The following is a 57,671-nucleotide window of genomic DNA, read 5'->3' as shown; positions in this document are numbered from 1 at the left end:
ACTTGGGATAAAATGGGTAATCAGCAGGAAGTCCTGGGTCAGGCGGAGTACTATTTGAAATCCTTAGAAAACTTATAGACTTCCTTAAACCCTCAGATTAAGCAATCCATAACCTTCTTCGAGCACTGATGGTCCAAGAATTATCCTCCATTTGAGCAAAAATCAATACCCCTTGACCACATTTGGGGCCACATACATACTCCAAAATAAGACAAGCTTCATTCCCATCAGGAGATATCATTACTCGGGATACTCTGACCGAGGATGATTCCCAATCACTCCGGTCAATTTCATTTAGAGGTCGGATCTTAAATTTTTTCTGCGCTATCAATTCTGTTAATTCAAAAGGTAATGGCTCTTTGATCTGCAAAAGATCCTGGACCATACTTTTCTGTTGCTCAGTCAGCCCCTTATAAACAAACTCATTCTGTGGATTTAGTACTCGTTCATACATTTTGACAAAAACAGAATCCAAAACCTCTGAGACAAAAAATTTCTTGTCTTGATTGTGTGGAAGTTGGGACTCCAAATAATGGATGACCACTTGCTGTGCAAGTTCTTTCTCCAAGTTGGAAGGAATCTGGAAGAGCAGAAGCCACAGAAAAATGGTTAAATTCATGAGTATTTATTTAGGCTTTAGTTAAAGTTATGCAAAATTGATTTAACCCCTTCCATCTGAGTGATTTTTTTTTCTTATTAGGCTAATTCTATCGAGACAAAAAATAAAACAGCTCCAAAGGACAAAAGAATTTTTTTCCATTTGGAGCTGCTTATTCTCATCTTGTATTAGCTAGTTCAATCCCCAATCCACTCCGCCACAAAGAGGTTGGTATCGCGAGTGCCGCCGTTGTTTCGGTTGGAGGCAAAAACCAAGTATTTGCCATCATTGGAAAAGACCGGGAACGCATCGAAAGTCCCGTCGTGTGTGATTCGGGTTAGGCCTGTTCCGTCCAGATTGATCATAAACAGATTGAAAGGAAAGCCTCTTTCTGTCTGATGGTTGGAAGCGAAGATGAGTTTTTCTCCAGAGGGATGGAAAAAGGGTGCCCAGTTGGCTTTGCCTAGGCTGGTGATTTTTTGGATGTCTGTCCCGTCAGCATTGGCCACATAGAGTTCCATATCGGTCGGTTTCACCAATCCTTCTTTGAGTAATTCTTTGTATTCTTTGATTTCTTCAGGGGTCTGCGGTCTGGAAGCTCTCCATACCAGCTTGCTTCCGTCAGGGGAGAAAAATGCCCCGCCGTCATAGCCCAAGTCGGAAGTAATCTGCTTCACATCTGTGCCATCGATATTCATGGTGAAAAGCTCCAAATCACCGGTTCTCATGGAGGTGAAAACAATTCGGTCACCTTTAGGAGATACCGTCGCCTCGGCATCATATCCGGGCTCTTTGGTCAATTGAGAAAGGATATTGCCATTCAAATCTGCTGTGAAGATGTCAAAGGAATCATAGATCGGCCACACATATTTGCCATCCGCTCTTCGCTCAGGAACAGGAGGACAAGCCGGATCTACCAAATGAGTAGAGGCATAGACAATCGTTTGGTCACCGGGTAGAAAATAGGAACAAGTCGTTCTTCCCAAACCTGTGCTAAGCCGTTGAGGCGTGTTGTTTTTCAGGTCGTCCTCGCGCCAGTTGAGGTAAAACATCTGGTCACATTCATTGCCCCAGCCTGCAAAATCCGACTGAAAGACCAGCAGAGAATCATTAAATGACCAATAGGCTTCCGCATTATTTCCTCCAAAAGTCAACTGCTTGATGTTTTTGAGGTATTTCATCTCTTCAGGATGAAGGAGAAGGGAATCAGTGGCAGAACGGACATCAGTTTCAACAGATGATTCTGTTTTAGGAGCACAGGCTACAGCAAGGAGAGCTAGCGAATAAAGGAGTTTCTTCATTTTTGGGCTTGATACTAAAAGAATTGCAGGCCGAAGATACCAATTATTATCTTTGGACTAAATCGACAAATCTCATGAAGCATTTTCTTTTCAAATCCAGCCACATTTTAGCTTCTGCACTTTTCATCGCAGCCTGCGATGGTCCTCCAACCGACGAAAAGCTCTTGGCTACTTTACAGGAAGATGTCGTTTTCCTTGCGGCAGATGATTTGGGAGGAAGGGCTATTGGCACAGAAGGAGAGCAAAAAGCGGCGGAATATCTGGCCAAAGAATTTGAAAAACTAGGGCTGCAGCCCAAAGGAACCGAAGGGTTTTTTCAGCCTTTTACCGTATCCAAACCGTCCAATCCCCATGAAGAAGCAGTGATCGGCACGGACGGCGATGGAGTCACCGGTCGAAATGTAGTCGCCTTTTTGGATAAAAAAGCGGATAAAACCATCGTGATCGGAGCACACTTTGATCACTTGGGAATGGGTGGACAAGGCTCGCTTCATCGGGGTGATTCAGCAATTCACAACGGGGCCGATGACAATGCCTCAGGAACCGCGGGTCTGTTGGCTTTGGCAGAAATTCTCAAACATGAAGAGTTGAAAAACAACATTCTCTTTATCGCTTTCTCGGGTGAGGAAAATGGCCTATGGGGTTCCAATTATTTTGTCAAAAACCCAACCATCGATCTCCAAACAGTCAACTACATGATCAACATGGATATGGTAGGCAGGCTGAATGAAGAAAAATCTTTGGCCATCAACGGGGTCGGAACCAGCCCGAGTTTTGTCCCTGTATTTGACCAAATCAATGCGGATAGCCTGAAACTCGTTACTTCTGAATCGGGAGTAGGTCCATCTGATCACACGTCATTTTACCTACAAGATTTGCCGGTATTGCATTTTTTCACCGGTCAGCATGAAGACTACCACAAGCCAAGCGATGATTCGGATAAGATCAACTATGAAGGGTTGGTGAAAGTAGTACGCTACATTTCCCGGGTGGTGACTACGCTGGACAATGAACCCAAACTTGCCTTTACCAAGACCAAAGATTCCAGCGATTCTCCTCGATTCACCGTGTCGATGGGAGTGGTGCCGGACTACATGTTTGATGGAAAAGGAATGCGTGTAGATGGTGTGTCTGAAGGCAAACCCGCCCAAGCTGCCGGATTGCTCAAAGGTGATGTGGTCGTACAGCTGGGAGACTCCACCGTTTACGACATGATGAGCTACATGCGGGCTTTGAGTGCTTTCCAAAAAGGAGATTCTACTAAAGTGGTGATCGAACGGTCAGGTCAAAAAGTGGAAGCGGTGGTGAGGTTTTGATTTGAGAGTCAAGAAACTCCTTTTCTCCTACAATAGAATGCGCCTCTGGGAAGTCTCAGAGGCGTTTTTATCTTTAATGGAAATTTTGCCCTGCCTCTATTTTATCTTCGCCTTCAAAAGTAAAATAACAGAAATCTTATTTTACTTTCTTTCAATCAGTACTCAAACGCCTTCAGATAGTCTTCAAAGACAAAAAGGATTTTTCTGATTTCTATTACAAAGGATTCGCCTCCACTCCCTCAAAAGTCATCTTAATCGGCTTGATCGTTCCATCTTCATTGAATTCCATTACATCGATGCAAGTCACCCGATGGTCACGGCCCTCGTTGGGAATAGGGCGGCGGTGGTAAACCATGTACCACTCGTCAGTTCCGGGTTTTTGGATGACGGAATTATGTCCTGCGCCGGTGGCAATCGTAGTGTCTGCCTCGAGAATTGTACCGATTCGGCGATAGGGTCCGGTGGCTTTTTCGGCCATGGCATAGGCGACTTTGTAGCTGTCATTCGTCCAACCACCTTCGGACCACATGAGGTAATACACACCATTTCTCAAAAACATAAAAGGGCCCTCCACATAGCCTTCGGGAGTGATTTCGTGGAAAAGTTCTCCATCTTCCCAGGGTTCGAACCCAGTAAAATTTGAATTAAGCTTTCCAATATTGCAATGTCCCCAGCCTCCATAGAAAAAGTAATGCGTGCCATCGGTATCCTTAAACACAAACTGATCGATGGGTTGAGCCCCATTGTGAAAATCCGAGAGTAACGGCTTTCCTAGCAAATCTTTGAAAGGTCCGGCAGGTGAATCTGCCACGGCCACGCCTATTCCTCCGAAATGATTGATGTCATTGTTGGGATCATAGCCCGGTCGCTCGGGAGTAAGTGGGTCATTGGCTGCGAAAAAGAGGTAATATTTCCCGTCTTTTTCGATCGCAGCAGGTGCCCACATCGCCTGACGGGCCCAAGTAATGGCGGTATTATCCAAGATGCGCTCGTGTTTTTCCCAAGTCACCAAGTCTTTGGAAGAAAATGCATCAAAGTGCAACTGATCCTCAAATGCCGCCGAAAAGGTCGGATAAATCCAGTATTCATCTCCAAACACAATCCCTTCCGGATCGGCATACCAGCCTTCGAAAATGGGATTACCGGAAAGTTTGGGCTCCTCTTGGGTTTCGGATTGAGGTGAGGAACAAGAAATGGCTACCGTTAGGAGGAAAATTGAAAATCTTATGCGCATGGGAAATTGAATTAGAGAATGGCTAAGGTACTATTCTACAGGTAACCTTTCGAAATACTCATTGATGAATGGTTTCATAGATTTAGTGAGATTATCCGAGTAAAAATTGAACAGAAGTCCCTGTGGTTTTTTAAGCAGTTTCATATAGCTCATCAATTGCGCTGAATGAACGGGGAGAAGTTCCTGGACTGCTTTGAGCTCAACAATGATGGTATCTTCCACAAGCAGGTCCAGCTTCAATTCAGAATCGATCAAATTTCCCTCATAATTGATCGTAATGGGAACCTGCTGAAGGACGTGAAAACCTTGCTTTTCCAATTCAAAAACAAGGCATTTTTCATAGACGCTTTCCAAAAGACCGGGACCAAGAGCTTTGTGAACCGTTATCGCACAGCCCGTTACCAGAAAAGACAATTTGGTCACGGATGATTTCGAGATGTATTTCATGGGGTCCAAAAAATGTTATTCAAAATGGTGATTTTTTTACCATTAGGAATTTAGAGAATTAAGGGTTTCTCTTCCGAGGAGAAGGATCAATAAGATGCATTCAATTTTCAAAACTCTTTTTCCTTAATACCCTTAATTTCTCAATGGTTTAAAAACCCACACTTCAGTCGCGGATTTTGACACTTCAGTCAGGTTTGATTTTTTGAGCGGTTCAAGCGCTTCAATTTTGGTTCAAATACAAGCCAACTATGAAGTCGATATTCTCTTTTTTGATTCTCTTCCTCTGGATCCAAAACCTTGGATTTGCCCAGACCATCCTTTCCGGAAAAGTCCTGGACGAAAAAAACCAGCCCCTTCCGGGCGTCAATGTTTTTCTCAAAGGAACTTTTGACGGAGCAAGTACAGACCAAAACGGTTCCTTCCAATTCGAAACCACCGAATCGGGTACACAGCTCCTAGCCTTCAGTATGTTGGGTTTTAAATCCCAAGAGGTGGTGGTTGAACTTTCTGCAAAAACCTTGGAAATCCCTTCTCTTATTCTTAAAGAAGAATTCAACGAACTGAATACCGTCACCATTTCCGCAGGAGCTATGGAAGCCTCGGATGAGAAAAAATCCGTGATCCTTCGTCCGATCGATATTGTGACCACTCCCTCCGCAATGGGTGATATAGTGGGAGCATTCCAGACCTTGCCCGGTACCTCTACCGTGGGCAATGACGGCCGCCTTTTTGTCCGCGGTGGAGATGCGAGCGAGGTCGGCATATTCATCGATGGTCTTCGCGTGGGAAATGCTTATGGCACCACGGCTGGAAATGTACCCACCCGCACCCGCTTCAATCCCAACTTATTCAAAGGAACCTTCTTTTCCACCGGTGGCTATTCAGCAGAATTCGGGCAGGCACTCTCTTCGGCATTAGCCCTAAACACAAAGGATCTAGCCAAGCGAAACCAAGGCGACCTGTCCATCATGTCGGTGGGAGGAGGCTATTCCCACACCTTGGCTAATGACAAACGAAGTATCACCATAAGCGGAAATATTTTTGATCTCAAACCCTATCAGGCGATCATCAAGCAGGATTTCGATTGGGAAAGAGCTCCTTTTGGAAGGGATTTAGAATTGGCTGCCCAGCAGAAAACGGCCAAAGGGGGCCTTTGGAAAGTGCTCGCACGTACTGAGGCAGGTGGAATGCAACTCTGGCAACCCCAACCCGGTGAATCTTCACGGGGGATGCTCATCCACCTGAAAAACACCTATTCGTACGCCCAAACCAACTGGAGAAACGGCTATGAAAACGGATGGTCACTTTTTGGGGGGATTTCTTACTCTCAAAACAAAGACGTCCTGAGTCTCGGGGGCTTAGACTTAGAGCGAAAAAGTCAACTCACTCATGCCAAATGGACGGCAGGCTATGATTTTTCCGATCGCCTTTCGGTAAAAAACGGGGTAGAATACTTCCGAAACGAATATTCTGAAGTCCTGACCAAAGAAAATCTGGAACGGACTTTCGAAGAAAATCAAGGATATCTCTTCACCGAATGGGACTGGTATCTCAGCCGAAAATTGGTGCTGAGATCCGGATTGCGAGCGGGAGTTTCTACCCTTGCGAATGAAAAATGGCTCGATCCCCGCACTTCTCTGGCCTACAAAATCTCCGAAAACGGAACACTTTCGCTTGCCGCTGGAAGATTTCATCAACTACCCGAAGAAAGATTCAGAGTGTTGAATCCGAACCTGAAAAACACCGAATCCAAGCATTTGCTCCTGAACTACCTCTACCAAAAAGAGGGGAAAACCTTCCGGGCAGAAGCCTTTCACAAGTCATACGATCAATTGGTCCGATTTGAGGAAAATCTCCAAAACCCACAAAATGTCCGAAATGAAGGCGAGGGTTTTGCCCGTGGATTTGATGTCTTTTTTCGCGACCGCGAAAGTCTGAAAAACACCGACTACTGGATCACCTACAGCTTTGTGTACAGCAAGCGCAGCTATTTCCAATACACCGGACAGGTCCAACCTGACTTTGCGCCTAAGCATAACCTCAGCGTGGTGGTCAAGCACTTTGTGCCCAATCTGAAATCACAGCTGGGCCTGTCTTGGTCATTCAATGACGGTCTGAGCTATACTGACCCGAATCAGCCCGGTGAAATGAACTCCAAAACCGGTTCCTTCCAAAACCTCAGCCTCAGTTGGAGCTATCTGCCCCGACCCAATCTGATCATTCATGGAGCCGTCACCAATGTCACCGGCCACCAAAACATCTTCGGCTACCAGTTTGCCCAAGCGCCTAATGAACAAGGAAGATTTGAATCCATACCCTTAGGCCAAGGAGCTCCACGATTCCTTTTCCTCGGAATTTTCTTCACCATTTCTAAAGACAAAAACGCAAATAATTTAAACAACCTCTAAATCTTACAACACCATGAAAAAGTCTCTTTTTACCCTTGCCTTGGCATTTGCCTTCGTTTTTTCCGCTTTTGCCAATGATCCTGCCTACGAATCGGCCATGAAAAAACAGATTCAAGCCATGAAAACCATTCAAAATCCGGAACAATCTCAAGCCGTGGCCAACGGATTCCTGAGAATTGCAGAGGTGAAAAACACCGAATGGCTTCCGTTGTATTATGCAGCCTATTTAAAGACCATTGCTGCTTTTCGCTTTGAGGTCAATAAGGATCAATACTTCGATCAAGCCATGGAACTGGCAAAAAAAGCCGAGAAAATAGCTCCCAACCATTCAGAAATCACCGCATTGCAGGGTTTTATCACCATGGGAAAGCTTTCTGTAGATCCCATGAGCAGAGGTCAGGAACTCAGCGGTCAAGCCATGCAGTTGTTTGGAAAAGCGATTGCCTTGGATCGGGAAAATCCCCGAGCGGTCACCATGATGGCTCAAATGGAACAGGGAATGGCGCAGTTTTTTGGTCAAGGGCCGGAAAAAGCTTGTGGATTAGCCAGAACAGGACTGGAGCTCTTTGCCAAAGAAGAAGCAAAAGTGACCGAAGATTACCTTCTCCCAACTTGGGGGAAACGCGAAGCCGAGCAGGTAGCCGGCGCGTGCAAGTAATGCCCGATTTGAAGACTAAACCAACACCCTCCACTGAGAGAAACCTCGGTGGAGGTCGAAAATCCGAAACTTGTGCTGAGTACTTGTACTGAGCTTGTCAAAGTATGTCGAAGCATTCGAAGTCTCAAATCCGAAATCCTCAGCTTTTTCCTAACTTCCTGCCATGACCCAATCCGCCACAGACTGCCAAAACGAAAAAGACATTTGGAGAGACCTCAAGAAATTTCTGTTGATCAATCTGGCAATAGCCTTGATCCTTCAGGTGATTTTTTGCCCCATTTGTTTTTTCAGCTGGGAGGATTTGATCGGCTTATTACCTGATTTTATTTTTTCCTTTTGTGTATCGATGGCTTTGAGCTATGGGGGAAGTCGGGTAGAAGAATTTTGGGATTCGAGAGTCTCTTGGGTTCACGAGCCGGTAAAAAGACTTTTCGCGACCGTCTCCACCTATATGGTTTATGCTTTTGTGGCGAGCTTTATCATCGTGTTTTTATATGCTTGGATCGAGTGGAAATTTCCCGAAGATCAAATCCCTTGGCAAGGAATATTGAAGTTCACCTTTACCCCGATGACGATTGCCTTGGTATTCATGGCCATTTTCACCTCTCGGTCTTGGTTGATGGAATGGCGCAAGTCCGCCATCGAAGCTGAGCAACTTCGCTCCGAAAAGCTCGCCAGCCAGTACCAAAGCCTCAAAGACCAGCTCAATCCCCACTTCCTCTTCAATTCGCTCAATGCCCTTTCCAATCTAGTCTATGAGGATGCAGACCGATCAGCAGCTTTCATTCAGAAACTGAGCAAAATCTACCGCTACGTCCTCGATGTGCAGCAGGAAGAGTTAGTGGGATTGGATCGGGAATTGGAATTTGCCCAGAACTACCTCGAGCTTCAAAAGATCCGATTTGAAGAAAATCTCAACTTCAAGGTAGAGGTCCCGGATTGCAAAGGCTGTTATTTGCCTCCGCTTTCTCTTCAGCTTTTGCTCGAAAATGCCATCAAGCACAACATTGCTTCTCAGGAAAATGCGCTCTTCATTTCCATTCTCCAAAAAGGCGAGGAGCTTTGGGTAAGCAACACCTTTCAACCCAAAACCAGTCAAAATGAACCCTCCACGGGTGTGGGTCTGGAAAATATCCGATCGCGCTACCGAATTTTGAGTGATCGGATTCCGGAAATCTTCCAGACGGAACATGAATTTTTGGTCAAACTTCCACTCTTAAAGGTCAACTCATGAGGATTCTGATTATCGAAGACGAAAAACCTGCCGCCAACCGACTGGGCAAATTGCTACAGGTGCATTTTCCTGAGGCCGAGTTGATCGGAAATCTGGATACGGTCAGTCGTGCAGTCCGATGGTTCGAGGAAAACGCTACTCCCGACCTTATTTTCTGTGATATCCAGTTGGCTGACGGGATCAGCTTTGAGATTTTTGAAAAAGTAAACGTTTCGAGCCCGGTTGTTTTCACCACTGCATTTGATCAATACGCCATTCGGGCCTTCCAAGTCAATGCAATAGATTACCTCCTTAAGCCCATCGATCCAAAAGATTTGGAAAGGGCTATGGAAAAATTCAGGTCTCGAAGCATTCAACCTAGCTTGGATTTAAACCTGCTAAAATCCCTGATCCAGCCTCAGGCAAAATCGTACAAAAGCCGGTTTTTGGTTCGTTTTGGAGAAAAAATCCAAAGCGTTCCCATGGAGGAAATCGCGTTTTTCTTCAGTGAGGAGCGGGTTACCTTTATCCAAACTCATACAGGCAAAAAGTATGTCCTCGACTCCACACTGGAGCAAGTCGAATCTCAAGTGGACCCTTCGATATTCTTTCGCCTTAATCGGAAATATCTAAGCCATGTGGATGCCATCGAGGAAGTGCTGACCTACTCCAATAGCCGATTGAAAGTTTTCCTTCGAAACTGTACAGACTCGGATATTTTGGTCAGTCGGGAAAAAGTAACGGAGCTGAAAAATTGGCTAGATCGGTAGGTGTTAAATTTTCTATCCATTGCAGCGAAAAGTCTGATCTTCCCGTTTTTACCTGGATTAAAACCCTCATTTTATGAAGCTTTTCTTGCTCAAACTTCCCATTCTGTTCGGCTTTATTGTAGCTGCATGCGGAACTCAGGATTCTGTGAACCTGCCAGTATCGGATTCAGCGGAATCCTATCAGAGATTGGCAGAGGCTCCGGCCACTGAACAACCCGCCCCTACGGCAGAATTTACCGAGCGAAAAATCATCCGCGAGGGCGATATCTATTTTGAATGCAAGGACATACAAGAAACCGATGCTTTTCTCAAAGCGGAAGTCAAAGCAGCCAAAGGCTTTATCTCCAACGAATCGGAAAACAGCTACGGAGAGCGCACAGAAAAACGCCTGACCATCCGCATTCCCTCCGATCAGTTGGATCCTTTGCTGGAAAAAATTCAATCCCATGCGGTCCGAATCGAAAATTCGAACATCCGAAGCGAAGACGTCACCGAGCAATTTATCGATGTAGAAGCCCGGCTCAAGACCAAAAAAGAACTCGAAAACCGCTACACCGAGCTGCTCAAACAAGCCAAAAATGTGCAGGAAATTCTTGGACTGGAGCGGGAACTCGCCAATGTCCGGGGAGAGATCGAATCCATGCAAGGTCGGCTCAATTACCTCAGCAACCGGGTTTCACTGAGCACCTTGAATGTGTCTTTTTTTGTGGAAAAGGATAAAGAATTTGGCTTTTTCGGCAAAGCCATCGACAGCCTGAAAAATGGATGGACCAATCTCCAGTGGTTCTTTATTTTCGTGCTCAATCTTTGGCCCTTCGTCCTGATTTTTGGCGGATTGTTGGTTTGGTTGCTAAAAAGAAAGAAGACCCCACCACCGCCAATGAAGTAAGTTCAATAGCAAAATATCTGAAGTTAGCTTCAATATTGATTGGCGGCTGCGATTAATTGCTGAGAAATTTTCTTTCTAAGACTTTCCGGTGAAATCACTTTAACCTGGTCACCAAAAGAAATAATCAATCTTTCCAACTCAAAATTGGGAATCACCTCAATCACAACCTCAAGGCCTTCTGGTAGTTGCCTGTGTTTTTGTGTGGGATGAAGAGGTTTTGTAATCACATAGGGAGCGACATCAGAAGAAAATAAAAGAGCAATTTTCTCAAGACTTATACCTTCCGGCCGAGTGACTCCAATGATATCAAAAAAATACTCATCCCAATCCCTTTCGGACTTTTCATACTTCAAGTTTGTTTCGGAAAGTGCCTCAATTCGATCTAGCGCAAGGTTCCAATTTGAAATCTCCTTATCAGCATTAAGTCCAAATGCAAACCAGCGCTCATTATACTGCTTAAGATAGTAAGGATGGAAAGTCAACTTATAGGATTCTTGACTTTTAAAGTCTCTATAGCTGATAATCAGGACTCTTTCGTTGATAATCGCGTTAAAAATCGGAGCAATAAAATGAAGCCCTTTGAGATCAAAGTTGGATTGAAAGCTGATGACTTCCTTTTTTCTATCAACTAATCCAAATTTGGATTCAAGCCTCGGGATCATCTCATTCACCCATTCAAACTGAGGAGTTCCGGAAAATCGGGAGAAAATTTGAAGTGCGGACTTTATTTGTTCCGCCTCCATATTATTCAACGGCTGATTGTTAATCGAAAAAGATAAGTCTTCGTATCGGTAGAAAAGTTTTCTATCAAAGGGATATCTTCCAAGGGGGATAGCCCAGCCCTGCTCGCTTTCCATGAATTTGATATCATAGTAAAGTTGCCTCCTTTGTATTCCCTCACTTTCTGGGTCAAACTCTGACAATGCCTTATTGCATTCCTCCAGCAAATCCTCCCAAAAATACATTCGGCCTGGATTTCTGAAGCATTTATCTAATGCCTGATACCGAATTAGCGCATGTTTTGTAATTCCCATTTTGCTGTGCAGATGTACTGCACACAAGGTACTGTAATTTGTACTCATGGAAAAGACCTGCAGAAAAACTGAACTCCAAATGCTTGGAAGAGATCAAGTGAATAATCCCAAATCCCTGACTAAATCAGTTCCTTGTGACCGTTGCGGCGGAACCGGACATCTTCCTCAATTCAACCATGTGGAAGGCGGTATCTGCTTTAAATGCAGAGGAGGGAAACAAATCACACGTATTTCTCTACTATTTTGATAGGTGCAGGTCTACTGCACAGCAGATTTATTACTTTGCATCATTAGTTCTTTGAAACACCTGCCTAAGGTATTGATTCGTGGGTGCTGGTCCCGAGTAATCGGGACATGATCGGCATCTTTTCCCGGCCCAAAGTCGGGATGAATGTCCCTCGGGCATTATTGAAGCGTTTTGCCTCCTCTCGGGGATGTGAAGCTTTTGGTTGATTCTGTATAAAAAGTTCTTTATGAATTTATTGATAAAGAATATACAAAGATTCATTTCCATACAAATAGAGTATCAGGCAGGTGTTTTCAAAGTCCTTAACATTTTTAAAATGAAAATCGAACAAGTACACATCGATCAAATCCGTAAACAATTTGCTGGGCTTCAAACCAAAGAAGACTTGGCAAAACTTTTAAGCTTCGCTGATATCGTGCTTTATGGTGAAGCAAGAAAACCAGTTCGATTAAAGGCATTGACCTATTATGCCAATCCTGCGCTGTGCAAAAAAAGGTATCAAACCTTTATCATCAAGAAAAAGTCAGGTGCAGACAGGACGATCCATGCCCCCGTAAAAGGATTGAAATCCCTCCTTCAGTCCTTAAACTTGGTTTTGCAATGTATTCATGAACCCCATGAGGCGGCAACAGGCTTTGTTTTGGAAAAGTCAATCGTAGACAATGCCAAAAAGCATGTGGGACACCACTATGTACTGAATATCGATTTGAAGGATTTTTTTCATTCGTTTGATTTGTATCGGGTAAAATTTGGCTTACTCAATGAAGTCTGGGGAATAAAAACCATCAGTAAATTCCGGAAAGAAAATGGCGCGTCCTTTCAAAAAATGGATGAACTCGCCTTTTTAATGGCAAGCCTCTGTACCCATTCTTTTGAAATAGATGGTGAACTCAAGACAGTACTTCCACAAGGCAGTCCTACTTCTCCAACTATGACCAATATCCTTTGCAAGAAACTTGATCGCAGGCTTACCGGTCTTGCCAATCGATTTGGCGCCACCTATACCCGCTATGCGGACGACATTACATTTTCGTCGCCTCACAACATTTATGAAGAAGTAGAAAACCCTGTGTTGAATCAAAAGGGGGCATACGATGACTTTCTATCCGAATTGAAGCGCCTGATTAAGGAAGAGAAACTAACGATCAATCCAAAGAAAACCCGGTTGCAAAAAGCGGGGTATCGTCAGGAGGCCACCGGCTTGATCGTCAATGACAAGGTAAATGTGCGTAGGAGGTATGTGAAGCAAATCCGGATGTACTTGAATTTTTGGGAAAAGTATGGGTATGAAAAGGCAGAACAGATTTTTAAGAGGGATTACCTTCATGATAGAGGCAATGTAAAGTTGTTGAAGGAAGGAAAGCTAAAAGTCAATTTTCCAAAGATGAAAGACGTGCTAGGTGGCAAATTAGAGTTTTTGAAGATGGTGAAAGGGGTTGAGGACAATACTTATCTATCATTGAAGGACAGATTGAATAATCTGAATACCACTATTGTCCAAAACCCGATACCAAAATCAGTAGATTTAAATTCTGTTTTGGAAGTATTCACTAGAAAAGGATTAATGGAAGCGATGGAATTATTTAAGAAATGTAAATGATATGGCAGCAAATAAAGAACACTTAAAACTTCTTCTAGAGTTTATTTCCAAAATCCTTGAGGAGGAAGGTAATGAGTGGTTTCATGATGAGCTTGCTATACTATTCTCTAAAAAGTTCAAATCAGAAAAAGATACAGGAATAAAGCTTTCAGCGGTTACAATCAAGGAATTGGGGTCAATTGAAAAATATCTTGATGAAGGACTTATCCCAATAATTGACTATAGTAATATTTATGATGAGAGAGTAAAATTTCAGTTAGAAAGAGATGCTATAGAAATGGGAAAGTGTAGATTGAGTGATTTCTCAGGTTCTATCTCCTTTGAAAAGTTTTGTAAATATGCACATTTTCAGTCAGAAGAGTTAATTAATTTTTATTTTTTCAAATCTTCAAATGGAGATGTTGAAAAAGTAAAAACAGATATAACTAATTACTCTGAAATTACATTTGAACAATTAATTAAATCGAATAGCATATCAAGTATTCCACATTATATGAAGCTTTGGGCTTTATCCAATAAAATTAATCTATTAACTGAATATAACTTTACTCTAGGAAATATCGCAAAGGTTAGGAACTTAGAAATTCACCGTGACAGCAATACCAAAGTCGATGAAAAGCTTTTACGATTTATAAAAACAGAAAATTATAATCAAGTCTATGAGGCTCTTGTTCATTTGAAGAATAAAATCGCTGAAGCATTAAACTATACAAATACACCGCATAGATAAATTAACCCTCGCATGAACAAACAACCCCCATGACCCCCTCCCAAAACTTCTTCTCCGACATCCATTCCATTATTTCCCAAGCTCGCCAAAATGCAGTTCGCTCGGTAAATTTTGAGCGGGTGGTCATGTATTGGAAGATCGGGCAGCGGATCTTTGAAGAGGAACAAAACGGGGAACAGCGAGCCGAGTATGGTTCTTTTTTAATAAAAACATTGGCCGAGGCACTGGAACCGGAGTTTGGTACCGGATTCTCCGCACGGCAGCTTGAGCGGTTTAGGCAGTTTTACCGCACCTTTCCAATTGCGTCCGCACTGCGGACGGAATTCAGCTGGACGCATTACAAGCTTATGCTATCCATTGACAATGAAGACAAACGGGCTTTTTACGAAGCTGAGTCCATTCATAATCTGTGGAATGCCCGAGAATTGGAACGGCAGATTAACAGCCAACTCTACGAACGTCTCCTGCTAAGCAACGATAAAAAAGCGGTCTTGGCTGTAGCCAAAAAAGAACGACTACCCGAAAAAGCAGAGCACATCATCAAAGACCCCATGGTATTGGAGTTTCTCGGACTGAAGCAAGAATCCAATTATTACGAGCAAGATTTGGAAAGCGCCATCATTTCGCACCTACAGGAATTTTTGTTGGAATTGGGTAATGGTTTTGCTTTCGTGGCTCGTCAGAAGCGGATTCACCTCGATGGAGACGATTTTTTCATTGACTTGGTATTTTACAATCGTCTTCTTCAGTGCTTTGTATTGATTGAAATCAAGACACATAAACTCACCCATCAGGATATGGGACAGCTTCAGATGTATGTCAATTACTATGACCGGGTAGAAAAGGCGGATTTTGAAAAACCTACCATCGGCATCTTATTGTGTGCAGACAAAAATAACACGGTAGTGAAATTTTCTCTTCCTGAAGACAATAAGCAGATTATAGCCTCCAAGTATGAGCTCTATTTGCCATCTGAAAAACAACTGCTTGAGGAACTCGAAAGAGAAATAAATAAAGAAAAAGACTAGTGCAGACTCAGTGCACAATTGAAGAACTCCTTTGCATAAAGAAAGAAGGAACATGAGCATTTTCAATTTTTACCAGCAATTACAGCTTACTTCGGATCAGCGGACTACCCTAGAAAGCATTGAATCATTTCTCAAAGGCGATGAAAAGGTATTTCTTTTGAAAGGCTATGCCGGAACAGGAAAAACCACTTTGGTAAAAGGAATTTGCCGCTACCTGGCCAGCATGCATTCCGACTTCAAGCTCATGGCACCCACAGGCAGGGCAGCGATGATTCTCTCCCAAAAAACCGGAATACAGGCATCGACGATACACCGAGGAATCTACAACATGGATCAAATCCTCGAAAAAGAAGAAGGTACCTCATTTAGATTCTATTATGGACTAAAATTGAATGAGGAAAGTACGCGCTGTGTCTATTTGGTTGACGAAGCATCGATGATTTCTGATGTTTTCAGTGATGACGAGTTTTTCACCTTCGGTTCTGGTTGCTTGCTTAAAGACTTGATAAATTATTCGTTGATCGGAGATACACAGCGGAAAGTAATTTTTGTGGGTGATGAAGCTCAGCTACCACCGGTGAATATGAACTTTTCGCCAGCTCTGGACAGTCACTACATTTCCGATAACTACCATTGTAACGTAAAAGAAACCACTCTTAGCGAGGTAGTGCGTCAGGCTAAAGATAGTGGAGTGCTAGAGTCAGCAACACGGATTCGAAATGCAATTGCAAAAAATATTTTCAACTCGTTTGAAATAAATTATACTCAGGCAGATACCCACAAATTATTGCCAGAAGCCTTCTTGGAACATTATGCATCAGTAGCTAAAAAAGGAGGAGTTGAGCAAACGGTGGTAATTACGCATTCCAACCGACTGGCTTTAGAATACAATCAACAAATACGGTCACTTCGATACAACACCACCTCACCACAGATTCAGAGAAAGGATTGGTTGATTATTACCAAAAACAACTACAATGGACCTGTCGAGCTGTTTAACGGCATGTTTGTAACTGTCTTGGAAGTGGGCGGTATTTCTTATGAGGCCAAACCCCGATTCATCGTAGAAGGTGGACGAACCATAGAGAGAAAACTTGTTTTTCGGGATGTTTTGATTGAAGTAGGTGAGGTAAATGGCACTAAGCATCAGCTGAATACAACTATTCTCGACAACTTCCTGAATGCGGAAGAAAGCAGACTGCATCCGTATGATCAGCGAGCTTTATACATTGAATTCAAAGAGCGGATGCGTAAACTGAAAATTAATCCCGGTTCAAATGAATTCAGAAAAGCACTCAAGAATGATCGGTATTTCAACGTGCTACAAGCTAAATACGGGTATGCCATTACCTGTCACAAATCCCAGGGCGGGGAGTGGGAAAATGTCTTTGTAGATTTCAAAGTGTTTATGGGTAAGTTTTCCAAAAGCTTTTTCCGATGGGCTTACACCGCAGTGACAAGAAGTAATCAACGGTTATTTTGTATAGATGCTCCGCATTACAATGCGCTTAGCCACTATGTGGTTAGAGATATTGAAAAAATTGCAAATGTTATGGCAGGATCGGTGTACTTCCCAAAGAAGGAAAATGATCCCAAGTATTTTGTTCAGCACAGGAAAAACAGGCTACAAGAAATCTGCTCCAAGGAAGGGATAAGTATAGAATTTAAAGAGCCCAATTACCAACTGGAAATCACTTTTCAACATTCAGAAAATAAAGGCAAAGTACAGTTGTGGTTTTCGGACAGCGGATTTACAAAGTCAACATGGCATGAATTCACCAATGAAGAATTTAAAAGTTTGATTAAGTCGGTATTGATAGAGTCCTTATTGCCCACTGAAATTCCATTTGAGCCAAAATTTGAATTTCAAAAAGCCCTACATGCTTATTTTTTGGAACTATTGGCAGAGGAAAATATTCCAGTCACAAATATCATCCAAAACCAATGGAATGATCAGTATTTTCTGCAAACAGAAGCCAATTGCGCTATGGTGGAATTTGTATTCAACGGCAAACATCAGTATTCATTTGCAAGGCCTCGGTCTACGGATGGGTCAGCTGATTTAAAGCTGCTTTCAGTAGTAAATAAGCTCAGAGGAATAAGCTAAATTAAGGTATGGCATCAAAAGAAATCAAAGAACTAAGACATGCAGGAAAGCTTGAAGAAGCTTTGCATTTGGCAACTCAGGGCTTGGAATCTGAACCAGACAACATTTGGGCAAAGCGGGCTATCGCTTGGGTTTATTATGACTATTTGAAAAAATTCGCTCAACCTGAATCTTATGACTCTTTCAAAGAAAATTTACTCAAAATCAGGGATTTAAATTTGCCGCAGGATGAAAAAATATTGTTTGATGCCTGCGCTTGGCAGATAGGCAGTGTTGTTTTTGCCTTGCAAAAAAATGAGAATACTGATTATATAAAGGTCAATGCATTGTTTGAAATTATCAGAGACTTTCATTTTTCTAAACCATCTGAGGCATATTCATTTATTTTCAAGGCCTTTCATAAAGGCTATCAAAATTGGGCTAACTACTTAGCATTTGCAGACTGGTGGAATTTTTCCAACCTACGGTCCGAAGACTATTTGAAGGAAGAGTTTCAGGGACAAAGGTTAATGTCAATCGCCGAACAGGCCCATATTGCCTATTCCAAGAAACTTTTAGAGGGTAGGGTTTTAGACAGCTCTGGTCAGCAAAAAGTGATTGACAAGGAGAAGATCAAATCATTTCTGCCACAGCTGGATGCTTTGATTAAGAAACATCCAGATTACCAATATCCACCTTATTTCAAAGCAAAACTCCTTTTAGCATCTGGAAATGAAGAGAATGTACTTTCTGCATTTTTACCTTTCGCAAAACAAAGGAGAAACGACTTTTGGGTTTGGGAATTGATGGCGGAAATCTTCTCTGAAGACAAGGAAAAACAGTTTGCATGTTATTGCAAAGCGCTGAGCCTAAAAACACCCGAAGACTATTTGGTTAAGCTTAGACAGATTTTTACCGGGATTCTGGTTGAAAAAAAGTTGTTTAATGAAGCCAAAACAGAAATCCAAAAAATTATAGCAACCCGAGAAAGACATGAATGGAAGTTGCCAAACCAAATCGTCCAATGGACAGAACAGGATTGGTACAAGTCTATTCATGCGAAAAAAGACAACCAAGATCTGTATTCCAGCCATTTCAAAAAGGCAGAAGAGATTTTATTCCAAGATGTCCCGGAAGAGCTTGTTGCCGTGGAATTTGTAAACGAAAACAAAAATCTCCTGAGCTTTGTCAAGGATAGACAGAAGTATGGATTTTTCAACTATTCTGGTCACCTTGAAAAACCTCAAATCGGCGATTTCATTGAGGTTCGATTTAACGGAGGTGGACAAGAAGGCTTTTTTAAGATATTATCTGCCAAGAAGTCCAATTCTAATGCACTACCAGAAGCCGTAAAGAATTTTGAAGGAATATTAAAGATTATTCCTCCTCAAAATTTCGGATTTGTTGAGGATGTCTTCATAGACTCTAATTTAATTATTCAAAGAAAATTAGAAAGTGGCCAACACTTGAACGGTCGTGCAATACAAACCTTTAACAAAAAGAAAAATGAATGGGGTTGGAAAATACTTAGCCTTGATTGATCTGACACCATTGTTGATATATCCTTTATCAAAAAAATAATACCAAGAAAGCTATATTCCGTGATGAATCGAGTCTTAGCTTTCTTGATGCTGGCCTTACTTTGGTCATGCCAAAAGCCAGAAAAAGCCGCCATCCATTTGGAGGAACTGACCATTTCCCAAATTCATCAATCCTATCAAAACGGAGATTTTTCCGCCAAAGAACTAACCCAAGCCTATCTCAACCGAATCAAGGCTTGGGACTCTCTGACCAATTCCATTTCTTTTATCCATCCTGAAGCCCTCTCACAGGCTAAAGCTTTGGACGAGGAATTCGCCAAAACCGGGAAGCTTCGACCGCTGCACGGGATTCCCCTGATCGTCAAAGACAATATCAACACGATCGGTCTGCCGACCACTGCGGGGTCTTTGGCTTTGGCTGACTTTTATCCCGAGGCGGACGCTTTTATCATCCAAAAACTGAAAGACGCAGGCGCGATCATACTTGCCAAATCCAATATGGCCGAATGGGCCTTTAGCCCCATGCATTCGGATAGTTCAACGGAGGGAACTACTCGAAATCCTTACCATCTCGATCACGTTCCTGCCGGTTCGAGCGGAGGTACAGGGGCGGCAGTTGCAGCTAATTTTGGAACCATCGGACTGGGTACTGACACCGGCAACTCCATCCGCGGACCATCTTCACACAATGCCTTGGTGGGATTTCGGACGACTTTAGGCTTGGTCAGTCGGGAAGGAATCGTGCCACTATACTTAAGAAATGACGTGGTTGGGCCGATGTGTCGGACTGTCGAGGATGCGGCTAGAGTACTTCAGGTGATCGCAGGCACCGATCCCAAGGACCCAATTACTGCAAATTCTCAGGGTAAAATTCCAGTTGACTATTTGCAATCCCTTCAGAAAGACGGTTTGAAGGGTGCGCGAATCGGCGTTTTCCGCACGCTGAGCGAGGCTAATCCCGATCCTGAGATTTCAGCCCTTTTTGAACAATCCATCGCAGATCTCAAGTCCCTTGGGGCAGTAATAATCGATTCGGTGGAGGTGGAAAACTTTGACTCCCTTCGCAGAAATCAGTGGTGTCCGGTTTTCAAGCAGGATCTAGAGCGTTTTTTGGCTGATTATGTGAAACGGGATACGATCAAAACCATCGAAGATGTGATCCGAATCGGTACGACTTCGGACTACGCACGAAGCGGGCTGGAAAGTTTTCGCGAAAGCCAACTTCCGGAAAATATGGAACAAGATTGCGGAGATCCCTTTACCGATCTGAAGCGAATTGCCTTTCGTGAAGCGATCGAAAAAGTGATGGATTCGCTCCAACTCGATGCCTTGATTTACCCGAGCTGGAATCATCCTCCGGCACTGATCGAGCGATTCCAAGAGGATTACAAAGGTGACAACTCTCAGGTAATTGCTCCGCATACTGGTCAGCCTGCCTTTACCGTTCCGATGGGTTTTACGGCCAAAGGCCTTCCTGCAGGGCTTCAGTTTTTGGGAAAGATGTGGTCCGAGCCTACGCTCATTCGACTCAGCTATGCCTATGAACAGGGGACTAATCACCGCAAACCAACTGTTTTGAAAAAGTAAACGAAACGAAATGGGCCATCACCATCCTCATCCCTCCGAGCAAAACCTGCGTACGGCCTTTTTCCTTAATCTGGCCTTTACGCTGGTGGAGTTGGTTGGAGGATTTTGGGTGAATAGTGTGGCGATTCTTTCGGATGCCATTCACGATTTGGGAGACAGCCTTTCGTTGGGGACTTCTTGGTATTTGGAAAAGCTGGCCAAGAAAAAACCGGACTCCAGATATTCGTTTGGATACCGGCGCTTTTCCCTCTTGGGCGCGCTGATCAATTCAGTAGTGCTCATATTGGGATCAATTTGGGTCATTCGAGAGGCGATTTTTCGGATTATGGAGCCGGAGACTTCCGATGCTAAGGGAATGATCGGTTTGGCGCTCTTAGGGATAGCCGTCAACGGCTATGCGGCTTGGAAGGTAGGTCATGGCAAGACGCTCAATGAACGGGTGATCTCCTGGCACCTGCTGGAGGACGTGTTGGGTTGGGCGGCCATTTTGGTGGCAGCGGTGATCATGCTATTTGTGGAGTCGCCCTATATCGATCCCGTCCTTTCCCTGTTGATTACGCTTTTTATTCTTTGGAATGTGGCCAAACGACTTCGGGAAACGCTTTTTCTTTTCCTCCAAGGTCAGCCAAAAGACGTGAATAAAGCCGAAATCGAAGCTAAAATCCTGGAAATCAATGGTGTAGACTCCCTTCACCAAACGCATATTTGGTCACTGGATGGAGAGCATCATGTATTTACCACGCATGTGAAACTAAGTGCAGAAATCTCTTCGGCGGAAATTCTGACTGTGAAAAATTCGATCCGAAAGCTCCTGGCTGAGTACCCTTTTGTCCACTACACGATCGAGACCGAAAGCGCCGATGAAGTCTGCGAACTGATCAAAAAGTAATTTTTTTACCTCCATTCCAAAAATATTAAGACCACAAAGATTCAGTAATTAAAGATGTGAAGCATTAGGATTTCCTAAAATTTCGATCCAAAAGTAAGCATCGGCAGACCATAAAGGAAAGCATGTTTTTACCTCTTCTCCTTTATTTTCATATGCTGGATCAAAATGGGTATGTTCTTGAAAAAGAAGCAAATTATCCACCTCCCACAATTATAGATCAAGTCAGGTAAATTAGGGACATTAAGTGATCCAGCTTATTTGGATACTTCTTCCCTTTCGGCCGCCACGAAGACCTCTATTCCAACCCCAAGGTCATATACACTCCGAAAAGAGTATTATTCACTTTTGTATTGTAATTCTGCATTCCAGACATGGGATTGGCCACGGGAGAAGAAATCCCCCCATACATATAGCCTACCAATACCGGCCCTTGAGTACCATCAGGGAAAACTTTGTTCAAATCAATGATGGTGTCCGAGTCTCCATACCGCAAGTTTTCCAAAGGAAAAAACAGGGCGTTTGTACCCAAAAAGCCTGGCATCATGGGATTTGGCGGAGTCTGTACCATTTCGATGGTTTCCCCTTGTCCATTAGTATAATAAGACGATATCAAATTGGAAAAAGGAAGAGGAATCTCCGGGACTATCAATCCTCCTGAGTTGGAATCATAACTCATGTAAGTGATTCCTCCCAAGATAGATACCCGGCTCACTCGATATTGACCAAAAGCTAAAACAGCATCGATTTGGGCGGCTGAATATAAATTTACTTTTTGCAAGGTCTCTTGATCCATGGTGACGGTTGGATTTCCTGATCCGAGACCATTGAGGTAAACCGGCGCACGGTATCCAAGACCTTGTCTGTTAAAAACCCCGCCATAGATAACCGCCCCCATAGAATCCGTGTCAGCGGTGATGACTCTGGCCAGGGTATAATCTCTTCGGTGAAGTTTGACAGAGTCAATTATAGAGAGCGTATCGGTGAGCATCCAGCCATTCCCCTCTGATTTGAGAGAGAATTTACGAATAGCAGAAGTGTAAGCCCCATTATTTCCTGGAAGGTATGCGCCTTTATAATTTTGCCCCCCTATGAGATAGAAATTTCCATTTACAACCATCATTTCACCCCCAGTGACCTGCAGAAATGGATCGCTGATCACCTTGGTAAAAACCTGTTCCAAACTTGGGCTGGTGCCTCCGGAAGTCACGTAAAGGATGAGATTGGGAATATTGATTTCGAAAAAGGAGTCTGAAGTCCAGTTGCTGACTTTAGAATTATCCAAAGAGGTATAGCCTCCGGAAGCATACAGCGTCTCCCCATCTTGGAAGTGGAGCATGCTACTTCCACTCAGGTAGGTAAAATACGCTTTGGGCAATGGCACCCCCACCGCAGTTTTCTGGATTAAATCAACCACCCAAATAGAATCGTTTGCCAGCAGGTTAGGAAAAGCGGGCGGATCATTGTTCATGTTGTGCAGCCCTGATTTTCTGCCTCCAAAGAAGACCCACTGATTGCCATAGGTGGCAAAAACCGGACTTTGAAGAGCAGGAATCTTAAACCCGGGATCTATAGGTTCCAAGTTGACCTGAATAAAATCCTGTAGGGTACTGTCCCCACCACCAGTCTCAAAGAGCTGTTGGACCCGTTTCACCAAAGGGGAAGCCATCAAGGCATCTTTTTCTATTGTCGCAGTGTTTTTCTCTTTGGGAGAAGAGCAAAATTGATTCAGCAGCAAGCTTATGGAACAGCCTAATAGGACCAATGTTGAATTTTTCATGTTTGTGAGAGTTGGCATCTTAACCCATTTTTTGCTTGGCCCACATTTGAAGCAGGGCCTGTTGGTTTTTGGACAATTCCCGGGTTACTGGCATATACATATATCCTCCCCAGTTTTTGCTATCGGTCAGCATCAGCATTCTGCGCATAGTATAGGGCTCACTCCAAACCGCTTCATTGAATGGGAGGATCGCATTCATAATGGGCAAAACACTGTGATAATTGGACAAAATGTTTTCATACAGTACCTGCCAGGTCAAGGGAACTGAGCCATTCAGGTAAACCTCGAGTTCTGGAGCGGCCGCCAATACTCGGGTGGTCACGGTATATCCATTGGCTATCAAATAAAATACTTCTGCCTTATTGGTGGGTGTAAAATACTGGGCAGGATTAATTCCTAATACATATTGAAAGCACCCCGCTTTTTGGGTGTCGTATTCAAATGTTACCCCATCATAAAAACTAAAATCCTCCAAAGCATTCGTTGCTCCGTTTCGGATTTTCCCGGCCACCGGTGCAGTCACTGGATTGCCTCGATAAAAGCACCTCAAAATGACTGGTCCCCTTCCCGGTCCATCAGATTTGTATCCATCGGAAGCAGATTGATTTTGCTCAGCATATGATCCTTGCTGGTCCGACTGGATCAAATAATCATCTTCGATCAGAAGAGGTTGCCCATTACGATAAATCTCGAATTTACCTTTTGAGAAATCCGGTATTCCGGGGGGAATGGGGAAGTCCATGACACCTCCTCGGGCTAAAAATACAGCCATATTGTAATCTTTGGCATGGTCAAATGTGCCAATTACGGTTGAGGGCGATTGATCGTCCGGAAGGAAATTTAGGGAGAGTGGTCCAAAATCATAATTTTCAAAACCCAAGAATGGAGGAATAGAGGATGGACCTCCATATTTGCTGTAATCACCAAGTCCTACACCATATTCGCAAATTGTGTTTAACACATCCAGGCTGATCACTTTCTTTTGATAATTTACCTTTAAAAACGCCGGAGCAAGCTGAACCGTGGACGGGACTGATAGCGGGGTTTGGTTTTGTCCCATTGGCGTAGGAGTCACGATTCCGCTCAGGTCCAGGGTAGGATTTGCTGCAATTCCATTTTTGAGGATTCTGGCAATATTGGTCGTCTTCATGTCTGTACCTTCGACAAAAGGACATAAAGAACCGGAAAATGCCACCCGAGCTGGATTCTTTGGTACCGAGGTCTGATTATTTCCCAAGGGAGCAGTAGGCATTTTGTCGTAAAGGGGATTTCTGACCTCATAGACCTGATGGATGAGGATTTTCATAGAAAGCGCATCAACCGAAAATCCGGCTTCCTGATTTAAGTCTTGCTGGAATAAGGGGTCGGTTTGATCGGAATTTAGCGCAAGGGTAGAGTTGAAGTAGGTTCCTCCTGACATGGGAGACAGAAGTGGGTTATTCCAATTGAGCACTTTGGAAAAAGACAACCAATTGAAGGTGGACTTACAGGGCACTCCAGTGAAATAGGTCTTTTCTTGTCCTAGAGAATTTCCATAGATCCCTGCCAAAGAACAAAACATTTGGGTACAGGTGTCACCCACACTGTCTATGTCACAAAGCATGGCCGTAGTCCTGGAACCGGGTTCGAAAAATTGCTGATGGAAAGAAAAGGATTGATTGAGCAATTGGGCCAAACCTGCCGGGCACCCATCTGAATTTCCGTGAGTAAAGGTAATCACACCACCCTGACCATCTGCTACCTGAATCCCGGTGATCCGAATATCCTCAGCAAAGACACTGAGGTCTCCGAAATAATTCCAATACCCCGGCTGTACCAATCCATCGTAGAGCGAAGGCTGGGCCCCATCCCCTTTTAAGGGAATCTCCTTGTAAAGCGGAATATAGCAATCATCCAAGCCGGAACGACCCAAGAGACTGGTTGCCCACTGATCGTAATTTTCCCTGGAGATGCCCTCAATCGCCACATAATTCTGCCCGGTATCATCCGTAGAAACGGCATACCCAAGCTGTTGGACCGCTGGCAATTGTTCTGCAGTGATATATACTCTTGGAGGGTTATATGGCAAAGCGTCCACCTGATCGTAAATTATCAAAGGGGCAAACTTGTTGTTGTTTCCTGTGGGTACATCCAGCAAAACACTGCCATGAAAATTAATTCTTGGGAAATCGAATTGACTCATACCAAATGAATTTAATGGGTTAAAAATGAGTGGAGGCTTCCCATCTAAAATTCTGAATGGTGGCCAGGAGTTAATTGAAATTATTTGGGATTTACCAAGTACATGGCAATATCCCCCTTATTTTTTACAGGTATCTGTCCTCTGTATTCACAGTGAAAAAGGTCTTTGACTAATAAATAAGTGGATTGACTGATATTAACTTCCCCGGAAATCCCACTTGATTCCATCCTTGACGCCACATTGACTGTATCGCCCCAGATGTCATAAGCAAATTTCTTGATCCCCACGATACCCGCTACTATCGGACCACTATTGAGGCCTATTCTAATCTCGAAATAGGGCTCCCCGGTCTTCATTTTCCTTTCCTTGGTCTGTTCTACAAAATCTCGAATCTCCAAAGCAGCCCGAACGGCCGCCACAGCATGATCATCCCGCTCTACCGGCAATCCCGCCGCACACATGTAACTATCCCCTATAGTTTTGATTTTCTCTACGCCATGCTTCATGGTAATATGATCCATCTCCCGGTAATAAAAGTCAATCTGCTCTACCAGCTCTTTGGGAGACATGCCTTCGCTATATTTGGTAAAGTCTATGAAGTCTGTGAAAAGCACAGTTACCATGCTATAATCTTTGGCTTTTACTTTACCGTTCTTTTTTAATTCCTGAGTAGTTTCAAATGGCAAAATATTCAATAGGAGATTTTCGCTGATCTCTTTTTCCTCTTGAAGTTCTTTGGTCCGCTCATTGACCAGTTGCTCGAGGACAAGCTGTCTTTCCAACTGATTTTGAACAGTAGAAATCACCCCGCCAATCGCATCCATAATATTGAGGTGGTAGGGTAATATTCCCTTTCCTTTTTGTAATAGCTGAGTTCGCCTACCGGCAAAAAAGTATCCTAAGATATTTTTATTGTGGATGATTGGGGAAAACAACAGGTTTTCAATTTCCAGCTCCTGGGACAGATATGCTCCAAACTCCGATTTTTCATCCGTCTTATTGAACAAGACAGCCTCCTTGCTTTGATAAACTTCTTCGGGAACTTTAATGATTTTTTTCCTTACGCCTTCGGTATTGTAGCTACCAAATCCCTTCAGATAACGCATCTCAAACTCCAGTTTCCTTTCTTTGACAGGAAGGAGGATGGCTGCCACATCCATTTTCAGACGAATGTTGATGCTTTCAGCAAGGTTGTCAAACAGCTGATCCTCGTCGCTCATCGCATCCACATCCTGAAGTTCGGCGATTACTTTTAGTCCCTCAGTCATTTGAAGGACATCCTTTGAAAGATCAGCCGTCCTATACTCAAGCGCCATATAGGAGGTGGATAGCTGCTTCAATCTCCCTTTGTAATAATCGATCTCTTTTTGTGCCTGAACAAGCTTCTCTTCCAAGGAGGACATCGTGATTATTTTTCAGCTAGGAAACACAATACCCCCGTCCAATCTAAGGGCTGCAAAAACTCCCCTACCCGGGCCACTTCCACTCCGGAATAAAATCCTGCCAAGGGAACAGATCCCACTGCGTCCTGTACGGATTCAGCATCCTCAAAATTAACTCCGGAAAAGGGACGAGCTCTTCCTCCACAATTAATATACAGTGAAAAAACAGGGTTCAACTTATGAATAATGTCCTTTACCCCGTCGATTACCGAATTCAGGTAATCCGGCTCCAGATTTCGGTGCATCAATTGAACCTCTGAACCGGCTACCAGATCCGGCTCAAACATGACCAATGCTTTGTTGGGTTCGTCCACTGCCAGGGTAAGCCGGTTAGCGAATTCACTCTCCTTAAACTCACCGAACTTTTCTCCCCTATTTATGCCTAGCGTGACGTTCATGGCAAAATCCTTAATGTCCACAACCTCACTCCCTCCCAAAAGCTCATGAATGACATCGACTGCAGGTCGATGGTCAATTTCAAATACAACAGGACCTTCGGCCTTGGTAACAGTCAGGTAATCACTGCAGGGATGGCATCCATGAAGGATGGTGGTTTCCATGGTACATTCACCTGAAATCAAAATGGCCAAGGCATGCTGAGAGACGATTTTGTCATCTACAAACTGGTAACATTGACTGAGCCTCATATCTGCCAAAAATCCCCCTCCCGCACAAGGAAGACCCTTGGGTAAATGAGGTTCCAAGGCTGCAAACAGTGGCGTGGCAAAATTAAGCATCGGAGGACTTTGGTTTTTACTCGAATCATAAAATACCCAAAGTGCCTGAAGATCTTCCACTCCGGCAGATTCAATCTTTTTCCCGAGTTCATCACCGGCCACAAATTCATTTTCATTTAAGTTTCCCTGTGCCAAGACAGTGAATTTGATTTTTTCAGAGCTGAATAGAGTCACCCCCACTTCAAACCCGTCATACCCAATAAATGAGTCAGTAATTATTCCAAAAGATGTCCCACCTGCTTTTTGACAGGTTGGAATCAATGAATTCACTCCTTCTAAAAATTCTTTTGGATTATGTTTGCCTCCACAAAAAATCAATGCAAAATCTGCTTTTTCCAAGCCCCCGTTTTCCAAGGCTGCCGCTGTAGCCTCCTTCCCTGCTGCAAAAGAATCCGTTTGATTGCTGTAGCCAACCCCTACTTTAGTTTTCATTTACGTTAAAGTTATGATTTGAAAGAAAAATGGTTTTTTCAATAATAAATTGGACTATGAAAAGAATTCTCTAACAATTCTATTTATTGGTTTTTATTATTCTTAGAAAAATAAGAAATTCTTTTGATCCGCTTAACATTTTTTCCCCCAATATCCATTGGTTTTTTGGATGAAATTTTTTGAATGGTCTAAGTATGCTCAAACCTGCAAGTAGCCAAAGGACTCAAAGTTTTGATGCTGGATTTTGACATATTCCCCTTCTCTTATGGCTAGAGGGATTTTTCATAAAGTAAAATCCGCTATTTGATCCCTACGTGCAATGTCCCGGATATCCTTATTGAATAGTCTACAAAATCTGTCTTCACCATCCCCTGAAAGCAAATAAATTATTTCTTAAGATTGATTTTGAAGTGTAGACCTCCGATCCTGGTCTGACACTAATCTACCGCTTTAACCCTACTTGGTTTGACGGTTTACGATCTTTTTTAAACTTTAAAGGCGGTTTTACTCGTCCAGTGGTTGGTTCAAATGAAAAATACTAACGCCGTATACTTCATCAAAATACTACTTCATGCACAACATTCCTCCATACCCCAAACTCGTTTTCCTTCAAGATGTTTTTTCGGAAAGTACATGGATGAAAAAGGCCCATCTGCAGGCTCTTCGAAATGTCAAGCTTTTGAGATTTATCTTGGATTCTAGGAGGAAGAGAAATAGGCGGATAGAACCTGACTCCAGGTGGTAGATGAAAACTTGAATTATCTTTTCCTTTCCGGAAAGAACGGCGAAAAGTCTGAAATCTAATTTTTGGTGGCGCTGAACCCAAAATCTTGATTTCCAGCAAAATTGGTTAACTTAATCCATGTTTACCTAAGTATTGGAATTTCTCGGTCGATTACCACCCCATTCTTTTTTGATTACCGCCAACTAGCACCATAGAAATCACCTTCACTTTATTCTATTTTATTATGGCGATGAAAGAAAATGTCTATCGGCTCTACCCAAACCTGGGTTACTGGCTCATGCTTTTTATTCCGCTGGTCTTTACTGGATTTTACTTCACTTATTTTACCAAGCTGGATTTCAGTCCGACAATGATTCATGCCCATTTCATTTTAATGGGTATTTGGATGGGCATGATGATTATCCAACCCCTCTTGATCCGATATAGGCAAGTGCGACTTCACCGAAGTCTAGGCAGGTTGAGCTACTTCCTGGTACCGGTTCTGATTTTGGTCACCTATTGGGTTTTGAAAAACGGCTACGCTACTCAAATCACTTCCTTAGAAAGTGATTTGGCCCAGGGAATTGCACCCTACACGGAAGCAGAAGGGAGAATAGTGATTGCTGCCTACCATGCACTTGCCTTTACCTATATTTTTTGGCTGATAGTGTTTTATGGGTTAGCGATTGCCTTTAGAAAGCAGTCCTCCATTCATGCCCGATTTATGATCGCCGCTGCCCTCACGTTTATGGGACCGACACTGGATCGGACCCTTTTCTTTTGGTTTGGTCTGGAAACCCTGGGCTTCGGTATTCCGGTTGAAACCTTGGCATTTGTAATAAATGACCTGATCATACTTATTTTATTGCTTCAGGACTTAAGAAAAGGCAAAAAATCCTGGCCGCTCCTGATTGCTTTGGGACTATACCTCACCGTTCAGATAGGTTATTTCACCCTTACCAAAACCCCCGCTTGGGAGCAATTTGTCAATTTCATACTAAACTAAATATCCATGAAAGCGCTCTTGGTTACGTGCTTAATTATCCTTTTCTCCACCTCCAATTCTTGGACTCAATCCACCGAATTGCTGAAAAAATCAACAACTGGATTCCTTTCCACTTTAAGTGAAGAAGAACGGAATGCTGGCACCATCGCTTTGTCGGACAGCGCCAGAACTCAATGGACCAACCTCCCGCTAGGATTGGCACCCCGAGCCGGACTGCGATATGGTGATCTTTCTCCAGCCAGCAAAATCGCCTTCCACAAAGTCCTTAGCTCCATCTTCAGTTCACAGGGCTACCTGAAAACCTTTGCCATCATGCAGGTGGATGACATCCTCCATGAGCTGTTTGAGATTCAGTTTCAGGAAGGAAAAGTCCCAGAGCGAAGTATGGAATTTATCCGAAAATTGAATTGGGATTACGGAAACTACTACCTGGCTATCGCCGGAAATCCGGAAACAGAAGACACTTGGGGGCTGAAATTTGAAGGACATCACTTGTCTATCAATCTCACCGTGGCTGGGGATGAATTTACCATGACCCCCTTGTTTTTGGGTTCGGATCCTGCTGTAGTGGAGGCGACCCAATATGCAGGCTTACGGCCACTTAGCAAGGAAGAGGACTATGGATTTTGGCTGATCAATGCCCTGGATGATTCTCAAAAAGCCAAAGCTACTCTCAGCGAAAAGGTACCCGGAGACATCATCACCAGTCCCGATAGACCACAATGGCTGGAAGAATTCAAAGGCATCAAAGGCTCTGAACTCAACGATGGCCAACAAAAAATCCTCCACTACCTCATCGAAGAATACCTTGGCAATCTGGATCATCAGAAAGCCGAAGAATACCTAGCCAAACTTCATGCCCGAGGAATGGATTCGGTGTATTTCGCCTGGATCGGCAGCTACGAACCCATGAAGGCACATTATTATGTTATTCATTCGCCGGACTTTCTGATCGAATATGACAATGTGGGTTTCCTGGATAATGCCAACCATATCCACTCGATTTTTAGAGAAAAAGGAAATGACTTTGGAGAGGATATCCTGAAAAAGCACCGAATGGATCACAAGCACTAAAAAAAGAGACCTTCCGGGTTTTAAAAGCCTGGAAGGTCTATACATTTTCTAATTACCCAAAAATTAATTGATTCCAGCCCCAAATAAATCTCCCGGATTCCACAGAGGCTTAGCAGGTGAATTGGCTATCGAATAGCTGATCAGAAAATTCAACTGGACATAGGTTTTGGCCGCAGTGAAGTTGAAAATGCCATCCATCCCGTCGGCAGCGCGATGATAGTACTTGGCTCTCCACTCTTTCACAAACTTGTCCAGATCAAATCCCGGAATATTGGATTTATTGCCATACTTGATATGTAAAGCCGGAATTCCGCTGACCACAAAGCTGTATTGATCACTGCGGACAAATCGGTTTTGCTCGGGTTCGGGATCTTTTTCGACTTCTAATCCCAAATAATCTGCTGCAAACTTCACATTTCCCATCAGGTTGGAATGCTCCGCACCCAAGGGAACCACCGAAAGTAGCGGTGCGATCAGGGTTGGCATATCCGTATTCACATTGGCCACGATGGATGATTTGGGGACAGATGGATTGGCAGCGAAGTAGGCCGAACCCACCAAGCCCATTTCCTCGGCGGTCACCATTACGATGAGGACAGAGCGCTTCGGTTTTGCTTTTCCATTGACATAGACCCGGGCGATTTCAAGCAACGAAGCCACGCCGGAGGCATTGTCGTGTGCGCCATTGTAAATAGAATCTCCGTTTTCTGGCCTGCCTATTCCTACGTGGTCTAGGTGAGCAGAATGAACCACATATTCATTTTTCAATTTAGGGTCCGAACCCGGAATCAAACCGATGACGTTGTGACTTTCAAACTCGCTGTGGGTATTAGAGTAGCTGGCAGAAAAGGTGAAAGGAAACTCAAAAGAGGAGTTTTTACGTGCCTTGATATCGGCCAAGACCTGATTGAGATTTTTGCCCGAATTCAAAAACAATCCGGTCAGGAAAGATTTGCTTCCGTTAAGCGCAAAGCCCAGATTCCCGACAAATCCCCGTCCATAGGCCGTGTTTTTTTGGGGATTCAAAGCCACATTGGATTGTAGTACGGGATTGGAATTGGAGAAATTCGCTCCCATGGTCACTAGGATGGTTCCGACAGCACCTTTGCCAAATGCCGTGTTCATTTTATTTCCGGGACTGGAAAAGTGAGAAACCAAGGTCGAAGCAGGAATGCCATCCGGTACACCGGATACAAAAACCACCACTTTCCCTTTCACATCGACACCCTCATAGTCAGAATAAAGTCCGGGGATATCCACGCCATATCCCACAAAGACAAGCTTACCCTCGCCGGATGCTTTGGCTGACAATGGATGGGGAACTGGCATAAAGTCTTTTCCAAACACCAGCGAATCCACATTCCCGATGGGGTCTTTCAATGCCGCTTTGGCTGACCCATTATCCACTATGGTTTTTCTGAGGAAAAGCTTTTGGGTGTATTGTCCGGGATCACCTCCGGGCTGCACACCGATTTTTTTGTATTGATCGATGACATAGTCCACGGCTATTTGATAGCCTTCGGTCCCGGGAAGTCTTCCTTTGAGTTTATCATCGGCCAAGTAGGCAATATGATTTCTAATGGTGACCGTATCTATCTGATCCATGGCTTTTTTTACCGAACCAGAGACCGGGACTTTTTGGGCCAACGCCTGAAAGGAAAGCAGCGCCAATAACAAGAAACTGAGTTTTTTCATAATAACTATGGGTTACATCTGCATAGGAGGCCCAAAGTATCATTTTTAGGTATATAAAGCCAGATCCGTGCCTCCACAGCAAAATTCCAATCAAAAATCATTAGCCTTTCTTTAAGAAGAAGATAGATAGGGGTCTTAAAAGTATGCAGTCAGAAAAATCTTTCAGTAATATCTGCAAAACTTTAAAAGTCTGAATATCAAGGTTTATTTAATATTCGAAGTAGCTTAGTATAGCCAACTATTGGAATTGTGAGCTGGGGTTTTTTTGTGCCTAATCTATCACTTGGGAAAATTGTATTTACCTGGTTTGATCACTCATTTCTCAATTTCATTCCTTTCTCATGGCTGAAAAAGAAACAACCTATCAACCTGTTGCTGAAAAAGAACGCATGGCCTCCTTGGACATCATGCGGGGATTTGTTCTATGCGGGATTTTAATAATGAATATCAACGGCTTTGGTCTATATGAAGCCTACATGGACCCCACCATAATGGGTGGATTTACAGGGTTGAACAAAGTGACTTGGGTAGTGACCAGTATGTTTTTTGAAGGTACTATGCGGGCTCTTTTTTCTCTTCTTTTTGGTGTGGGAATGTTCATTTTTCTGGAAAGGCTAGAGGCCAAAGGTGCTGGGATAAAAGCAGCGGATATCTATTTCAGAAGATTAATGTGGTTGCTTCTTTTTGGAATTATTCATGGATATCTTTTTTTATGGCCTGGGGAAATCCTCTTCGATTATGCCATTATGGGGTTTTTGGTGTATTCTTTTCGAAAACTCCCACCCAAAAAATTACTTGCCTTCGCCTTCATTCTCTTGTTGATTGGCACCACATGGAATTATTTCGATTATCGTCATGCCAAAAATCTGGTAAATGATGTCCGGGAAATAGAAATTTTAAAAACCGATAATCTTCCCGTACCTGACTCACTCAAAGGTTCAGACAAGGAATGGTCTGCCTATTTGGAAAAAAGAGCTCCTGAATCCATCTCAGAATTTGTAAAAACCCACAATCAGGGATATTTCAGTGTTTTGGGCCTCCTGGCTCCGATCAATATGCAGTTTGAATCCTATTTCTTTTATAGGTACAATGCATGGGACATCTTGAGTATGATGCTGATTGGAATTGCCCTGTTTAAGCTCGGAATTCTTTCAGCGAAGGCAGATCCCAAAGTATACCTTCTCATGGTTGGAGTGGGTTATGGAATTGGTTTTACGGTGAATTATCATGAAGTAAAGCACATCCTCAGTGAAAATTTTTCCTACCTGTCTTTTTACTATGCGGGGATAACCTATGATTTAGGCAGAGTCGCTGTTGCCATGGGACATGTCGGCTCGATTATGCTCTTTGCTCAATCCAAGCCGATAGGATGGTTAATGAGAAAAATCGCTGCCATCGGGCAGATGGCACTGACCAACTATTTTATGCATTCGTTGATATGCATGTTCATTTTTACCGGATTGGGCTGGGGACTATTCGGAAAACTTCAGCGCTTTGAACTGCTCTATGTGGTTTTTTCTATCTGGATGTTCCAATTAATCATCAGTCCGATTTGGCTGAAATACTTCCAGTTTGGCCCCTTGGAATGGCTTTGGAGAAACCTCAGCTATCAAAAAATTCATCCCTTCAAACGGATCAGATCCTAATCATTTATTTCCAACCCATAAAACCCCAAAAACCATGAAAAAGCTTCCTTTAATTCTTGCCCTGGTGATTTTGGCATTTGCATGCCAACAAACCGAACGCTACACGCAAAATTCACCGGAAATCGAATCCATAAAGGCGATGTTTAAAGCCTATGAATCAGGTGATCTCGAGAGTCAAAGACAATACTATGCCCCCAATGCCCAAATTTTTATCAATACTCCTGAAAGTAAACCTGCCACACTGGATGATATCATGAATTCCCAAAAAGAAGAAATGGGAATGTTTTCCAATTACTCCATTTCATTAAATGAGGATGGAATAGAGATGGTCACGACCGACAAAGGAGAAACTTGGGTCAATGTATGGGCAGAATGGACGGGTACGTTGACAGAAACAAACCAGAAATTTGTCGTTCCGGTCCATGAAACCTTTCAATTTGTAGATGGAAAAATAGTCAAAGAATATGGCTACTGGGATAATGGCCCGATCATCCAGGCCTTGATGGAATTGGAACAATCCAAGAAAGCAGCTACAGATTCCACTGCGATCAACTAGTCCACCAAGTTGGAAAAGCCATGGTTAAAAAAATAGCACTTAGCCTAGTAGGGCTAATTCTTATCGTGATTGTTGGACTGCTTGTGTATGTCCAGGTCGCATGGGACAAAGTCTATGACTATCCTTATCCGAATCTGGAAGTCAGTACGGACTCCACTGTCATTGCAAAAGGAAAATACCTTGTTCATGGGCCTGCCCATTGTTCCAATTGTCATGTTTCGAGCATTGAGGAGTATATCCAAGCAGACCTTGGGCAACCGATCCCGCTCAAAGGTGGGGTGGAATTTAAACTCGGTCCTTTGGGTAGCCTCTTTACCAAAAATCTGACTCCTGATCCCCTGACCGGAATCGGGAGATATACGGACGGAGAACTCTTCAGAATGATGCGTCATGCTGTAAAACCTGACGGAACAGCGAGCATGGCTTTGATCATGCCCTTTTGGGATATGGCAGATGAAGATTTGATTGCGATCGTCTCCTATCTCCGAAGTACAGAACCTGTCGAAAACCAAGTCGTGGATAATCAATGGAGTTTTCTTGGAAAAGCCGTACGCGTCTTTGTCCCATCGTTTCACCCGATCGAAAGCCCTAAACCCTTTCCCAGTGCACCACCTATGGAGGCGACCGTAATCAGAGGCGAATATCTGGCCCGATATGTCGCCAACTGTGTTGGATGTCACACCAACCGGGATCTGATGACATTTGAGGCGATCGGACCAGAATATGCCGGAGGGATGGAATTTGAGCCTTGGCCTGAAATGCACGAAGCATTGGGTGAAGATCCCGATTTATGGATGCGCTCGCCCAATATTACTCCTCATCCCAACAGTGCTCTTGCAAAATTTAAGTCGGTAGAAGAATGGAAGGAGCGATTTAGAAAAGGCAGGACAATCACAATTTCTCCGATGCATTGGGGTCCATTTTCCAGAATGTCTGATGAAGATCTGGAAGCCATATATCTCTACTTACATAGTCTGGAACCGGTAGATTATCAAGTTGGGGAGTTGATGTACAAAAAATAAATCCATATTCGGTGTGAATACCAAAAGCCGGCTACGTTGGCCGGCTTTTGAGTATCATTCTATTCCTGGATTTTTTTGAGTCGAAAAGAAATTCCAGGGCATAAAACCAATTTCAGAATTGCTCTCATTCATGTTGGCTAGAGCCCATTGCAACTACCAGAAATAAGAAGGCAGTTCCTACATAATTCAAGCAGAAGTCATTAAGCTCCTCAAACTCTTCCCCGATCAATTCTTCCCATTCTTAAAGCTCTTATCCGGATAAGCCGGCGGGGCTGGAACCGGTCTAGGATCTGCTTTGATCAACTCTTTCAAATGCTCAATGGCAGCATCCAACTGCGCATCTTTTCCTTCGAAAGTCGCCTTGGGTAGATTGATCACCTCGATATCCGGGATAAACCCAACTCCCTCGATCAGCCATTCGACGCCTTCGCCTTGGTCTGTGTCTCCACCGACCAATTTTTCACCATACACCCCATTCATTGGCGCTCTTGCCACACCATTGTCGGTCAGCGTATTCACACCAGAAAGCCACACTTCACCACCCCAAGTACGGGCACCAATCGCTTTGCCCAGGCCCAGTCTGCGGAAGCCTTCGGCAAAAGCCTCCCCATCCGAAGCCGTAAACTCATCCACGAGCAAAACCAAATGTCCGCGATAGGCATACGGCATGTTCCAATACGGTTCTCCGGTTCGGCTCTTCCAATAGAAGAAAACCTCCCGCATCAGCTTTTCCAAAATGAAGGAATCGATATTTCCACCACGATTGTGGCGCACGTCGATGACCAAGCCTTTCTTCTTAAACTGTGGATAAAAATCACGGTACCACTGCCCGATATCCGGAGCAGTCATCGCGCGCAGGTGTACATAGCCGATATCTCCTCCTGACTTTTCCTCGGCCATCAGACGGCGGGTATACTCCCATTCATTGTATCGGAGATTGGACTCGGCAGAAGAGGACATAGGAACGATAATTCGCTCACCTTTGTCTGCACCGGTACTGCTCAGCACTTTGATTCGGGTTTGTTTTCCGGCTTTGTCACGAAGGAGATACAGCAAATCAGGTGCATCCATGACCGAAACCCCGTCGATATGGGTGATCAAGTCTCCTTCAGAAATATTCATATCCGGATGAGCCAAAGGTGACATTTCATCGGGATAGTCCGGATCACTCTGGAAAATATGGTCTATGGTGTAGCCTTTGAGCTTTTCATTTCTGGAAAATCTCGCTCCCAGCATCCCAAACTGAATCTGATCATCGCCATTTCTCAGATCCCCTCCACCTACCGAAGTATGCAAGACGCTAAGTTCACCGATCAACTCTCCCATCACATCCGAAAGCTCCCGACGGGTCGTGACTCGATCCACCAAAGGAAGATACTTTTTGTACATCGCATCCCAGTCTACTCCGTGCATGTTGCGGTCGTAGAAGTAGTCCCGCTCCATTCTCCAGGCATCGGTGTAGATTTGCTTCCAGTCTTCACGGGGGTTAACTGAAAACTTCCATCCAGCGAGATTGAGCTGGTTTTTGGAAAGATCGGATACGGGTGAGGTTCCCAACTCAACCACGTAGTGATTGGATCCCTGTCGGAGCAGGGCATACTTATTATTGCCCGAAGTGACAAAGCTGTTGACCTTATCGGCAAAGACTTTTTGCTCGGCCTTCTCATCTATCGGCGTCATCATCAGAGCGGGATTATCCTCATTGGACGCACCTCCTCCATAATAAATGCCCATTCCCGGTCCCACTCGGTGATAGTAAAGCGCCTTGTCTGTCACTACGAGACTTTTATAATTTCCGGCAGGAATCGGAACCTCACGGACGCGCTCCATCAAGCCCTCCTCCTCGATCGTTACGATGACGGGACCTTCAGATTTTTTCTCTTCGGCGGCTTTAAGTTCGTTTTTGGGTTGGAAAGGAGAAACCAATCCTTTCTTCAAGCCCACCTGATAGATTTTGATCTGCTTTTCCCAGAACGGTTCGGGTTGACGTGTGCCCCAAGGTGATCCGATACGGGATTCAAAATTCCGGTCTGACATGAAATAGATCCACTTACCATCCGGACTCCATTGCGGGTTCATGCTGTTTGTCCGGTCAGAAGTGAGCGGGATTCGCTTGCCTGTTTCAGCATTGAAAATGAACAACTGCATAAAGGTATTGGAAGCCGCCTGTCCGTAAGCCAGCCACTTGCTGTCGGGAGACCAGGACATCGCACCGCTGATATCTTCATCGGATGCATTGGCTTTCACTTTTTTGCCCGTGGCTATATCCTGAATCCAGAGCTCATTATTGAGGTCGTAGTAGGCGAGCTTTTTCCCATCGGGAGAAGGCAAAAGTCCAAATCTGAGTGTTTTACCGTCACTGCTTAACTTTTTTCCCTGATCTAGTCCCAATCCGGAATATTGGTGGATTTCAAACTCCCCACTTTCGTCAGAGAAGGTCAGGATATCTTTTCCGTCCGAAGAAAAAACCGCATCCCGATAGCGAACGCCGTCTTTTTGGCTCAAACGAAGTGCTCTTCCCTGCTTTGTCGGAAAGACAAAAACACGTCCACGAGCAGTCAAAGCCACTTTTTCACCGTCATTGCTGAGAGAGATGTTACTGATATAATTGGCCGGATTATCGATCCAATACTCTCTCAACTGATCAAAATCAGAAGTCAGGCTGACCGCCAATTTCTTCTCCTGAGCACTGGACAAATCGTGCACAAACAAATCTGCCCCGGATCGATACACCAGGTTGGTACCATGAATCGAAAGCTCCCGTACATCAAAGCTAGACTGCTTGGTATGCTGCTTAAGGTCTGAGCCGTTTTCGTTCATGGACCAGACGTTTTGAATACCGTCTCGGGAAGACAGAAAATATATCCGACCATTATGATAAACCGGATGATGGTCTTCTCCTTTGTAATCGTTGGTAAGTTTGATGGCTTCAGCCTGTCCTGAGGTAAATTTCCAAAGTTGCCGGGCCGTGCCTCCTTCATAGCGCTTGGTCACATTATTGTGAAAAGTGGGCCGGACAAAATAGTAAGTATCGCCAGATTGATTGAAACTTCCCTCGGCAGCCATTTCCAGAGGAATGATGATCTTGCTTCCATTTTCAATATTTATTACAACCGTATTGAGACGTGGCAGAGTGGAATACTGATTGGTCACATAGGCGACTTCGGTAGCCGATTTCCAATCGGTCGGAACGGAGGCCGCTGGTTCGTAAGTCAGTCTACGGGGCAATCCTCCGGAGATCGGAATCAAATAGACTTCTGTCGGTCCTTCATAGGTCGCGGCGTAGGCAACCCATTTCCCGTCAGGGGAGATTTTGGGTGAGCTTTCTTCTCCTGCATGCGTAGTCAGTCGGATGGCTTCGCCTCCTGTGAGGGAAGTTTTCCAAAGGTCCCCTTCTGCCACAAAGACGACGGTATTTCCGTGGACATCCGGGTGCATAAAATACCCGTGAGTGGGTTGGCTGATTCCAATCAAGGGGAAAATCAGACTTAGGGTGAGGGCAAAGAGTTTTTTCATAAGTGAAATCTTTGGGTCATTCTGAGAGAGTGGGAAGTTAGGAAAAAATGGAAGTCTATCGCTTTGCTTTTATACCAATAGGACAAACCAAAATTTATTTGGTCAAATAACTTTTTTACAATATTTTACTGGGAAATAGGTGTTTAGCTAACCCAAACCTGAGACAGCTTTTCGCTTTTTTTACAATAACTATAATGTACATGCAAAGCAATTTTTCTGAAAACCACAAAAGCTACCGCTTCATTTATCCCAATCTATCCTTATGACCTTTGGAAATCGATCAGTTTTCGGCACGCTTGGATTTTTGTTTTCACTCGGATTTTTGCTTCTGATTCCAAAAATATCAGAGGGGCAATCTGTTTTTGATGAGATTGGGAGGCTGCCTACTACCATTTTTTCTCCTGAGGAGATGGGGTCTTTTTCCTCAACTTTTTGGACTGCAATCCAAGGTGATGAAGGGCTGATGTATTTAGGTTCTGGAGGTGAACTCTTGGAATACGATGGTGTCACTTGGCGCACAGTAATTCAAAACCCTATTCGAATTCTGGCGAAAGATCCTACTGGCCGTATTTACTATGGGGGTAGGGATTTTGGATATTTGGAGGTTGATTCCAATGGAGAAACTCAAGCCATTTCCCTTCTGAATTTGATTCCTGAAGAACTTCAGGAAAATTTCCAGATTTGGACAATCCATTTTCTGAATAATTCCATTTTCATTCAGACCAATTTTCACGTAATCCGCTTGGAGCTAGAGAAGAATTTTTCACTGAAATCACTCAAATCCTGGCCCGCAGAAAAGTCATTTACCCTGGCTTTCTTAATGGGAGAGGATTACTATGTTTCCCAAAAAGAAAAAGGCCTATATCAGTTGATTGGTGAAGAGATGAAATTGGTTCCAGGCACAGAGATTTTAAGTCAGGATCAAATCAGCATCATGTTACCTTTCATTGAAAATAAGCGTGAGGAATTCCTGATCGGAATGTTTAATACGGGATTCTATCTCCTTAGAGAAGATGGATTAAAAAGGTTTCCAACTCAGGTCGATGGGTTGGTCCAAAAAGGATCTCAATTGTATAGAGCCTCTGTTTACAACGGGAACTATGTTCTTTCTGTCATCGATGGAGGAGTAATAATTATGAATCCTCAGGGCGAAATTCTTAAAAAAATTGACTCCAGTCAGGGGTTGCCCTCTGATTTTATCACCAGTACCTACCAAGACCTTGGAGGTGGATTATGGGTAACTACTGATGACGGTATCGCTCGTGTAGCAATTAATTCTCCTGTTCAGACTTTTGGCAAGGAACATGGGATCAATTCAACGGTTAGATCCATACAAAAAAAGGGAAATGACTTCTTTTTAGGCACGAATAATGGCTTGGTGAAATTTGACTCTGTCTCGAAATCTTTTAAAACTCATTCCAATTTCAACACAGGGCAAATTTTCGATTTAAAATATGACGGGGAAAACTTATTGATAGCAGCTAATACTGCCAAACTACTTCAGAAGGGGAGCCCTGTCCTTCTGGATTTTCCAGAAAATTCTGGTATTGCATATAGTTTTCTGATTCCAAAAAAATCACCAAATCTACTTTATGTCGGAACAGGTACAGGTCTTTTGCTTTATCGGAGGAGTCTAACCAAAGAACCCACTTGGGAATATGAGGGGAAAGTACCGGGAATAGGTAGTGTGGGGGGTTATTTAACAGAGGATAAAGAAGGAAATGTCTTTGTAACAAGCCTTAACGGTGTTTTTCGAATAGATCCAAGTAAGACAGACTTTGCCCATGGAGAATTAGATAAAAGCATCATTAAAGTCCAAGAGATTGACATAAATGGTTCATGGTCTCTGATTAATGGAGATTTTTATTCTTCTTCAAAGGAAGGATGGAAAAAATATTCCAATAAGGAGGGTGAATTTGTACCCGCTGAAGAGTTTCAATTACTTCAAGGTGAAATGATAGATTTGACACAACATCAAAGTGGAATCATATGGATGGAGTCCAAAAATGGCAAAAAGTATATTCTTAAGCGACAGGAGGATGGTACCTATGCCAAGGATGAAACACCAAATTCCATTGCACCCTATTTATCCTATGTGGATTTTATTGATGAGGATAGCATCATGTGGTTTGGTAATCCTAAAGGTCTAATCCGCTACGACCCTAAAAAGGACAATCAGACCGATAAGCAATTTTTCACCCTAATCCGGCGTATCGAAACCAAAACAGATACCATTCCCTTGCCCTTTTACGGTAGAAAACAGGATGTGCCTGCTGTAGAGCGAAAAGAGAATTCCTATCGCTTTGAGTTTGCAGCGCCCTACTTCGAAGACGAAAAGAAAACCAAATACCAAACCTATCTGGAAGGATTTGATTCCGATTGGGTGGATTGGAATGACAACCCCTTCAAGGAATACACCAATCTCTCACCCGGCACTTACACCTTCCATGTACGAGCCTTGGCCCACACGGGAAGAATCAGTGAGGAAGCGGTGTACTCCTTTGTGGTTTTGGCGCCTTGGTATGCCACTTGGTGGGCGTACCTGATCTATGCCTTGCTCATCGGTGCTGCGATTACCGGTATTGTAAAATGGCGTTCCAGAAAGCTTAAAGCCGAAAACCGCCTGTTGGAAGAACGAGTGGCTGAACGAACTACCGAACTGGAAAAATCCATCGCCGACCTTAAAGCTACCCAAGCCCAACTCATCCAATCTGAAAAGATGGCCTCGCTTGGAGAGCTCACCGCCGGCATTGCCCATGAGATTCAGAACCCCCTGAATTTTGTGAATAACTTCTCCGAACTCAGTGTGGAGCTGATTGATGAGATGAATGAGGAAATCGAAAAAGGCGATCTGGAAGAAGTAAAAGCGCTGGCTTCAGACATAAAAGAAAACCTCAACAAAATCTATCATCATGGCAAGCGGGCAGGCTCCATTGTCAGAGGTATGCTGGCTCATAGTCGCAAAAGCTCTACTGAAAAAGAGGAAACGGACATCAACGCACTCGCAGATGAATGCCTGCGTCTTAGCTTCCATGGGTTGCGGGCAAAGGACAAAAGCTTTACGGCTGACTTCAAGACGGATTTTGACGCCAATCTTCCCAAAATCAACGTGGTCTCTCAGGACCTCGGGCGAGTTATCCTGAATATGATCAACAATGCCTTCTATGCCGTGAGGGAAAAGTCAACCCTTCGAAAAGCGCAGGGTGACAGTGAATTTAAACCTGAAGTGATCGTCCAAACACGACAAGAAAATCAAAAAATTACGATCTCGATTCAGGACAATGGCCAAGGAATTCCAGAATCAATCAAAGACAAAATCCTTCAACCCTTCTTCACGACCAAGCCGGCAGGAGAAGGAACCGGACTTGGATTGTCTTTAAGCTACGATATCATCCTAGCTCACGGCGGCGAGTTGATGATTGAGTCTGAAGTAGGAAAAGGCACCAAATTCACCATTATCCTTCCTTATTAATAGGCTCAACGTCCCATTTCTGGTTTTAACCCTTTAAAAATCAATGTTAACGGGTAGGATTTTTCATTCTATATTCTCAACTTGAGACAATAGAAGTTGACACTAAACCCTTTCAAACCATGAAAAATAACCGACGCGATTTTTTACAAAAAATCGGACTGGGAACTGCCGGGTTGGCAGCGGTTCCTTTTACAGGAAATGCGCACTCCAAGTCAAGCCCAAAACCCGAAGCAGATGACGATCAGATTCTCCATATCGGAGACGATATTGCGATAGCAAATACGGTCTATGGAAAGATCCGTGGCTATCAGCTCAACGGAGTCTATACTTTTCTGGGTGTGCCCTATGGCGCTGACACTGCCGGCAAAAACCGATTTATGCCTCCTCAAAAACCTGAAAAATGGGAAGGTATAAAAGACACTATTTGGTGGGGAAATACCGCTCCACAGATCATGGATCGCCGATATGCGGCAGTTCATTATTCATTCGCAGACCATTGGAACTACGACGATGTCTCTGAAGATTGCCTGAAACTTAATGTGTGGACCAATGCAATAGCCGATGGCAAAAAGCGTCCGGTGCTCGTGTGGCTGCACGGAGGAGGATTTACAAATGGGAACGGAATCGAGCAGGATGGCTACCACGGCGAAAATTTTGCCAAAAGGAAGGATGTGGTTTTTGTCTCCATCAACCACCGCCTTGGACCGATCGGATTTACAGACCTCTCAGGAGTAGGAGGGGCAAAGTATGCATCCTCCGGAAACGTCAGCCAACTGGACATCATTGCCTCTCTGGAATGGGTAAGGGATAATATCGCCAATTTCGGCGGAGATCCGGGTAATGTCACCATCATGGGTCAATCAGGTGGGGGAGCCAAAGTCACCTGCACCATGTCCATGCCGGCAGCCAAAGGTATTGTCCACAAAGGAGTAGCCCTCAGTGGAAGCATGCTGCGGGCGAATGATCAGGAATACAGTAGAAAACTAGGTCAATATGTCCTCGAGACTGCAGGGCTGAATCCCAGCGAGGTCGACAAACTTCAGGATATTCCCTGGAGAGAATACCTCGATATAGCCAACAAAGCGCTGGACCGAATGCGAAAAGAAAATCCACAACCGGGATTCCGAGGAGGTTTCGGCCCGGTCGCAGATGGAGTCCATGTGCCCAAAGGAGAGTTTTTCTCCAATCCCAATGATCACACCGCCGATATGCCGCTGATGATCTGCACGACTTTTCACGAATGGGGTGCGACCCGTACCAATCCACAATTGGACAATGCCGGAGAAGGGGAAATTATCGAAGCCATGAAACAGCGGTTTGGAGACAAAGCAGGTGAAGTCTATCAGGCTTATGCGGTCAATTTCCCAGGGAAAAAACCAGCCGAAATCATGACCCTCGCCGCTTCCAATCGGGCAAATGCAGTCGCCTGCGGCAATGCCAAAGCCAAACAAAATGCGCCCGTATATATGGCTTGGTTTGGCTGGGAACCCAATCTGTATAACGGCCGGATGAGAGCATTCCACTGCATCGATATTTGTTTTTGGTATGACAATACGGATCGGATGTACACTCACACTGGTGGAGGCAAACGACCCAGATTACTCTCTGAGAAAATGTCAGCTTCGCTTTTGGCTTTTATGAAAACAGGAAATCCCAACGCAGGAACTTTACCGAACTGGCCCAAATTCACGGCAGAAAAAGGTGAGACTATGATCCTCAATGATTCCTGTGAAGTAAAAAATGATCCGGATCGAGCCGCAAGAGCTGCCTTGCCCCAGGCTTAACACTTGGTAGACTTGAGCACAAAGACTTGGATTTATCGGAAAGTTTAGGCTTTTTGATATCCAAGTCTTTTTTATCACGTCAATATGAAACATATCAATTGGATAATCCTCATCCTGGGATTCATCGTAGGTGCCATAGGCTATTGGACGGCGGATTTTTCGGAAGAAAAAGCGCTGTACGAATCCGTATTTTACATCAAGGCTCCCGGAGCGTTTATCGCGGTTTTAATTGCCGGATTACTGCGAAAGAAAGAACCCGCTCAAAACGCACTTCGGGTCACTTTTGGAGTGATGTTGGGAATGCTTTCGCGGATTCTATTTGACATGACCCTAGACCCGAGCTCGCACAACCTATTTCCTTTTGAGTTGATGATTGGTTTAGTCATCGTGATGCCCGCAGCTTTTGTCGGTTCTTACCTGATTTATGGGGTATTTTTCTTGGCTGGAAAAAATTAAATTTTTCCAATTCCACGAAGAAAAAGTCCTTTCACTCCAAGGATTCCCTTAACTTTTGCCTCCAAACTTTTGAACTATGACTGACTTCAGAAACTATAAAGTCCCTTATGAACCAGCGCCGGAATACGCCAAATCGGTCGCTTATTTCTCTATGGAATTTGCCATACACCAACCGCTGAAAATCTACAGTGGAGGATTGGGATTCCTCTCCGGATCTCATTTGCGGAGTGCCTATGAGTTGAAGCAAAACCTCATCGGCATCGGGATACTCTGGAAATATGGCTATTATGATCAAGGCCGAAATCAGGACCAAACCCTCAAGCCTGAATGGTATGAAAAAACCTACAGCTTTTTGGTAGATACCGGAATCAAATTTACCGTTCCCGTCCACAATCAGCCGGTATGGGTCAAAGCATGGTATTTGCCGCCGGATACCTTCAAATCTGCTCCTTTGTTTTTGCTGAGCACGGATTTGCCCGAAAATGACTACCTCAGTCAAACGATCACCCACAAGCTCTATGACTCTGATACGGCCGCCAAAATCGCCCAAATGATGATTTTAGGATTGGGTGGGGCCAAATTGATCGATGAGCTCAACTTTAACCCCGAGGTCTACCACCTCAATGAAGCCCATGCGGTAAGCAGTGTGTTTTACCTGATGAAGAAATTTGGCAGTAAAGAGGAGGTTAAAAAACGACTGGTTTTCACCACACATACTCCGGAGGAAGCAGGTAATGAGAAACATGATTTCTACCTCTGTGATAAGATGAGTTATTTTTACGGGTACAGCATTTCCGAGATCAAACAGTTGACCGGGATGGAGGGAAATTTATTTAACCATAGCTTGGCTGCCCTTCGGTTTGCCAAAGAGTCCAATGGGGTGAGCAAACTTCATGGGGAAGTAAGCCGGAAAATGTGGGAAGGCTATCCTGATATTCCGGAAATTCAATCCATCACCAACGCGCAAAATTGGAAGTATTGGGCGGATAAGCAGCTTTATCGATTCATGGAGGAAGCCGACAATGAGGGCTTTGACGACCGAAAGCGCTATCTGAAAAAAAGAGCCTTTGAAATTGTGGCTGACCAAACTGGAAAAATCTTTGATCCGGATGTGTTGACTATTGTCTGGGCAAGACGGTTTGCAGCCTATAAGCGTCCAGACCTGATTGCCCAAGATTTGGAAAAATTCGAAGCCTTGCTGTCCGATTCGCAGCACCCGATTCAGATCATTTGGGCAGGTAAACCTTATCCGATGGATTATGGAGCGATTTCAGTATTCAATTCTCTGGTTCACCTAAGCAAGCGCTTTAAAAATGTGGCTGTTTGTGTAGGATATGAACTGACCCTTAGCAAGCGGCTGAAACAAGCCTCCGATGTATGGCTCAACAATCCAAGAGTACCCAGGGAAGCTTCGGGTACCTCAGGCATGACTGCTTCCATGAACGGATCTGTCAATTTCAGCACTTTTGACGGTTGGATTTGCGAGTTTGCCCGACATGGTGAAAATTGCTTCATTGTCCCTCAGGCAGACTATCATCATCTCAGCATTCAAGACCAAGACGAGCATGATCTTCGCCATTTGTATGAAATCCTAAAAGGAGAAATTTTGCCGCTTTACTACAGCAACAAAAGAAAATGGAGAGATATAGTCCAGGCCGGAATGCACGATGTCCGATATGAATTTGAAAGCAATCGGATGGCAAGCGAGTACTACCAACTGATGTATAAATAATTTGGTGATACGCTTTTTTGCCAGTCGAGGAATTACTCTGTGATAGTGGGTCGGATGCTTCGAACTTCCCGACTCTTCTCGGCAAGGTGCTCAGCACAGGCGGCTGAAGATGCACAAAAACTTGTCGTAATCTTGATCTTCAAATAGTTAAGATGAGCTACCGGCAAAGTTCCGTATAACCCAAAAAAATAATCAGGGATAAAATCAACTTAAACAGCAGCCCCAAAATTTGGGGCTGTTTTGTTTTCGAAGCTTTTCATAGGGTATTTTTTCTTTTTACCTTTTTAAAATTATCCCCAAAACCCCAGCCCATGTCTTCTTTTGACTTTATAATCGTAGGCGCCGGTTCGGCAGGATGTGTTCTTGCAAACCGACTAAGCGAGAGCGGGAAGTTTTCCGTTTTGCTATTGGAAGCAGGCGGTCCGGATAAAAAATGTGAAATCGGTGTCCCTGCCGGATACGGTAAGCTTCATCGTTCGGAAGTAGATTGGGGATTTTGGACCGAGCCGCAGGAGTTTGTGAATCACCGACGTCTCTATCTTCCAAGGGGAAAGACCTTGGGAGGCTCCAGTTCTACCAATGCGATGGCTTATGTGCGAGGCAATCGGACAGATTTTGATGAGTGGGAAAAGTGGGGAAATGAAGGTTGGGGGTATGATTCCGTTTTGCCCTATTTCAAAAAGTCAGAGAACCATGCCGACCTTAATGATTCCTACCACGGAAAAACTGGACCCCTCCACGTCGAATTTGCCAAAAGCTTTCGGACTCCCTATGCAAGTGCTTTTGTCGAGGCCTGTACCCAATCAGGCATTCCCGCCAATCCCGATTACAATGGAGAAAGGCAAGACGGAGCCGGATTTTTTCAGTTTACCATCAAAAACGGAACAAGACAAAGCTGCGCAAAAGCCTTTCTAAACCCTGCGCTTTCGAGAAAAAACCTGCATGTCTTAACCCACACTAGCGTAAAGAAAATTCTGATCCAAAGGGATCGGGCTATCGGTGTAGAATTTTTTACCGGTAAGAATTCCTGCCAAACAGTTATTGCAACCCAAGAAGTCATTCTCTCTGCGGGCGCATTTCACTCTCCACAACTCCTGATGCTCTCCGGAATCGGAGAGCCGGAAGAGTTGAAAAAACACGGAATTGACTTGGTGAAAGCTCTTCCCGGAGTGGGCAAAAACCTTCAAGACCATTTGTTTTTCCCGGTTTCCGCTCATTCCAAGACCCAAGAAGGATTTAATCATCATCTCAAACCCTGGAATCAGGTAAAGAATCTGGTTCAATACCTGCTCACCCATAAAGGGGTGATGACTTGCAGTCCGTTGGAAGCTGTGGCTTTTTACTCCACCCAGCCCAACCAACCGGTGGATTTTCAGCTGCATTTTTCTCCGATCCAAGCCGGAAATGATATCAACACAGACATGTATAATCTGGACACGTATCCCCGGGTGGATGGATTTACCATTTTGCCGAGTTTGCTGAAGCCCAAAAGCATCGGGTATGTAGGCATCCGTTCCAATCAAGGTTTGGAAGCTCCTATCATTCAGCCTAATTTTCTTTCCAGAGAGGAGGATTTGATCGCCTTAATCCAAGGTGCGAAAAAAGCCTTGGAGATTTTTTCTCAAGAGGGGTTCAAACCACATTTAAAAGAATTGATCTGTCCATTGGATTCATCCGAGGTAGGACTTGCCAATCACATCCGGCAACGTGTCGAAACGATCTATCATCCGGTCGGTACCTGCAAGATGGGAAATGATCCTGATGCTGTGGTCAATTCCAAGCTTCAGGTAATTGGAATAGAAGGTCTGCGGGTCGCCGATGCATCCATCATGCCTAAAATTGTGGCAGGAAACACGAATGCGGCCGTGATCATGATTGGAGAAAAAGCCTCAGATCTGATATTGGGAACAGCTTCTTAAGGAAATGTGATGGTAAATCGAGTTCCCTGATTGACTTGACTTTCGACGTCTATCTTTCCGCCCAATCCTGTGATGTGATGGTAGACCAGGTAAAGCCCGATTCCTTTGCTTTCGGAATGTCCATGAAAAGACTGATTGATCCTAAACAGTTTATGGCCCATTTTATCCAAATCCATTCCCAAGCCATTATCCTCCACAATTAACTGAACCCCATTTTGTACAATTTGTGATCGGATATGAATCTGTGGAGGAACTCCTGGTTTAGAATAACGAATCGAATTGGTAATCAGATTTAAGAAAATACTCTCCAGGTAGGGGCCGTTGAATTCTACCTGAGGTGCCCTCGAAAAGTCTGTTTGAATTGATGCTTGGGATGATACGATCAAGGTTTTGATCGAATCCAGCACCTGATCAACCGAGGATTGGAAATAAATCTTCTCGATAGCGGTTTCTTTTTCGTGCCTTTCTTTAAGGACATCCACATATTTATTAAGTGTATCCGAAAGCTTTCTCCCCGAGTTTCGCAATAAAAGGATCAGTTCTAAGGTGTCCTGATCCTCAATTTTATTGACATCCAGCAAGTCAAACGCCAACAATAAATTATTGACCGGGGCACGGAGATCATGGGATGTGGAAAAAGTCAGCTGCTTCAGTTCCTGATTGAGTAGGCTCAATTGAGAAAGTAAGGAATTTCGTTGCTCTTCAATTTCCTTTTTGTGCGTGATATTTTTTGCGATCGCAAAAACAACTTGTTGACTGTCTACCGGCATCGAAGTCCATGAAAGCCACACCGTCTCTCCAGACTTGGTTAAGTATCTATTTTCAAAATTCAAGAGAGGTTTAGACTGATGCAGCTGTTCTCTAACTTTGGCTGTCGTAAATTTATCCTCAGGGTGTACAAAATCATTGATCGGGCGACTATACAACTCCTCCATGGAGTATCCTAAAACCTTAGCGACGGAAGTGTTGATTTTTTTAAAATAGCCATCGTATCCTGCGATGCAAAACAAGTCGGCAGTCAGCTCAAAGAAAAGCTCGTAATCGAATTTGGGTGAATTCATAGGTCTGGTTAAGCCCTAAGATACGGTCAAGAATGACTTATTGGATCAATCTTTTGACGAAGTTAACCAAATACAAGAAAAGAGATTTATTTGATCCGATAGACTTTCCCTTCCGTTTTGCTCATGATATACACCTTTTTATCGGAATCAATTCCAAACTTCAAATCCACTCGATCATGATTTACCAAGGTCTTCATGGAAATTTCCTTTCCTCCAAAAGTCACGCCCCATGACTGGGTAACAGGACTGGAAGATTCATTCAGATCCACAAAAAACAATCTTCCGGAAGGCACATCTCCAAAGACAAATTTCCCTTTCAACAGCCCTTCTGAAACCATATATCCGCCGATCACCGCCACCGTCTCGTCATGCTCCAGCTGGATCAGTGGATAAGTTACCCCAATCTTGGCATCATCGGCAGGTAAAGGATAAAGCGTTCGGAAACTTCCGAAGGGATTGATCACGAAAGTACCTTCACGTATCGGCCAACCATAAAATTTGCCCGGCTCGATGCGGTTGATTTCCTCAATGCTGTGCTGACCGATATCGGTGGCATGGAGATTTCCTTTGTCATCCCAAAAGACTCGGTTGGGATTGCGGAATCCATAAGCAACAACTTCTCCCGCCAATCCGGACTTTCCGGCAAATGGGTTGATTTTGGGAATGCCATATTTTCCATTTTTGCCGTCAGTCCCCGCTGGATCTATTCTCAAAATACTGCTGTAAATTCCCTTTCCCTGATGATTGGAGATGGCGGCAAATCGCTTTTCTGCCGTACCTCCATCTCCATAGCCGATGTAGAGCAGTCCAAAATCAGCATCTCCTTTTTGGGCATGGGGATTAAAGGTCAGCTCCTGCATGCCATGGGCTTGGGAAGCATTGTCAATCCGGAGGATTTCCCGGTCGGTCCCTTTGAAGATTTTGGCCCTGGGATCTTCTGCTTTCCACTCGGTGAGCACCCACTGCATAAATACGCTCAAGCTATCGGTGTAGCCAAAGTCCGAGGGCGCTGTGCCACCCGGCTCAGTATGGGAAGTATAGAAAAGACCATTTTTTTCAAACTCAGGATGAAAAGCAAAACTTCCTACTCCTGTCGCCCAACCGGGTTTGCTGACCATGGCAGGTCGTTTTTCTTTCAGATTGAGGAAAAGTACCGGCTTTTGATTTTCAATTTCGTAAAGACCGATTCGCTGATCGTTGATAAACAGCCGCGGGGTACCTGGAATGGGTTCCATCTTGGTCATTTTGGCCAAAGGCGGAACGGTGTCCGAGGCAGGAAGTTGGGTGAAAAGTTCGAGTTCTAACCGAATACCGGAATCTTGAACTCGCTCGGGAATCAGATTGGATGTGGTATCGCCACTGATCGGAATCGGCAGCGTCTCAAAGGTATGCATGTAACTCAGCAATGCGTCGATGTCCTGATCACTCAAAGCAGGAAAGCCCGGCATTTGGGTTTTGTACTTGGCCAAAAGCTCAACGGCTCGAGGATCTTTGGCATCGATCGCCGCCCCAGGGTTTTTGATAAAATCACGGATCCATTGGGTCTCGACCTGTCGGGTAAGACCACTCAGATTGGGCCCGATGGCATCCTCGTTGAAGTTGTGACAGGTGGAGCATTGCTGCTCAAAAAGAGTTTTTCCCTTCAGGATTTGACTGGCGTCGGAGGAAATCTCGGATCCAAAATCATTTTTTTCGGATTGACAGGCAAAAAGAACCAAACCAAGGAAGGCGACAAGTATTTCTGGCTTTTTCATCCCCACTAAATTGCTGGATTCTTTCCTCGGAAAAAATACAAAAGGTGAATTCAGTTGAAATTCGGAAGATTATTTTCGGAATGGTTTTCGAAAAAAAAGCCTCCGGTCGCTTTCATAACCGGAGGCTTGGCACTCAACCTATCTATCTCTATTGTTTAAAATGGGTATTTTCCTTGGGCAATCATGTAATCGGCCACTTGACGTCTGAGCTCCTTCACGTTGATAAAGTCCGGCTTGGTGAATCGCTTCAATCCCATCAAAAGTACTTTTTGCTCATCGCCTTTGGCAAAAGAAACAATGGCTTCCTTTGCCGCAGCTTCGATCTTGTCTGTTGCTTCGTAGAGGTAAATCTTAGCCATGGCGATTTGATTTTTGGCTGAATCTTCGCCGTTTTTCATGGCGATTTTTTCCGCTCTGAGAATCGCAGACTCGGCTGCATAGATCTCAATCATCACATCGGCCAGGTTCATCATGATCTCTTGCTCGTCTTCGATGCGGTCCTGAAGCGCCATAGCGGCTTTTCCCCCGACCATCAGAAATACTTTCTTGAGTTTTTTGAGGATGTCTTTTTCCACAGCGAAAAGCTCGGATGCATCGATGCTTTCGAAGGATGGTACCGAGGTTAATTCAGACGCCACTGCCATCGCGGGCTCGAAGAGGTTGATTTCACCTTTCATGGCGCGCTTGAGCACCATACCCACCATCAGCATGCGGTTGATCTCGTTGGTTCCTTCGTAGATTCTGGAAATACGGGCATCACGATAGGCTCTTTCCATCGGAGCATCAGCCGAATAACCCATTCCTCCATAGATCTGCACACCCTGATCCACCACGTAGTCGAGTACTTCGGATCCATGGACTTTGGCAATTGCACATTCAATGGCAAACTGCTCCAAAGCTTTCAACTTAGCCTCAGCATCTGGAAGACCTTCAGCCGCCAAAGCTCCCATTCGATCTTCAATATCCTGACCTGCACGGTAGCACAGGGATTCGGTAGCAAAGATTTTTGTTGCCATTTCGGCGAGCTTGGACTTGATGGCTCCAAACGTATTAATACTCACGCCAAACTGCTTGCGATCTGTAGAGTACTTGATGCTTAGGCTAGTCACTCCACGTACCCCTCCAAGGACACCTGCCCCGAGTTTTACTCTGCCGATATTGAGGATGTTCACGGCGATTTTGAAGCCATTACCACGCTCTGAAAGCATGTTTTCCACCGGTACCGGGCAATCGTTGAAGAACACCTGACGGGTGGAAGATCCTTTGATCCCCAATTTCTTTTCTTCCTCATTCATGGTGATTCCACCAAAGGTCTTCTCCACGATAAAGGCGGTCAGGTTTTTGTCCTCCTCGATTTTGGCAAAGACAATGAACAGGTCGGCAAAACCTGCATTGGAAATCCACATTTTCTGCCCATTGATCAGGTAATGCTTACCGTCTGCCGAAAGGGTGGCCTTAGTCTTTCCACTGTTGGCGTCGGAACCTGCATCGGGTTCAGTCAAGCAGTAGCAAGCTGCCCACTCACCAACAGCCAGTTTGGGTAGGTATTTCTGCTTTTGCTCCTCTGTACCATAGTACAAAATCGGAAGGGTACCAATTCCGGTATGTGCCCCGTAAGTCGTAGAAAAAGATCCCGCAGCGCCAATGATATCGGCAATCAGCATGGACGTATTAAAGCTCATGCCTAAGCCTCCATACTCCTCGGGAACCGTGATACCAAGCAGCCCAAGATCACCCGCTTTTTTGAAGATGGATGGGACCAAATCAGGATTTTTCATGCTGTCGATTTCTTCGACTCTGGGTTCAATCTCGGTATCAATGAAATCTTGACAGGCCTGAGCCATCATTCTTTGCTCTTCGGTAAACTCCTCAGGGATAAAAATATCCTGAGCTTCGGTATCGCGGATCAGAAACTCTCCGCCTTGGATGGATTTTGAAATTGTTGCCATATGATATTAAGATTTAAGACGTGAGACTTAAGACTTAAGATAGTCACGCTTGATTTTCAAATTTTTGGATAAGTGCGTAAAGCATTTTTTGGATTTCAGTTAATTCGGCAGTGATGGAATCGATTTGATCAAAATTGACAAATTCTAATTCCACACTTACATAAAGCTGAGACTCCAATTCACAAATAGACCCATGGGCTACACCAAGAAAATGAAGAAACTCCCGGTCGGTCCTTCTACCACCTCCTTCAGCAATATTTGATGGAACTGATACAGATGCTCTTCTCATTTGAGAAATAAGGCCGAATCGCTCCTCGTTAGGAAAATTTGCTGTGAGCTTATAAATGGTCGCACAGAGCTTTATTGATCTTTTCCAAACATTCAATTCCTTGTAGTTATGCATAGCTATTGTCGTTGAGTCTAACGTCTTGTGTCTAGCGTCTAATGTCTTTAAGTACTACTTGAGTAACTCGTAAATACCCGCAACTCCCTGTCCACCACCGACACAGGCAGTGACAAGGCCATACTTTTTGTTTTGCCTTCTCAGTTCATTGAAAATCTGAACAGACAGTTTGGCTCCGGTACATCCGAGTGGGTGACCCAATGCGACGGCACCACCGTTGACATTGACGATTTCCGGATTCATATCGAGTGATTTCATCACGGCAAGTCCCTGCGCAGCAAATGCTTCATTGAGCTCGACTAAGTCAATCTCATTCAAGGTAAGTCCAGCTTGTTTCAGCGCCTTTGGCACAGCTTCTTTGGGACCGATACCCATGATGCGAGGATCCACTCCGGCAACAGAATAAGACATCATTCGCGCAATCGGATCCAATCCCAGCGATTTCATCAATCTTTCGGACATGACAACTACAAAGGAAGCTCCGTCTGAAGTCTGAGAGGAGTTTCCGGCAGTCACTTGGCCACCATTTTTAAAAGCAGGCTTCAATGCTGCCAAAGCTTCCATGGTCGTGCCTGCACGGGGTCCCTCGTCGGTATCCACGGTGAACTTTCGGGTTTTCTTTCTTCCTTTTTCGTCGAGATAAGTTTCTTCTACTTCGACAGGTACGATTTCGTCTTTGAATTTGCCTGCAGCAATCGCTGCCAGGGCTTTTTCATGCGATCTTACCGAAAAAGTATCCGCTTGCTCCCGGGAGATGTCATATTCTTTGGCGAGTTCCTCTGCTGTCAACCCCATGCTGAGGTAGTAAGAAGGCGTCTGCGAGGCGATTTTCCAGTTGAGGGCAGTTTTGTAGCCCATCATCGGCACCAAAGACATGGATTCTGTACCTCCTGCGATGATGCAATCGGCCATTCCGGCTTTGATTTTCCCTACGGCCAACGCGATAGCTTCCAATCCTGACCCGCAGTAACGGTTCATCACAAATCCGGGAGTATCAATTCCCAAGGCCAAGAGCGAAATCATTCTTCCCATCTGCATGCCTTGTTCGGCTTCGGGAACAGCATTTCCCACGATTAGGTCATCGACCATTTTGGGTTCGAGACCTGGTGTATTTGCCACCAAATGCTTAATCACATCAGCGGCCAAGTCATCTGGACGGTAAAATCTAAAACCTCCTTTTTTGGCTTTTCCTACCGCCGATCTATATCCGTTTATTATGTATGCTTCCATTTTTGATTAGTTGTTGGTAATTGGGTTATTGGTTTAGACTATCAAGTAGCTAGAATCAAGTATCAAGATTTGGACTCAATAGAGTTTTTTAAACCCATGATCATTCGCTGAACTTCTGTAAGGTCTGCTTCCATTTCTTTGGCGAGTTCTGGATCAAGAATTCCTACTCGTTCTGAAATGATCATTTGAGTTTCAAGCTCAAAACTTTCACCAAGACTGACCTCCAAAGAATTCACAAATGACTTTGAGGAAGTTTTTGCACAACCCTCAGCAATGTTTGAAGGAACAGACACACCAGCTCTCCTCATTTGAGAAACGAGACCGAATTTTTCCTCCACAGGAAACGATTTGGTGACGGTGTAAATCTTAACAGCTAAATCAACAGCTTTCTGCCATACTTTTAATTCTTTGAAGTTGTGCATAATTAGTGTGTTTAATGTCTTGATACTTATGTCTTGATACTTATGTCTTGATACTAGATACTTTACTTAGTTTCTAAGCGGCTTGCCCTTAAACAAGATGCTGTGAATTCTCTCCAGGGTCTTTTGCTCGCCAGTTAAACTCAAGAAAGCTTCACGCTCCAAGTCAAGCAAGTATTGCTCTGACACCTCAGTCGGTGAGGACAAATCGCCTCCGGACATTACCCAAGCCAGTTTTCTGGCGATTTTGGCATCATGCTCAGAGATGTAGTTGCCATATATCATCCCGGTGATTCCTGCCTCGAAAAGTGCCAAGGAAGTCTTACCCAAGACCTTGATATTGGTCTGTTGTGCCGGTTGTGTATATCCCAAATCTGACAGCGAAAGCACTTTGGCTTTTGCATCTGCCAATTGTCTTTTTCTATTGAGGGAGATACCGTCTTGGGTTCTCAAGTATCCCAATCCTCTGGCCTCTTCAGCTGAAGTGGAAACTTTAGCCGTGGCGATATTCATGAAATACTCCTGAAGCTGATTGAGCTCCACGTCTCCTGCAATGACTCCATTGGCAAATCGTCGGGTCATTTCCTTCGTTCCGCCACCTGCGGGAATCAATCCCACACCGACTTCGACCAAGCCCATGTACAATTCGGCATGCGCCTGAATGTGGTCTGCATGAAGGGAAAGTTCACATCCCCCACCCAAAGCCATATTGTGCGGAGCCACCACCACCGGCACGGAGGAGTATCGCGCCCGCATCATGGTGTTTTGGAATTGGGCGATCATCAGATTGATTTCGTCAAACTCCTGATCTCCTGCAAACATGAATAGCATGGCCAAATTGGCACCTGCGGAGAAGTTTCCGCCTTCGTTGCCGATGACCAATCCTTTGTATGATTTTTCGGCCATTCCGATCGCGGTATTGATGCCTTCGATGACTTCGGCACCCATGGAGTTCATTTTGGTGTGGAACTCCAAGCCGATCACCTCATCGCCCATGTCGTAAATGGTCGATCCGGCATTTCCCCAAACTTTCTTGCCTGCTGATTTGAGCGTATCCAGGATGATGAAATCTTCGATGCCCGGGATTTCCACATAAGATTTGGAAGGAATGTCGTAGTATTTTCGCTTACCGTTTTCGACTTTGTAGAAGGAATCGTGTCCAGCGCCTAGCATTTCGTGAACCCAAGGAGCAGCCTTTTCGCCGGCAGCTTCCATTTTTTCCACCGTTTCTTTCACACCTAGGACATCCCAAGTTTCAAATGGACCAAGTTCCCAACCGAATCCGGCACAAACTGCCTGATCGATTCGATAGAGCTCGTCGGAAATTTCAGGAATGCGGTGTGAGCAATATTTGAACAAATCATAGAATGATGCTCTGTAGAATTCGCCTGCTCGGTCATCAAAATTTACTAAGAACTTGATACGCTTTTTGAGGTCATCGATTTCCTTGGAAGCTTCCAAGGCTTTGAATTTGGGTTTTTCGACATCTTTGTATTCAAAAGTCTTCAGGTCAAGCTCTTTTAGTTCCTTGCTGCCGTCTTTGTGACGGATCATTTTAAAATAGCCCTGACCGGTTTTGTCTCCAAACCATTTGTTGTTGTAGAGGACCTCGACGATTTTGGGAAGCTTGAATTTGTCGCGCGATTCGTCGTGAGGAAGTGCCTTGTGGAGGTTGTTCGCTACATTGACTGTGGTGTCCAAACCGACCACGTCCATCGTGCGGAAGGTGGCGGACTTTGCCCGTCCGATCACCGGACCGGTTAATTTATCTACTTCGGATACACCAAAACCGGCTTTTTCGATGGCATGCATTCCTGAGATGATGGCATACACCCCGATTCGGTTGGCGATAAATGCCGGAGTATCCTTACACAGCACCGTTTCTTTACCCAGGTATCGATCTCCATAATCCATCAAAAAGTCGATGATCTCCGGTTTCGTCTTTGGACCGGGAATGATTTCCAATAGTCTCAAGTAGCGTGGCGGATTGAAAAAGTGAGTACCGGCAAAGTGAGTCTGGAAGTCTTCAGATCTGCCTTCGCACATCAGGTGCATGGGAATGCCTGAAGTATTGGAAGTAATGAGAGTTCCTGGTTTTCGGTATTTC

Annotated in this window: 42 protein-coding genes (2 of these 42 only partly in view); 24 read left to right on the top strand and 18 right to left on the bottom strand. The window is 44.3% G+C overall.

Annotation, left to right across the window (positions count from 1 at the left end; all coding sequences use genetic code 11):
- On the top strand, positions 1-78 hold the 3' end of the coding sequence (locus CLV31_RS03600; protein WP_111391669.1) for a cryptochrome/photolyase family protein. Its footprint begins 1,452 nt before the window's first position; 78 of the gene's 1,530 nt are visible here — the last part of the coding sequence; the start codon falls outside the window, past its left edge; the stop codon is at positions 76-78.
- A gap of 19 nt (positions 79-97) precedes the next feature.
- Here CLV31_RS03600 and CLV31_RS03595 read toward each other — a convergent pair whose 3' ends face one another.
- On the bottom strand, positions 98-619 hold the full coding sequence (locus CLV31_RS03595; protein ID WP_111391501.1) for a hypothetical protein: 522 nt from the start codon (positions 617-619) through the stop codon (positions 98-100).
- Between the two features lie 176 nt (positions 620-795).
- Positions 796-1,899: a TolB family protein gene (locus CLV31_RS03590; protein ID WP_111391500.1), complete on the bottom strand. Its 1,104-nt coding sequence runs from the start codon at positions 1,897-1,899 to the stop codon at positions 796-798.
- A gap of 74 nt (positions 1,900-1,973) precedes the next feature.
- Here CLV31_RS03590 and CLV31_RS03585 point away from each other — a divergent pair, with 74 nt between their 5' ends.
- Positions 1,974-3,215, top strand: coding sequence for a M20/M25/M40 family metallo-hydrolase (locus CLV31_RS03585; protein ID WP_111391668.1), 1,242 nt, complete (start codon positions 1,974-1,976; stop codon positions 3,213-3,215).
- A gap of 214 nt (positions 3,216-3,429) precedes the next feature.
- Here the strand turns inward: CLV31_RS03585 and CLV31_RS03580 are convergent, their stop codons facing one another.
- Positions 3,430-4,449, bottom strand: a complete 1,020-nt coding sequence (locus CLV31_RS03580; protein WP_111391499.1) for a glycoside hydrolase family 43 protein — start codon at positions 4,447-4,449, stop codon at positions 3,430-3,432.
- Between the two features lie 30 nt (positions 4,450-4,479).
- Positions 4,480-4,896: a GxxExxY protein gene (locus tag CLV31_RS03575; RefSeq protein WP_245943313.1), complete on the bottom strand. Its 417-nt coding sequence runs from the start codon at positions 4,894-4,896 to the stop codon at positions 4,480-4,482.
- A gap of 248 nt (positions 4,897-5,144) precedes the next feature.
- On the opposite strand from CLV31_RS03575, the gene CLV31_RS03570 reads away from it, so the two are divergent.
- The 5 genes from CLV31_RS03570 (at position 5,145) to CLV31_RS03550 (ending at position 10,834) form a co-directional block, all read left to right on the top strand.
- Positions 5,145-7,304 (top strand): TonB-dependent receptor, encoded by a 2,160-nt coding sequence (locus tag CLV31_RS03570; RefSeq protein WP_111391498.1) that lies wholly within the window; start codon positions 5,145-5,147, stop codon positions 7,302-7,304.
- Between the two features lie 13 nt (positions 7,305-7,317).
- On the top strand, positions 7,318-7,962 hold the full coding sequence (locus tag CLV31_RS03565) for a hypothetical protein (protein ID WP_111391497.1): 645 nt from the start codon (positions 7,318-7,320) through the stop codon (positions 7,960-7,962).
- Positions 7,963-8,125: 163 nt separating this feature from the next.
- Positions 8,126-9,196, top strand: a complete 1,071-nt coding sequence (locus CLV31_RS03560; RefSeq protein ID WP_111391496.1) for a sensor histidine kinase — start codon at positions 8,126-8,128, stop codon at positions 9,194-9,196.
- A complete protein-coding gene (locus CLV31_RS03555; protein ID WP_111391495.1) occupies positions 9,193-9,945 on the top strand; it encodes a LytR/AlgR family response regulator transcription factor in 753 nt (250 codons plus the stop codon). Before CLV31_RS03560 ends, CLV31_RS03555 begins: the two co-directional genes overlap by 4 nt.
- A 73-nt stretch (positions 9,946-10,018) precedes the next feature.
- Complete coding sequence (locus CLV31_RS03550; protein ID WP_111391494.1) at positions 10,019-10,834, top strand: DUF4349 domain-containing protein; 816 nt, start codon at positions 10,019-10,021, stop codon at positions 10,832-10,834.
- 29 nt (positions 10,835-10,863) lie between these two features.
- Here the strand turns inward: CLV31_RS03550 and CLV31_RS03545 are convergent, their stop codons facing one another.
- Positions 10,864-11,799 carry a helix-turn-helix transcriptional regulator gene (locus CLV31_RS03545; protein ID WP_245943312.1) on the bottom strand — a complete coding sequence of 312 codons (936 nt, stop codon included), beginning with the start codon at positions 11,797-11,799 and terminating at the stop codon, positions 10,864-10,866.
- Between the two features lie 632 nt (positions 11,800-12,431).
- Between CLV31_RS03545 and CLV31_RS03535 the strand changes: the two genes are divergently transcribed.
- The 7 genes from CLV31_RS03535 to CLV31_RS03505 all read left to right on the top strand — a co-directional run bounded on the left by CLV31_RS03535 (position 12,432) and on the right by CLV31_RS03505 (position 21,576).
- Entirely contained in the window at positions 12,432-13,715 is a 1,284-nt protein-coding gene (locus CLV31_RS03535) for a reverse transcriptase family protein (protein WP_111391665.1), read from the top strand.
- 1 nt (position 13,716) lies between these two features.
- Positions 13,717-14,445 carry a hypothetical protein gene (locus CLV31_RS03530; RefSeq protein WP_111391492.1) on the top strand — a complete coding sequence of 243 codons (729 nt, stop codon included), beginning with the start codon at positions 13,717-13,719 and terminating at the stop codon, positions 14,443-14,445.
- Positions 14,446-14,474: 29 nt separating this feature from the next.
- Positions 14,475-15,473, top strand: coding sequence for a PDDEXK nuclease domain-containing protein (locus CLV31_RS03525; protein WP_111391491.1), 999 nt, complete (start codon positions 14,475-14,477; stop codon positions 15,471-15,473).
- Between the two features lie 52 nt (positions 15,474-15,525).
- The gene (locus CLV31_RS03520) at positions 15,526-17,580 is read left to right on the top strand and encodes an ATP-dependent DNA helicase (RefSeq protein ID WP_111391490.1); all 2,055 of its coding nucleotides are present in this window, start codon (positions 15,526-15,528) and stop codon (positions 17,578-17,580) included.
- 8 nt (positions 17,581-17,588) lie between these two features.
- On the top strand, positions 17,589-19,100 hold the full coding sequence (locus CLV31_RS03515; protein ID WP_111391489.1) for a DUF7017 domain-containing protein: 1,512 nt from the start codon (positions 17,589-17,591) through the stop codon (positions 19,098-19,100).
- A 63-nt stretch (positions 19,101-19,163) separates the two neighbouring features.
- Positions 19,164-20,687: an amidase gene (locus tag CLV31_RS03510; protein ID WP_220084313.1), complete on the top strand. Its 1,524-nt coding sequence runs from the start codon at positions 19,164-19,166 to the stop codon at positions 20,685-20,687.
- Between the two features lie 10 nt (positions 20,688-20,697).
- Positions 20,698-21,576 carry a cation diffusion facilitator family transporter gene (locus tag CLV31_RS03505; RefSeq protein ID WP_111391488.1) on the top strand — a complete coding sequence of 293 codons (879 nt, stop codon included), beginning with the start codon at positions 20,698-20,700 and terminating at the stop codon, positions 21,574-21,576.
- A 295-nt stretch (positions 21,577-21,871) separates the two neighbouring features.
- On the opposite strand, the gene CLV31_RS03500 is transcribed toward CLV31_RS03505, so the two are convergent.
- From CLV31_RS03500 to CLV31_RS03485, 4 genes are all read right to left on the bottom strand, one after another.
- Entirely contained in the window at positions 21,872-23,353 is a 1,482-nt protein-coding gene (locus CLV31_RS03500; protein WP_146250857.1) for a hypothetical protein, read from the bottom strand.
- Positions 23,354-23,372: 19 nt separating this feature from the next.
- Positions 23,373-25,535, bottom strand: coding sequence for a hypothetical protein (locus CLV31_RS03495; protein ID WP_111391486.1), 2,163 nt, complete (start codon positions 25,533-25,535; stop codon positions 23,373-23,375).
- Between the two features lie 80 nt (positions 25,536-25,615).
- Positions 25,616-26,938: an adenylate/guanylate cyclase domain-containing protein gene (locus tag CLV31_RS03490; RefSeq protein ID WP_111391485.1), complete on the bottom strand. Its 1,323-nt coding sequence runs from the start codon at positions 26,936-26,938 to the stop codon at positions 25,616-25,618.
- Between the two features lie 5 nt (positions 26,939-26,943).
- Positions 26,944-28,146 (bottom strand): FIST signal transduction protein, encoded by a 1,203-nt coding sequence (locus tag CLV31_RS03485; protein ID WP_111391484.1) that lies wholly within the window; start codon positions 28,144-28,146, stop codon positions 26,944-26,946.
- A 968-nt stretch (positions 28,147-29,114) separates the two neighbouring features.
- Between CLV31_RS03485 and CLV31_RS03475 the strand changes: the two genes are divergently transcribed.
- Together CLV31_RS03475 and CLV31_RS03470 are read left to right on the top strand one after the other, a co-directional pair.
- On the top strand, positions 29,115-29,876 hold the full coding sequence (locus tag CLV31_RS03475) for a hypothetical protein (protein ID WP_111391482.1): 762 nt from the start codon (positions 29,115-29,117) through the stop codon (positions 29,874-29,876).
- 6 nt (positions 29,877-29,882) lie between these two features.
- Entirely contained in the window at positions 29,883-30,950 is a 1,068-nt protein-coding gene (locus CLV31_RS03470) for a DUF3500 domain-containing protein (protein ID WP_111391481.1), read from the top strand.
- 63 nt (positions 30,951-31,013) lie between these two features.
- On the opposite strand, the gene CLV31_RS03465 is transcribed toward CLV31_RS03470, so the two are convergent.
- Entirely contained in the window at positions 31,014-32,645 is a 1,632-nt protein-coding gene (locus tag CLV31_RS03465) for a M28 family peptidase (protein ID WP_111391480.1), read from the bottom strand.
- Positions 32,646-32,986: 341 nt separating this feature from the next.
- On the opposite strand from CLV31_RS03465, the gene CLV31_RS03460 reads away from it, so the two are divergent.
- From CLV31_RS03460 to CLV31_RS03450, 3 genes are read left to right on the top strand one after another with little or no spacing between them, the layout of a single operon-like run.
- Entirely contained in the window at positions 32,987-34,291 is a 1,305-nt protein-coding gene (locus CLV31_RS03460; protein WP_245943311.1) for a DUF418 domain-containing protein, read from the top strand.
- A 34-nt stretch (positions 34,292-34,325) separates the two neighbouring features.
- A complete protein-coding gene (locus CLV31_RS03455) occupies positions 34,326-34,847 on the top strand; it encodes a nuclear transport factor 2 family protein (RefSeq protein WP_111391479.1) in 522 nt (173 codons plus the stop codon).
- Positions 34,848-34,867: 20 nt separating this feature from the next.
- Positions 34,868-35,869, top strand: a complete 1,002-nt coding sequence (locus CLV31_RS03450; RefSeq protein WP_111391478.1) for a cytochrome C — start codon at positions 34,868-34,870, stop codon at positions 35,867-35,869.
- A gap of 225 nt (positions 35,870-36,094) precedes the next feature.
- Here the strand turns inward: CLV31_RS03450 and CLV31_RS03445 are convergent, their stop codons facing one another.
- On the bottom strand, positions 36,095-39,385 hold the full coding sequence (locus CLV31_RS03445; RefSeq protein ID WP_111391477.1) for a S41 family peptidase: 3,291 nt from the start codon (positions 39,383-39,385) through the stop codon (positions 36,095-36,097).
- Positions 39,386-39,647: 262 nt separating this feature from the next.
- Between CLV31_RS03445 and CLV31_RS22010 the strand changes: the two genes are divergently transcribed.
- The 5 genes from CLV31_RS22010 (at position 39,648) to CLV31_RS03420 (ending at position 48,748) form a co-directional block, all read left to right on the top strand.
- Positions 39,648-42,857 (top strand): ATP-binding protein, encoded by a 3,210-nt coding sequence (locus tag CLV31_RS22010; protein ID WP_111391476.1) that lies wholly within the window; start codon positions 39,648-39,650, stop codon positions 42,855-42,857.
- A gap of 119 nt (positions 42,858-42,976) precedes the next feature.
- Positions 42,977-44,641: a carboxylesterase/lipase family protein gene (locus CLV31_RS03435; protein ID WP_111391475.1), complete on the top strand. Its 1,665-nt coding sequence runs from the start codon at positions 42,977-42,979 to the stop codon at positions 44,639-44,641.
- Positions 44,642-44,725: 84 nt separating this feature from the next.
- Positions 44,726-45,097 (top strand): hypothetical protein, encoded by a 372-nt coding sequence (locus CLV31_RS03430; RefSeq protein WP_111391474.1) that lies wholly within the window; start codon positions 44,726-44,728, stop codon positions 45,095-45,097.
- 76 nt (positions 45,098-45,173) lie between these two features.
- Positions 45,174-46,829, top strand: a complete 1,656-nt coding sequence (gene glgP, locus CLV31_RS03425) for an alpha-glucan family phosphorylase (RefSeq protein ID WP_111391473.1) — start codon at positions 45,174-45,176, stop codon at positions 46,827-46,829.
- Between the two features lie 311 nt (positions 46,830-47,140).
- Positions 47,141-48,748: a GMC family oxidoreductase gene (locus tag CLV31_RS03420; RefSeq protein ID WP_111391472.1), complete on the top strand. Its 1,608-nt coding sequence runs from the start codon at positions 47,141-47,143 to the stop codon at positions 48,746-48,748.
- Here CLV31_RS03420 and CLV31_RS03415 read toward each other — a convergent pair.
- From CLV31_RS03415 to CLV31_RS03385, 7 genes are all read right to left on the bottom strand, one after another.
- Positions 48,745-49,809, bottom strand: a complete 1,065-nt coding sequence (locus CLV31_RS03415) for a PAS domain-containing sensor histidine kinase (protein ID WP_111391471.1) — start codon at positions 49,807-49,809, stop codon at positions 48,745-48,747. The genes CLV31_RS03420 and CLV31_RS03415 overlap by 4 nt on opposite strands.
- A gap of 86 nt (positions 49,810-49,895) precedes the next feature.
- On the bottom strand, positions 49,896-51,563 hold the full coding sequence (locus CLV31_RS03410) for a PQQ-dependent sugar dehydrogenase (RefSeq protein ID WP_111391470.1): 1,668 nt from the start codon (positions 51,561-51,563) through the stop codon (positions 49,896-49,898).
- A 155-nt stretch (positions 51,564-51,718) separates the two neighbouring features.
- A complete protein-coding gene (locus CLV31_RS03405; RefSeq protein ID WP_111391469.1) occupies positions 51,719-53,512 on the bottom strand; it encodes an acyl-CoA dehydrogenase family protein in 1,794 nt (597 codons plus the stop codon).
- A 43-nt stretch (positions 53,513-53,555) separates the two neighbouring features.
- Positions 53,556-53,915: a four helix bundle protein gene (locus CLV31_RS03400; protein ID WP_111391468.1), complete on the bottom strand. Its 360-nt coding sequence runs from the start codon at positions 53,913-53,915 to the stop codon at positions 53,556-53,558.
- Positions 53,916-53,969: 54 nt separating this feature from the next.
- Entirely contained in the window at positions 53,970-55,145 is a 1,176-nt protein-coding gene (locus tag CLV31_RS03395; protein WP_111391467.1) for a thiolase family protein, read from the bottom strand.
- 62 nt (positions 55,146-55,207) lie between these two features.
- A complete protein-coding gene (locus CLV31_RS03390; RefSeq protein WP_111391466.1) occupies positions 55,208-55,567 on the bottom strand; it encodes a four helix bundle protein in 360 nt (119 codons plus the stop codon).
- Between the two features lie 66 nt (positions 55,568-55,633).
- On the bottom strand, positions 55,634-57,671 hold the 3' portion of the coding sequence (locus tag CLV31_RS03385) for a 3-hydroxyacyl-CoA dehydrogenase/enoyl-CoA hydratase family protein (protein WP_111391465.1). Its footprint extends 368 nt past the window's final position; 2,038 of the gene's 2,406 nt are visible here — the last part of the coding sequence; its start codon lies beyond the right edge, outside the window — the gene reads right to left on this strand; it ends in the stop codon at positions 55,634-55,636.

Origin of the sequence: Algoriphagus aquaeductus, from assembly GCF_003253485.1 — a bacterium.
Classification (GTDB): domain Bacteria; phylum Bacteroidota; class Bacteroidia; order Cytophagales; family Cyclobacteriaceae; genus Algoriphagus; species Algoriphagus aquaeductus.
Note: the sequence above shows the minus strand (reverse complement) of the source record. Positions and strands in the feature narration are given on the sequence as shown.

Excerpts from the sequence above, each read along its gene's own strand:
- CLV31_RS03595 (WP_111391501.1), bottom strand. The coding sequence starts at position 619 with ATGAATTTAACCATTTTTCTGTGGCTTCTGCTCTTCCAGATTCCTTCC.
- CLV31_RS03590 (WP_111391500.1), bottom strand. The coding sequence starts at position 1,899 with ATGAAGAAACTCCTTTATTCGCTAGCTCTCCTTGCTGTAGCCTGTGCT.
- CLV31_RS03585 (WP_111391668.1), top strand. The coding sequence starts at position 1,974 with ATGAAGCATTTTCTTTTCAAATCCAGCCACATTTTAGCTTCTGCACTT.
- CLV31_RS03580 (WP_111391499.1), bottom strand. The coding sequence starts at position 4,449 with ATGCGCATAAGATTTTCAATTTTCCTCCTAACGGTAGCCATTTCTTGT.
- CLV31_RS03575 (WP_245943313.1), bottom strand. The coding sequence starts at position 4,896 with ATGAAATACATCTCGAAATCATCCGTGACCAAATTGTCTTTTCTGGTA.
- CLV31_RS03570 (WP_111391498.1), top strand. The coding sequence starts at position 5,145 with ATGAAGTCGATATTCTCTTTTTTGATTCTCTTCCTCTGGATCCAAAAC.
- CLV31_RS03565 (WP_111391497.1), top strand. The coding sequence starts at position 7,318 with ATGAAAAAGTCTCTTTTTACCCTTGCCTTGGCATTTGCCTTCGTTTTT.
- CLV31_RS03560 (WP_111391496.1), top strand. The coding sequence starts at position 8,126 with ATGACCCAATCCGCCACAGACTGCCAAAACGAAAAAGACATTTGGAGA.
- CLV31_RS03555 (WP_111391495.1), top strand. The coding sequence starts at position 9,193 with ATGAGGATTCTGATTATCGAAGACGAAAAACCTGCCGCCAACCGACTG.
- CLV31_RS03550 (WP_111391494.1), top strand. The coding sequence starts at position 10,019 with ATGAAGCTTTTCTTGCTCAAACTTCCCATTCTGTTCGGCTTTATTGTA.
- CLV31_RS03545 (WP_245943312.1), bottom strand. The coding sequence starts at position 11,799 with ATGTATTTTTGGGAGGATTTGCTGGAGGAATGCAATAAGGCATTGTCA.
- CLV31_RS03535 (WP_111391665.1), top strand. The coding sequence starts at position 12,432 with ATGAAAATCGAACAAGTACACATCGATCAAATCCGTAAACAATTTGCT.
- CLV31_RS03530 (WP_111391492.1), top strand. The coding sequence starts at position 13,717 with ATGGCAGCAAATAAAGAACACTTAAAACTTCTTCTAGAGTTTATTTCC.
- CLV31_RS03525 (WP_111391491.1), top strand. The coding sequence starts at position 14,475 with ATGACCCCCTCCCAAAACTTCTTCTCCGACATCCATTCCATTATTTCC.
- CLV31_RS03520 (WP_111391490.1), top strand. The coding sequence starts at position 15,526 with ATGAGCATTTTCAATTTTTACCAGCAATTACAGCTTACTTCGGATCAG.
- CLV31_RS03515 (WP_111391489.1), top strand. The coding sequence starts at position 17,589 with ATGGCATCAAAAGAAATCAAAGAACTAAGACATGCAGGAAAGCTTGAA.
- CLV31_RS03510 (WP_220084313.1), top strand. The coding sequence starts at position 19,164 with ATGAATCGAGTCTTAGCTTTCTTGATGCTGGCCTTACTTTGGTCATGC.
- CLV31_RS03505 (WP_111391488.1), top strand. The coding sequence starts at position 20,698 with ATGGGCCATCACCATCCTCATCCCTCCGAGCAAAACCTGCGTACGGCC.
- CLV31_RS03500 (WP_146250857.1), bottom strand. The coding sequence starts at position 23,353 with ATGAAAAATTCAACATTGGTCCTATTAGGCTGTTCCATAAGCTTGCTG.
- CLV31_RS03495 (WP_111391486.1), bottom strand. The coding sequence starts at position 25,535 with ATGAGTCAATTCGATTTCCCAAGAATTAATTTTCATGGCAGTGTTTTG.
- CLV31_RS03490 (WP_111391485.1), bottom strand. The coding sequence starts at position 26,938 with ATGTCCTCCTTGGAAGAGAAGCTTGTTCAGGCACAAAAAGAGATCGAT.
- CLV31_RS03485 (WP_111391484.1), bottom strand. The coding sequence starts at position 28,146 with ATGAAAACTAAAGTAGGGGTTGGCTACAGCAATCAAACGGATTCTTTT.
- CLV31_RS03475 (WP_111391482.1), top strand. The coding sequence starts at position 29,115 with ATGGCGATGAAAGAAAATGTCTATCGGCTCTACCCAAACCTGGGTTAC.
- CLV31_RS03470 (WP_111391481.1), top strand. The coding sequence starts at position 29,883 with ATGAAAGCGCTCTTGGTTACGTGCTTAATTATCCTTTTCTCCACCTCC.
- CLV31_RS03465 (WP_111391480.1), bottom strand. The coding sequence starts at position 32,645 with ATGAAAAAACTCAGTTTCTTGTTATTGGCGCTGCTTTCCTTTCAGGCG.
- CLV31_RS03460 (WP_245943311.1), top strand. The coding sequence starts at position 32,987 with ATGGCTGAAAAAGAAACAACCTATCAACCTGTTGCTGAAAAAGAACGC.
- CLV31_RS03455 (WP_111391479.1), top strand. The coding sequence starts at position 34,326 with ATGAAAAAGCTTCCTTTAATTCTTGCCCTGGTGATTTTGGCATTTGCA.
- CLV31_RS03450 (WP_111391478.1), top strand. The coding sequence starts at position 34,868 with ATGGTTAAAAAAATAGCACTTAGCCTAGTAGGGCTAATTCTTATCGTG.
- CLV31_RS03445 (WP_111391477.1), bottom strand. The coding sequence starts at position 39,385 with ATGAAAAAACTCTTTGCCCTCACCCTAAGTCTGATTTTCCCCTTGATT.
- CLV31_RS22010 (WP_111391476.1), top strand. The coding sequence starts at position 39,648 with ATGACCTTTGGAAATCGATCAGTTTTCGGCACGCTTGGATTTTTGTTT.
- CLV31_RS03435 (WP_111391475.1), top strand. The coding sequence starts at position 42,977 with ATGAAAAATAACCGACGCGATTTTTTACAAAAAATCGGACTGGGAACT.
- CLV31_RS03430 (WP_111391474.1), top strand. The coding sequence starts at position 44,726 with ATGAAACATATCAATTGGATAATCCTCATCCTGGGATTCATCGTAGGT.
- glgP (WP_111391473.1), top strand. The coding sequence starts at position 45,174 with ATGACTGACTTCAGAAACTATAAAGTCCCTTATGAACCAGCGCCGGAA.
- CLV31_RS03420 (WP_111391472.1), top strand. The coding sequence starts at position 47,141 with ATGTCTTCTTTTGACTTTATAATCGTAGGCGCCGGTTCGGCAGGATGT.
- CLV31_RS03415 (WP_111391471.1), bottom strand. The coding sequence starts at position 49,809 with ATGAATTCACCCAAATTCGATTACGAGCTTTTCTTTGAGCTGACTGCC.
- CLV31_RS03410 (WP_111391470.1), bottom strand. The coding sequence starts at position 51,563 with ATGAAAAAGCCAGAAATACTTGTCGCCTTCCTTGGTTTGGTTCTTTTT.
- CLV31_RS03405 (WP_111391469.1), bottom strand. The coding sequence starts at position 53,512 with ATGGCAACAATTTCAAAATCCATCCAAGGCGGAGAGTTTCTGATCCGC.
- CLV31_RS03400 (WP_111391468.1), bottom strand. The coding sequence starts at position 53,915 with ATGCATAACTACAAGGAATTGAATGTTTGGAAAAGATCAATAAAGCTC.
- CLV31_RS03395 (WP_111391467.1), bottom strand. The coding sequence starts at position 55,145 with ATGGAAGCATACATAATAAACGGATATAGATCGGCGGTAGGAAAAGCC.
- CLV31_RS03390 (WP_111391466.1), bottom strand. The coding sequence starts at position 55,567 with ATGCACAACTTCAAAGAATTAAAAGTATGGCAGAAAGCTGTTGATTTA.